The following is a 56,500-nucleotide window of genomic DNA, read 5'->3' on the forward strand; positions in this document are numbered from 1 at the left end:
GTGCGGCCGGGTGCGCGGCTCGACCCCGCCGGTGTGGGCGCACACCAGCCCCGCACCGAACTCGGCGGCCACCTCGGCCAGCTTGGGATCGGCCCCGCCCCAGGCGTCGTTGAGCAGGTCGGCCCCGGCCTGGCAGACCTCGCGGCCCACCTCGTGACGCCAGGTGTCGACGCTGATCACCAGGTCGGGGTGGCGCTCGCGCACCTCGGCCACGAACGGGGCGGTGCGCTCGATCTCCTCGCGCACGTCGACGTCGCCGCCGGGCGCCGCCTTCACTCCGCCGATGTCGACGATGTCGGCCCCCTCGGCCACCACCTGGTCGACCCGGCGCAGCGCCTCCTCGCGGGCGAACGTGGCGCCGCGGTCGTAGAAGGAGTCGGGGGTGCGGTTGACGATCGCCATCAGCAGCGGCGTCTCTCCGAACGTCCGGGAGCCGAGCGTGAGCCTCATCCGTCCCTCTCCGGCACGACGCCGTCCCTGACGCGGCAGAACATCGCTCCATCCTACGCCAGCGCCCCGGGGACCGCCCTGCGCGGGGACGAAACACCGCACTTCACCACTCCCGCAGCGCGGCGGCCGATCCGCGGTTATCGTCGCAGTCAATCGCAGCGCGCAACCCCCCGGGATCTGCCATGGCCAGCGGAATACGTCACATAGCGGAGCGCGTCACCCTCACCCTCACGGTGGGCCTGGGCGCGGTGGTCTCGGCCGCCGCCCTGTTCGGCTGGTTCGACCCGGGCATGCTCGGCGCGGCCATTCCGAAGATCACGCTGCTCATCCTGAGCACGGTGACGCTCTTCCTGCTCCTGGAGCTGGACCGGCTCAGGGCGATCGAGAAGATCAAGGACCTGATCGTCACCCTCGACGTCGAGGCCATCGCCCGCGACCGCAAGGTCTCCCACTACGGCGGCGTCATCCGGATCCACCGCCGCTTCGCCGAGGACGTGTTCATCGACCACCTGGTCACGGCCAGGCGCGAGGCCGCGATCCTGCAGACGTGGATACCTCACCTGCACCGGCTGGAGGACGCGCTGGAGGAGGCCCTGCACCGCGGCGTCCGGGTGCGCGTCCTGCTCCTGCATCCCCGGTCGGCCGTGGCCAAGCTCCGGGAGGAGGCGCTTCGGGTGGTGCGCGACCCGGCGCTCGAAGAGGACGTGCCGGCGAACGTGGAGCGGTGCCTGTCCGTCCTCGCCTCGGTGCACAAGAAGGCCGGGGCGAACAAGCACCTGCTCGGCGTCCGCATCTACGACTCCCTGCCGTCGATAGCCGTCTACCGGGCCGACGACCGCTACTTCGTCAGCTCGTTCCTGCACGGCAAGCTGGCCGTCGACTCGACGCAGTTGGAGATCGACGGCGCCGACACCCCGATGGGCGCGGAGATCCAGGGCGAGCTGGACATGCTCTGGGCCGTCGGCCACGACGTCGACCTCTCCGACTGGCGCACATCACTCAAGGACATCCCGCCCAGGAGGCCCACATGAAGGAGCTGGACGCGTTCGAGGACGACCTCGTCGCGCGGTTCGAGCGGCACCCGGTGCTGGCCGGCGCGGCCCTGCTCTCCGCCGACGGCTTCGCCGCCGTGCTGCTCCAGCGGCGGTTCCTGTCGCTCGCCTTCACCCCCGCCTACGACCTGGCCATCGACCTGCTGGAGGACGAGTCCAGCCGCCGGATCGCGCGCGTCATCCTGCGCGAGGAGTACCCCGGCGGCGACGGCCGCGTGCCCTCGCACCGGGAGGACATGAAGGCGGACATGCTCCGGCTGGGCGTGTCCAGGAAGGCGCTGGTGGAGACCGCGCCGACCGCCGTCACGGTGGAGGCGACCACCGCGATCTTCCGGCTGATCGCCGAGGCGGGCCGCGGGCCCGACGCCGACCTGAGGCTCGTGACGATCCTGCGGTTCTGGGGCGAGATCCTGGTGGCGGCCGAGTACGGGCGGCTCTGGCCGAGGATGGCCCAGGCGCTGACCGGCGACGGCGTGAACCGGTCGAGGTTCTACCATCCCCATCTCGTCCACGACGCCAAGGCGCACCCCCTCGGCGCGGAGTCCCTCCCGTCCGCGACGCACTCCGACCAGCTCGGCGCCCGGCTGGCCGAGCTGGTCACCGGGGAGGAGTCCGCGGCGGGCTTCCGCGAGACCGAGCAGCGGGTCCTGCGGATCAAGACGGACTTCTACGACCAGTTCCTGCCCCTGGTCCCGGCGCCGAACTGACGGACGGGCCGGCGGCCCGCGCGGGGCCGCCGGCCACGCCGGCTATCGGGTGGTCACGGGGCTGCCGGTGACGGCGGCGGACCAGTAGAGCGCCCGGGCGACCTGCGGGAACAGGCCCTTCGGGTGGTTGCGGAACAGCGGCTCGGTGCCGAAGAGCACCACCGCCGCGCCCCGCTCGTCCCGCCCGCTCACCACGGCCGCCTGACCAGCCGCCGCGTCCTGGCCGCCGGTGCCGTCCGGGTTCGGACGCCAGTGGCCGGAGACGAGCGGGTCGCCGGCCGCGTACGACTGCTCGACCGTCACCTCGGGCCCGAGGCCGGTGAACCAGCGCGGCGAGTAGACGAACGCGTGGGCGGGCGCGTCACCGGCCACCTGCCCGTCGCCGTTCGTCACCCTGACGACGCCGTTGGCGTCGCCCCGGCCCGCCACGGAGGTCGCGGTGAGCAGCCCCGCGGCGGCGTTGAAGGCCGCGCCGGTGCCGCCGCGCGTGACCACGCCGCCGCTCGCGAGGAACGCGTCGAGCGCCGCCCTGGCCTGCGGGTCGAGCGCGGCGTAGCTGAGCCCGCTGGAGACGACCAGCACGTCGGTACCGCTCCAGTCGAAGCCGGCGTTGAGCACCGCGGTGGAGACCGGGGTGACGGCGAAGCCCAGCTCGCGCAGCGTGAACAGCTCGTCGGCGGAGACCGCCGCGGCGACGCGGACCGCCGTCAGCGGGACGCCGTCGCCCGAGCGCGCCTTGGTGAAGGCCACCCCGTAGCGGTCGGCCACGGTCCTGGCAGCGCCACGGGCCCCGGCGGGTACCACCACGGCGCCGTCCGCCCAGACCGCCTCGACCCCCTGGGAGAGCAGGTCGTTCACGGCCCGCACCTCCTTGGCGTCACGTACGGCCAGCGCCAGCGGCCCGCGCCCGTCCGGCACGGACCCGGTCGGCGCGGCCGCGCTCACCGGCACGCCGAGCACGTGGAGCGAGCCGGAGGTGACGGTGTCCACCGTGGCGCCCCAGAGCAGGGCGTGGCTCCAGCCGGAGATGTCGTACATGGCGTCGACCCGTGGGGAGATGTCCTGCCCCGGCTCCAGCATCACGTTCGCCAGCCCTCGCTTGGGCTGGCGCATGTCGACCACGTACGAGCCCGCCGGATAGGTCTTCCCGCCGGCCCGGAACGGCAGCTTCGCCCGCTCCACCCGGACGTCGTTGGCGACCAGGTGGTCCACCAGGCGGGCCGCCGCGGTGGCCGAGCGCTGCGCGTTGCCCGCCGGGATGACGTACGCGCGCGGGTAGGTGGTGGTGTAGACGTCCTCGGGCCCGAACCCGGGCACGATGCCCAGCGGCACCTCCTTGGCCGGCTCTCCCGCCGCGCCGCGCCTGAACACCTCGATCTGGTCGGCGATGATCCGGTCGTGCCGGGAGTCCACGAACGCGTACGTGGCCCGGACGGCCGCGGCGGCGATGTCGACGTTGATGGCCGAGCGGCGGCGCAGCTCCTCGACGGGCCGGTTGGTGTAGTCGGAGCCGTTCACCCGCATCGGGAACTCGATCGTGTGCGAGGCGACCGCCCCCTGGAACGGCGCGTACTGCGGGGTGAAGATCGGCGGCCAGTCGTCCCAGCCCTCGGCGGAGTCCCGGAACGGGATCTGCGGCGGGAACACCCCGTCCGCCTCCGGCGTGTAGCCGAGCGCCAGGATGGCCGCCTCGATGCCCAGGCCGTTGGGGTAGGCGTTGGTGATGAACAGGTCGTACTCGTAGTTCGCGCCGTGCGGCGGCGTGGTGGGCTCGACGAGCGTGCCGTTGACGTACCCGTGCAGGTCGAGCATGGCCACCGGCTGCGTGTCGATCATGATCTGGCGCATCGCCCTGACCTCGGGCTGGGAGGCCGTGATGAAGTCGCGGTTCAGGTCGAACCCGGCGCCGTTCTGCCGGGTCCCGGCGATCCGGCCGTCGGGGTTGGCGGTCACGTTGAAGTACAGCCTGGTCCGCCCCAGCAGGGCGGCGGTCCTGGGGTCGGTGCTGGTGGCGAGCTCCTCGATCACGCGCAGGACGGCGTCGGTGCCCTCCCACTCGTTGCCGTGGATGTTGCCGTTGAAGAAGACCGGCGCCTTGTACTTCTTGACGAGCTTCCGGTCGCGGGCCGCCCCGGCGGGGTCGTTCTCGATGCGCTCGCGGATCCGGTCCTGCTCGCGCGCCTCGCCGCGGCTCTCGGGCGCGGTGACGGTCACCAGGTAGAGGTCGTGGCCGTTGTGGCTGCGGCCGGTGATCTCGGCGCTCACCCGGTCGCTGCGCCGCTGCAGGTCGTTCAGCTTGGCGGCGATGCCGTGGTACGGGACGAGACCGAGTTTGATGGCGGCGTCGGCGGGGTTCTCGGCGGGGACGGGCAGCGTGTTCCGCCGGGGGTAGCCCTGGTCATGGCCGGGACGGCGGCGGAAGTCCTCGCCGGGGGCGGCGCGCAGGGCGGAGGCCCGCTCGCCGGCCCCCGCGGCCTCCTCGTTGCGGTCCGGCCCGTTGCCGAAGTCCCGGGACGGCGGTGCGGGTTGCTGGACGGGTTCGGCGACGGCCACTCCTGAGGTGAGGAGCGCGGCGGATACGGCGACGGCCGCTATGGCGACGGGTAAGCGCACGGGGCCTCCACGGATGTAGTGCGACTGCGCGTAGACAACGGTCCGAGATCCCCTCACCACAAGACTGCGTGATCATAGCGACGCATAATCCATGCCAAACCGTCACCGATCGCCCAAGTGGCCCCAGAAATGCGCAAGTTTCGCATGCTTGGGCCCCGCGGCCCGCGCACAGCGCGGGCCGCAGGGCCGGCGGTCAGTGCGAGAACGCCTGGAACTCGGCGGCCCTGACCTGGTCGCGGGCCGGGCTGGCCGTTCCGCAGTCGGTCGCCGAGTTGGGGTCCTCGTCCTGCTCTCCGGCGTACAGCGGGTTGCCCGTGCACTGGGTGGTCAGCGCGCGGATCATGAGGTGGGTGGCGTCGGTGGCGGGCACGCGGAACGACTTGATGAGCAGGTCGGCTCCGCGGGGCCGGGGCAGCGCCGTGTCGAAGGCGTCCGCCCGGCTGGTGTAGATCTTCCTGAACTTCGCCGGATCGGCGCAGTCCTTGGCGCAGGCCAGCACCTCGAACGAGCGCAGGGCCGAGAACCGGTTCTGGCCGCCCGGGTCGGCCGGGTCGTTGACGTTGGGCCGCAGCATGGCGCTCACCTGGACGCGGCGGATCTTGACGGGCTTGTCGCCCGCCAGGTCCACGGTGACCGACTTGCCGGCCGGGGCGCCGGTGAGCGAGGCCCAGTTCGTGGCCTCGGTCTCGTCGATGAGCCTGCCGTGGTTGACGCCGTCGCCCGCGGCCGTGGCGCCGGCCGAGCCGGAGGCGTGGTTGCGGGTCAGGGCCAGCGGGAGCGGCAGCGTGACGCCGGGCACCACCGCGCCCTTGATCCTGGTGTGCCCGAAGCCGGCTCCGGTGACCACGAAGTCGTACACGCCGGGCGTCATCTCGACGGTGTCGCCCAGCTCGGTGGCCGGGTCGGTGTCGGCGACCGGCACCGCGCGGCCCTCGTAGTCGCCCACGTACAGCCGCAGCGCCGCGCCCTTGGCCTCGCCCAGCGGCTTGAGCTTGAGCGAGCCGTTGCGGCCTTCGGGGTCGACGAAGCTCGGCGTCGGGTCCGGGTCGCCGGAGCCGTTGCTGGCCGCGGCCGCGCCCAGGCCCCGAGCGGCGAACGCGCGCCACATGATGTCGTGGTTCCTGCCGCCGAACCGGATGGTGTCGGCGGCGAGCAGCGCGTCGCGGTGGTCGACGTAGCTGACCGCGCCGGAGGCCATGAGCAGCAGCGCGTCGAACGAGATCTGCGCCCAGCGCCGGTTGCCCGGGCACTTGTCCACCGGCCTCTTGCCGTCCGCGCACTCCCGCTGCTGCTTGGCGGTGCCCTTGCCGTACCTCTTGACGAACGCCTCGCGCACGTCGAACTGGGTCGCCGTCCAGATCTCGCCGTCGGCGTGGACCTGCTGGCCCACCAGGTCGTAGGCGATGTCGCTGTAGTTCAGCGGCGACTTGGACATGTCGTAGTTGCGGATGCCACGCTCCGGGTCACCGGTGACGTACCCGCCGGTCACGTACGGGGTCTTGCCCGCGGGGCGGAACCCGTACTCGAACAGGTACTCCATCGAGATCAGGTCGGAGGTGCTCTCGTTCATGGCGCCGGCCTGGGCGCCGCTCCAGCCGGCGTTCGGGCCGCCGATCATGCGGCCGGAGATCGCGTGGCTGTACTCGTGCCCGATCACGGACATGTCGTAGTCGCCGTCCACGCACGGCGCGTAGAAGGCGCCGGCGATGGGCTGCCACAGGTACATGTTGGTGATCGGCGCGACCCCGTCGGGGCCGGTGATCTGGTTGGCGTTGTCGCGCACGATCAGGTCGCGCGCGCCGGCCTGCGCGTTGCCCTGTTCGGGGTCGCCGCCGAGCCCGCCGCGCTCGCCGTTGTCCTGCTGCATGTTCCACGCGGTCTCGGTGAAGCCGAGCCGGTAGGACCAGTCGTGCATGCGGTTGTGCATCACGTGCAGGTTGGCGATCGCGGCCTCCAGGTCGGCCTCGCCCTCCTGGTCGAACACGGCCGGGTTGCACTTGGCCTCGAACCAGGTGTTGCGCCACGGGTACTGGTAGTTCCGGCTCGGCGTGAGCACGTTGCTGCGGGTGCCGACGGTGAACGGGTCGCCGCTGGCGCGGTTCTCGTACGTGCGCGCGGCGTTGCCGAGGCTGGTGCCGGTGGGCTGGTCCGTGGCGTGGTCCACGTCCCACGCCTTGCCGGTCGCCGGGTCGCCGCCGGGCACGTAGTCACAGCCGCGCTCGCCCTCGTGGCACCAGGTCTCGCGGGTGTCGCGGGAGGAGTAGTTCGCCGGCGGGTTGGCGGGGAAGACGTCCCACTTCGGGTTGTCCGCGTCGTGGTGGTGGTCGACGAGGTTCTCGCGGACCAGGATCTGGCCGCTCACCGCGTCCACGTGCGTGGTGTACGCGGCCGCCTCGCCGTCGGCGCCGCCGATCAGGACGACCTCGTACGCGCTGTGCACGCCGTCGGGCGCGGGCACCGCGACCTTGGTGACCCGCTTGGTGACGGCGGTGGCCAGGTCGATCTCGCCGTCCCTCGCCGCGATCTCCAGCGCCTGCTGCTCGCTGAGCGTGGCCGCGGGCGGCGCGGCGCTCTCGCGTGACAGCGTCGAGGTGACGTGCCGTACGGTCCCGTCATGGACGCCGACGGCGACCATGCCGTCCACCCCGGCGGGCAGGTCGCCGAAGCGCTGGCGCAACAGCACGGCGTGGCCGTCGCCGATCGGGTTGACGGCGACCTTCTCCAGCGCGTCGACCGCCTCGGCGGACAGGCCGAACAGCCGCTCGTTGTTCTTGAGGTACGCGCGCGCGGCCTGCTCGGGGTCTGACCCGAGGCCCTCGGCGAGCGGTTGGGCGGCGGTGACGACGGCAGGGGTGCCGAGAGCGTTCCATCGGACGGTCGCCTCGGGCGCGGCGGTGCGCGCGTTGGCCCCGATCGGCGGCGGGACCGTTCCCTGCCGGTTGTCGACGTCGGGTTTGCCGTGTTCCTCTGCTTGGAAGTCGTGGACGATCGGGTCGTTGCCGGCGGTTCGGGTCTGCTCGCTCAGGGCCGGCGTGGCGAGGGGCAGGACTAACGCCGCGGTGGCGGCGACGACAACGGTGCTGCGTAACCAGGGTATGGTCGGCACGTTTTCCCTCCAGTGGTGCCCGGGACGCGCGGTTTCACCCGCATCCGCAAGAGGTAGCACCGGCCGGATGGCCTGACAAGATCTTGTCAAGCACGAAAAATCGGCGTATAAGCAGATACACCCGTTTAGCTGGCTTTTTTGTATGTCCAAATGTGGACAAAGCTTGTTCCTTGGCAGTTCTCCATCTTGGAGATTGCCCTGCCTGTTGAGAGCCTGGGTTGAGGCGTTCCTGCGAGCCCAGAGGCAGGTGGGTGAGAGTTGGAGACTCGCCTCGATGGAGGCAACGACGGGGGCGCGACCCGCTTGGGCGCGACAGTGAGGAGGACCGTGCGCTCGTGGACCCCGGCCGTCCACGAGCTGCTGAGACACCTGGAGCGCGTCGGCTTCGCCGGGGCGCCGCGCGTGGTCGGCGTCGACAGCCAGGGGCGGGAGGTCCTGACCTTCCTCGAAGGCGAGACGCTGGGCACCCGCCAGGTGTGGCCCGAGTGGACCCGCACCGAGGACGCGCTGCGGCAGGTGGCCTGGTGGCTGCGTGACTACCACAAGGCCGTGGCGGGGTTCGTGCCGCCGCCGGACGCGGCCTGGCGCGGCGGCGGGCGCTGGCGGCCCGGTCTGATCATCGCGCACAACGACGCCAGCCCGTTCAACGCCGCCTGGCACGACGGCCGCCTGACCGGCTTCTTCGACTGGGACTTCGCCGGCCCGGTCTCGGTGGAGTCCGACGTGGCGTGGATGGCGCTGAGCTGGGTGCCGCTGCACTCCCGGCACGTGGCCGCCGCGGAGGGCTTCACCGCGTTCGAGGCCAGGCCCAAGCGGCTGCGGCAGTTCCTGTCGGCGTACGGCTGGGGCGGCGACCCGCAGGTGATCGTCAACGAGATCCAGGCGCGGATGACCGCCCGCGCGCTGGCGATCCGCCGCGGCGCCGCCGCCGGCGACATCCTCTACACCAAGCTGCTGCGCCTCGGCACCGCCGACGACATGGACCGTGCCGTACGCGAGCTGAACGACTTCAGCGCGGCCAGGTAGCCGTCAGTCGCACCGGCCCTCCAGCCAGCGGCGGTACTCCAGCGGGTAGTTGGTCATGATGCTGATGGGGCGGAGCTTGAGAATGCTCTGCCAGCGGTGGGTGTTGCCCTTCCAGCCGGGCGGCGGCTCGTCCCAGACGACGCTGTCGGTCCAGCGCGCGTGCTCGCCCTTGAGCAGCGACGGGTGGCGCTTGGCCAGCTGGTTCTGGATCCACGGGTCGGTCGAGTAGACCATGATCGGCTGGAGGTCCTGCCGCTCCAGGAGCGGGTAGGAGAGCTCCCGCCACGCGGCGGCGGAGTGAGCCTTGCTGGCCAGGACGCGCTTGGCCTCCGGCTTGACCTCCAGGAGGGCGATCATGCGGACCGACGCGACATGCTGCAGCCAGGCGCGCAGCGTGTAGACCTTCTCGCCCTTGTAGGGGCCGCGGGAGATCCGGCGGGACCTGAGATTGCCGTCGCCGGTGCTCCACCACAGGTCGGTGATCGCCCGCCGGGGACCGGTCAGGCCGTTGGTGGTGGTGTTGTGCCACATGACGGCCTTGGTGCCGTGCTTGGTGAGCTGGACGTCGGCCTCGACGCCCTGGGCGCCGGAGCGCCGCATGTGGCGCACGGCGCTGGGGTTGTTGGCCTGGCGGATGCGGTCCTTGAGGCTGGCGCCGGGGTTGTCGGGATAGCCCCCGTGGCCGAAGATCAGCGGGCAGCGGGGCGGTTTCGCGGCCGCCGCCGGCGTGGTCAGAGCGGATGTGGTGAGTACGACCGCCGCCGTCGCCACAGTGATTTTGCGCGTTCTTGCCATGTGGCCCCCCTAGCCGAACAGGTTTGAACACCCAGAACGAGGCTAGATGCACGCATCCGTACGATCAAGGCACCGCCGGACACGGCGTGGCGAGGTGTCACAACCGTACAAGACCCGGACCGGCCGTTCCGGCTACAACAAGCCCCATGAACGTCGGTTTCCTCGGGCTCGGCCTGATGGGGCAGCCCATGGCAGTGAACCTGGCACGCGCCGGGATCCCCCTCGTGGTGTGGAACCGCACCCCCGGACGCTGCGACCCGGTCCGCGCGGCGGGGGCGGAGGTGGCCGCGAGCCCCGACGAGGTGCTGCGGCGGGCGCGGGTGTCGATCCTCATGCTGGCCGACGAGTCCGCCATGGACACGGTGCTGGGGCGCGGCACGCCGCGGTTCGCCGGGAACGTGGCCGGTCGCGTCATCGTGCACATGGGCACGACCTCGCCCGGCTACTCGGCGGGGCTGGAGGCCGACGTCCTGGCCGCCGGGGGCGGATACGTGGAGTCCCCCGTCTCCGGGTCACGCCGGCCCGCCGAGGAGGGGCGGCTGGTGGCGATGCTCGCCGGGGGCGCCGGGACGGTCGAGGAGGTACGGCCGCTGCTGCGCCCGATGTGCGCCGAGGCCTTCGACTGCGGGCCGGTGCCGGGGGCGCTGCTGATGAAGCTGGCCGTCAACGTGTTCCTGATCACGACGGTCACCGGGCTGGCGGAGGCGGTGCACTTCGCCCGCGGGCACGGGCTGGACGTGCACCGGCTGCGCGAGGTGCTCGACTCGGGGCCGATGGCCAGCGACGTGTCCAGGACCAAGGCGGCCAAGCTGGCGCGGGAGGACTTCACCGCCCAGGCGGCGATCGCGGACGTGCTCAAGAACAACCGGCTGATCGCCGAGGCGGCCAGGGAACGGGGACTGGCCTCGCCCCTGCTGGACGTCTGCCACGCGCTCTTCGGCGAGACGCTCGCACTCGGCCACGGCGCCCAGGACATGGCCGCCGTCATCCACGCCCTCGAAAACCGGACCGCGACCCTCCACCCGGACCCGACCTGACCGGACGACCGCCCCCGCCACCCAGCCGCGATCCGACCCCCTCGGGCGATCGCCCGTACCGGACCGGTCCCGCCCGATCGGGCGACCGCCTGTGCGGAGGGTCCGCGGGAGGTCAGGGGAGGGCGGCTCGCCAGGCGGCCGGGGTGCGGCCGTAGGCGCGTTTGAACATGCGGGTCATGTGGGCCTGGTCGGCGAAGCCCGCCCCCACCGCGGCCTCGCGCGCCGGCGTGCCCGCCAGGAGCAGCCGCCGCACCAGGTCGAGCTGCCGCATGGTGCGGAAGCGCGTCGGGCTGGTGCCGTAGGCGGCCCTGAACTGGCGTGCGATCGTCCACCGGTCCAGCCCTGTCACCCGCTCGAACTCCTCGACCGGCCGCCGCACCACCGGGTCGCTCGCGATCAGCTCACGCACCCGGGCCAGCGCCGCCATCGGGAGCGGCCCCCGGCGCCCGTACCGCGCCGACCCGTACCGTCCCGCCCCGTACCGGGCCAGCATCCCGGCGACCAGCACGCCGACCTCCACCCGCGCGAAGCCGTCGAGCGGCTCGTCGAGCCCGGCCAGGCAGGCCGCGAGCGACGCGGGCACGCCACGCCCCCGGATGACCGGGTCGGCCACGAACGGCAGCGGCGCCCCGCCCAGCGCCTCCTGCACCAGCGCCGGGTCGATGTAGAAGATCCGGTAGCCGAACCCGTCGCCGGTCCCCGCCGCCCCGTCGTGCACCTCGTCCGGATGGAGCACGTGCCACTCCCCCGGCAGGCAGTGACGCGACTCGCCCCGGTAACGGAACGTCTGCACCCCGGCGAGCGTCACGCCGATCGCGTACGTGTCGTGGCGGTGCGGCGAGAACGCCACGCCCACCAGCGACGCCTCCAGCCGCTCGATGCCCTCGGCCGCGGGCCCGTAACGCAGCCGGTGACCCGCCGGCATTCCTTCCAGCCGCACGCCCGCGACGCTACCTCGCCTCTGACAAGCTGGCACCATGCGCCTGGCGACGTGGAACGTGAACTCGGTCAAGGCCCGGCTGCCGCGCCTGCTCGACTGGCTGGCCGACAAGGAGCCCGACATCCTCTGCCTCCAGGAGACGAAGTGCCCGGCGGACGGCTTCCCCGCGCGGGAGGTGGCCGCGCTCGGGTACGCGACGGCCGCTCACGGCGACGGCCGATGGAACGGGGTGGCGGTGCTGTCCAAGGTCGGGCTGGAGGACGTGTCACCCGGCTTCCCCGGCGAACCGGGCTTCGACTCGGCGAAGGGCACCGTCACGGCCACGCCCGAACCACGGGCCGTGGGCGCGACCTGCGGAGGGCTGCGGGTCTGGTCGATCTACGCGCCGAACGGGCGCACGCTCGACTCGCCGCACTACACGTACAAGCTGGCCTGGTTCGCCGCCTTCGGCGAGGCGGTGCGGGCGGAGCTGCGGGCCGGGCGCGCGGTGGTGGCGTGCGGCGACTTCAACGTGCCGCCGACGGACGCGGACGTGTGGGACCCGGCCGTGTTCGCCGGGTCCACCCATGTCACCCCGGCCGAGCGGCAGGCGCTGACCGAGCTGCGCGCGCTCGGGCTCAGGGACGTGGTGCCGACGCCGATGAAGGGGCCGCACCCGTTCACGTACTGGGACTACCGGGCGGGCATGTTCCACAAGGACATGGGGATGCGCATCGACCTGGTGTACGCGGCCGCGGGCGTCGCCGATCGGGTGCGGTCGGCGTACGTGGACCGCGAGGCCCGCAAGGGGAAGGGGCCGTCCGATCACGCGCCCGTCGTGGTCGACCTCGACTGAGCCGGCACCCGCACGCCGTCGATGACGACGCCGCTGCGCGGCCGGGTGGGGATCCGCCGCAGCGGGATCGTCAGGTCCTGCGGCGGCAGGGTGTACTCCAGGCCGGCCAGCCGCGCGGAGAGGCTCTTCAGCAGTTCGACGGTGGCGGGCTCGCCGGGGCACCGGTGGCCGGTGTGCGGGTCGCCGCCGCCCTGCGGCACCAGGTCGTCGCGGCCCGCGGGGGACTCGACGAACCGGCCGGGGTCGAAGGTGTACGGGTCGTCCCACAGTCCCGCGTCGTGGTTCTGCCCGTACAGGTCGAGCAGGACGAGCGTGCCCTCGGGGATGCGGAGGTCGCGCCAGGTGAGGTCGCCGGCCGCCCGGCCGCCGATGAACGGGGCGAACGGGTAGAAGCGCCTGACCTCCTGGGCGAACGCCTCGGCGTACGCGGGATCGGCGAGCGCTTGCCTGAGGTGCGGCCGGCGGTGCAGCGCGTGCCCGGCGAAGGCGACGAACCAGGCGACGGCGACGGTCGGCCTGATGAGGTTGATCAGCTCGACCGAGGCGACGTGCGACGGCAGCGGCTGCCCCTCGTTGTCGTGGTGGCGTTCGACGAGGTCGGCGGGCGAGCCGGCGGGCAGGGTGACCGAGCCGGAGCGGGCGTCGTCGAACAGCCGGGTGAGCCAGCGCTCCCTGCGTTTCCTGGCACGCCTGGCCCGCCAGTGGCGCGGCCCCGGCGTGGCGAACCCGTCGACCATGGCCACCATGTCCTCCGCGACCGCCTTGACGCCGGCCTCGGCCACGGGCACGCCCGCCCAGCGGCAGGCTCCCCTGGCGATGATCTCCGCGGCCTCGTCGAAGAGCACCACGGGCGAGCGTCCCGGCCAGGTCGCGACGGTCTCGTCCCACGCGTCGCCGACGTGGCGGACCAGGCGGGCGACCGACTCGGGGTCGGCCAGCACGGACATGAAGAGCGCCTTGCGCGCCCGGTGGGCGGCGCCGTCGAGAGAGTGCACCCCGCCCTTGCCGAGCAGGGTGGCCTGGATCGGCTCGGGGAGTGCGCCGTGCCGCAGCACGTGGCGCTCGTCGTACAGGAACCGCACCGCCTCCGGCCCGCGCAGGGCGGTGGCCCGGTTACCCATGACCCGGGTCATCACGTCGCCGCGGGTCCGCCGGAGGAGGTCGGGCAGCCAGGCGTAACCGCGGGTGAGCAGGACCAACGTGTTGTCGAGCGGGGTGAAACGTCGTCTCGTCACCCGGTGCGACCTGCCCGGCGCTCCCGTCCCGAAACCGGATCGGAGCAGGTCGGGGCCGGTGACCTCGGACGCGGCGTGGGTAGGCGCATGGCGGACGTCAGCTCCCTTGGAGGGAAGATGCGCTCAACGATCCCACTCGGCCGGATCGGCGGTGTCCCGGTCGGGATGAACCTCAGCGTGCTGCTCATCGTCGCGATCCTGATTTTCGGGCTGGCCTTCGGCCGGTTCCCGCTGACCTTCCCCGGCCTGTCCACGGCCGCCTACCTGGCCGCCGGGGTGGTGGCCGCTCTGCTGTTCATGGCCTCGCTGCTGGCGCACGAGGTGGCGCACGCGCTGATGGCGGGGCGTCACGGCATCGGGGTGTCGCGGATCACGCTGTGGCTGCTCGGCGGGGTGGCTGAGCTGCGCGGCGAGCCCAAGACGCCCCGTGCCGACCTGCAGATAGCGGTGGTGGGGCCGCTGACGAGCCTGGTGGCGGGCCTGCTGTTCGGTGTGGTGGCGGTGCTGGTCCGGGCCGCCGCCGGGCCATCGCTCGCCTCCGACGTGTTCGTCTATCTGGCGGCGGTGAACGTGCTGCTGGCCGTCTTCAACCTGGTCCCGGCCGCGCCGCTGGACGGCGGCCGGGTGCTGCGCGCCGCGCTGTGGTGGCGGTGGGGCGACCGCGGCAGGGCCGCCGTCGCCGCCGCCCGGGCCGGGCGGACGTTCGGGTACGTGCTGATCGCGCTCGGCTTCCTCCAGGTGGCCGTCGGCGCCGGCTTCGGCGGGATCTGGCTGGCGCTGATCGGCCTGTTCCTGGTCAACGCCGCGAGCGCCGAGGAGCAGCAGGCGCAGCTCGGCGTGGCGCTGCGCGGGGTACGGGTGGGCGAGGTGATGTCCCGCGACCCGGTGGTGTCGCGTCCCGACGAGACCGTGGCGGACCTGATCGAGGAGGTGGTGCTCAGCCGCCGCCTGTCGACCTATCCGCTGGTGGACGAGCACGGCGGCTTCGCGGGGCTGGTCACGCTGAACCGCATCCGGCAGTTGCCGCCCGAGGCGCGGGCCACCACCCGGCTGGCGGACATCGCCTGCCCGCCCGGCGAGGTGCCCAGGTCCACGCCGGAGGAGCCGCTGATGGACCTGCTGCCCCGGATGACGGGCTGCGCCGACGGCCGGGCGGTGGTGCTCGATCCCGGCGGCCACCTGGTCGGTCTGCTCACGCCGACCGACATCAGCCGCGCCATCCAGACCTCCGGCCTGCACACCGGCGTCCACGCGCCGCGCGGCGCCGACCTGGCCATGCCGTGGCGCCACCACCGGTAGCGGGACGCCGCCCGCTGGGCTGTAGCTTGTGTCGCCGTACCGGACCGTCGAAGGAGCCCCCATGACCGTCATCACCGCCGACCTGTACGACGAGCGCGGCGACGAGCTCGACTCCTGCGAACTGCAACTGCGTCAGTACGGGGGACGTCGCGCGTTCCGCGGCCGGGTCGCGACCGTGCGTTGTCACCAGGACAACGCCCTGGTCAAGGCGGCCCTGGCGGAGCCTGGTGAGGGGCGGGTGCTGGTGGTCGACGGCGGCGGCTCGGTGAGCACGGCGCTGATGGGAGACGTGATCGCGGGGTCCGCTGTGGCCAACGGCTGGGCGGGCGTGGTGATCAACGGCGCGGTGCGCGACGTCGCCGCGCTGCGCGAACTCGACCTGGGTGTCAAGGCGCTGGGCAGCAACCCGCGCAAGAGCGCCAAGGACGGCGCGGGCGAGCGTGACGTGCCGGTGACGTTCGGCGGCGTCACCTTCCGTCCGGGCGCGGAGCTGTGGAGCGACGACGACGGGATCCTGGTGACCCGCCTGCCGTGACGGAGGACCACCGGGGGTCTCGCGCCGCTCCGCGTAGGAGAACACGGGAGCCCCAAAGGGCCCCACGTGTCCGGATTTTTCAGGACTCCTTTGCCTTGGCGTACTCAGCGGCACCACCCGCGAAGTCGTAGACGATCACCTGCTCGTCACCCAGCACCCACGCGTCGTGTCCCGGCGGGCAGACGAAGAGCTCGCCGGGCCCGACCTCCGTCTCGGTGCCGTCGTCCATCCTGATGAACAGGCGGCCGCGGACCACGAGCCCGCTGTGGTGGATCTGGCAGGACTCCGTTCCGGCGATCGGCTTGACCGACTCCGACCAGCGCCATCCGGGCTCGAAGGTGGACACGCCGAAGCTGAGCCCGCTCAGCTCCAGCACTTCCAGATGGCCCTGCGGGAAGTCGCGGCGCTCGTCCGGCTTGTCGAGACTCTTGACTTCGATCATGACGTCCCCCCTCCGTCATTTTCAGTCTCCGCCTCGGCACCGGGTCACCACAAGGGTGAACGCCCAGGTCACCCGGCCAGACGCGCGGGGAAACCGCCGGTGGCGATCGGTCCCCAGCGCTCGATGCGGAGGCGGATGAGCGACTTGTCCTGGCGGCGCATGGCCTCGCGGTACTCGTCCCAGTCGGGGTGCTCGCCGGAGATGCACCGGAAGTACTCCACCAGGCCGTCGAGCGCCTCGGGCATGTCGAGCACCTCCGCGCGCCCGTCGACCTGCACGTACGGGCCGTCCCAGTCGTCGGACAGCACGCAGATGGACACCCGGTCGTCGCGGCGGGCGTTGCGCGTCTTGGCCCGGTCGGGGTACGTGGAGATCACGATCCGCCCGTCGCCGTCGACGCCGCAGGTGACGGGCGACAGCTGGGGCCGCCCGTCCGCCCGCGCGGTGGAGAGCAGGCCGTGATGCCGGGGCCGGAGGAAGTCGAGCAGTTCGGGCAGTTCCACGCGCTGCGCGGTGGCGATCCTCGGAGACATGCCGCCCACCCTACGGTGACGGGTAATCCTCCTGACCCGTTCTGACTCCGTGATGCAACAGATGCATTGCCACATCTTCCCTGATAGCCGGATTTATCAATAAGTTCGGGGAACGCGCGCTTTTTGACCCCGGGGTCACCTCCCATGGTTCTGAGGAGCAATCATGCGTTCCCGCCTGCGTAAATGCGTGGTCGGCGCGGTCGCCGCCGCAGTGGCGCTCTCCACGGTCGCCGCCGCCGGACCGGCTCAAGCCCACCCCAAACCCCACGACAACGTAAGCAAGATCGTCAAGGCTGTCTCGGGCAAGAACGTCAAGAAGCACCTCAAGGTGTTCCAGGCGATCGCCGACAGGTTCGACGGCACCCGCGTGTCGGGCACCAGGGGCTACGACGCCTCCCGCGACTACGTCGCCCTGCGGCTGCGCCTGGCCGGCTACAAGGTGACGGTCCAGCCGTTCGAGTTCCTCTTCGAGGGTTACCGGACGCCGCCGGTGCTCAAGCGGACCGCGCCGGAGCAGGAGACCTACAACTACGGGTTCTTCAGCGACTACATCGCCATGGGCGACTCCCCCGCCGGTTCGGTGAGCGGCCAGGTCCAGCCGGTGGACCTGGTCCTGCCGCCGGGCGAGCCCAACAGCTCCAGCTCCGGCTGCGAGGCGAGCGACTTCGAGGGCTTCACCGCGGGCGGCATCGCGCTCATGCAGCGCGGCACCTGCAACTTCCGGATCAAGGTGGAGAACGCGATCGCCGCGGGCGCGAGCGGCGCCATCATCTTCAACGAGGGCCAGGAGGGCCGCACCGAGATCGACCTGAACCCGGTGCTCGGCGGCCCCGGGATCACGATCCCGTCGTTCTTCACCAGCTTCGCCGTCGGCCAGGAGCTCGCCGCCGAGGGCACGTCCGTCACGATGAACTGGGACCCGATCTCCGAGACGCGGACCACGTACAACGTGATCGCGGAGAGCCGGAAGGGCGACCCGGACAACGTGGTCATGCTCGGCGCGCACCTCGACAGCGTGCAGGAGGGCCCCGGCATCAACGACAACGGCTCGGGCAGCGCCGGCACCCTCGAAGTGGCGCTGCAGATGGCCAAGCTCAAGCCGAAGAACAAGATGCGCTTCGCGTTCTGGGGCGCCGAGGAGTTCGGCCTGCTCGGCTCCGAGCACTACGTGGCCAACCTCACGGAGGCGGAGCGGGCCAAGATCGCTCTGTACCTCAACTTCGACATGATCGCCTCGCCGAACTACACCTTCGGCATCTACGACGGTGACGGCGACGCCTTCGGCACCGCCGGGCCTCCCGGATCCGACCAGATCGAGGCGGACTTCGAGAAGTTCTTCGCCGATCGCGGCGAGCCGTTCAAGGCGACCGCGTTCACCGGCCGCTCGGACTACGGGCCGTTCATCGCGGTCGGCATCCCGGCCGGCGGCCTGTTCACCGGCGCCGAGGTGCTCAAGACGGCGGAGGAGGCCGCGATCTTCGGCGGCACGGCGGGCATCCCGCTCGACCCGTGCTACCACCAGGCCTGCGACACGATCAAGAACATCAGCGACAAGGCGCTGGACGTGAACTCCGACGCGATCGCCACCCTGGCGGCCACCTACGCCTTCGACACCGGCACGATCGGCGCCGCGGCGCCGACCCAGGCTCGCGCCGCCCAGGCCGAGCACCGCCACGGACCGGCGGAGGCGCTGAAGTAGACACTCTCCCCCGGCGCCCGCTCCCGCACGGGGGCGGGCGCCGGCGGGTGTCAGTCGAGTGGGGGCAGTCCGAGCACGTCGATCAGGCGGCGCATCTGCCGCGGGGTGTCGCGGACGACGACGCCGTCGCACGCGGCGAGGCCGAGCAGCGAGCGCAGCCCCGCCAGGTCGATGAAGCCGACGCGGCCGACGTCCACGATCAGGTCGGCGTCGATGCGCCGGGCGCGCTGCAGCGCGGACACCGCCTCCGCGCGGTTGGTGACGTCGATGTCGCCCTCCAGCCGCACCAGCGAGGGACCGGGCATCACCGTGCAGGTGACGCGGAGCAGGCTGTCGACATACAGCAGATGCTCAGCCGCCGGCACGTAGGCGTGCCCGGCACCACTCATCACCATCGCATCTCCCGCCAGCGCACGCATCGCCCCGACCCCTCGTCTCCAGGCCTCGCCACGACCCGGCCAACCTCCTGCCAACACAATACAGGAAGAAGTTTTCTGTATAAAATGTTCCGGTACGGAAATCGAGCCCCAAGGAGGGCGGCAAGTCGATGAACGGCGTCGTCGATCGGCGATCGGGTTGGACGTTCCTGACCAACCACGCCCGGGTGCTCATCGCCGTGTCCGCCGATCCCGAGGTGCGGCTCCGCGACATCGCCGCGAAAATCGGCATCACCGAGCGCGCCGCCCAGGGCATCGTCTCCGACCTGGAGGACGCCGGATACCTCATGCGCGAGCGGATGGGTCGCCGCAACCGCTACGAGATCAACCCGAGCGCCGAGCTGCGCCACCACACCGAGGCCGGCATCCCGGTCCAGGCGCTGATCGACATGTTCCGCCACCGCGACCTGGGGCCCGCCGGCGCGGAGGAGAGCGACCCCTCCTGATCAGTGCCGCCCCGAGCCGCTCCTGCGCAACGTGAGGATGGCCAGGTCGTCGCCGAAGTCGGCGGCGGTGAACGCGTGCAGGTCGTCCAGCAGGGCCTCGGCGAGGGCCGACGAAGAACGCCTGGCCCAGGCCCGCAGCCGGGGCTCCAGCGGGTAGAAGGCGCCGCGTGGGTCGCGCGCCTCGGTGACCCCGTCGGTGCACAGCAGCATCGTCGCGTCCGGCGGGAAGGCGAAGCGCACCGCCTCGCGGCGCTTGTCCGCCAGCCGGCCCAGGCCGAGAGGGAGCTCCGGCTCGCCCAGGTCGGCCTGCCAGGCGTGGGAGTGGGCGACCAGGTAGGGGGCGATGTGGCCGCAGTTGACCGCCTCCACCTCCACACGGGCGTCGATGTGCAGCACGAGGGCGGTGACGAACCGCTCGTGCTCGCCGGTGCGCCGGGCGCCCTCGTTGTGCCTGACCACCGCGGTCTCCAGCGCCTCCACCACCCCGGCCAGGCTCCGCTCACGGTGGGCCGCCTCCCGGAACGCGCCCAGCAGCGCGATGGCCGCCCCGATCGCGTGCAGGCCCTTGCCCTGCACGTCAGCGATCATCACCCGGGTGCCGTGATCGGTGTCGACGACCTCGTACATGTCGCCGCCGACCGTGGCGTCCTCCTCCACGGGCTCGTAGACCCCGTCCACGACCACGTCCGCAGTGCGCACCGGCAGCGGGCGGACGATCTGGCTCTGCAGCGCCGCACCGGCCGAGCGCAGCCGGTGGATCTCCTCTTCGCGGGCGATCCGGTAGCGGCAGCTGAGCACGCTCCACACGCCAAACAGGGCCGTGAACGTCATCGCGCCCAGATCCATGCCGATGCCCTCGCCCTCGGACGCCACGACGAAGCCGATCGTCGCGACCACCCAGACGGACGCCGTGGTCGTCTGCGCCACACTGCCCACGCCGGAGATGACCGCGGGCAGGAAGATGAGCAGCGGCACCAGCCGGTCGACGGCCCCGACCAGCAGGCCGAGTCCGAGCACGGCCACGGTGACGACGAGCAGCATGGCGGCGAACGTCCACTCTGACAGAACGGCCCGCCCGCACCGCACCCGTCTCGAACCCCTCACGCCTCCCCCGATGCCCTAGCTCCACCTGCCCCATACCCATCGACCTGCGGAAAAGCCGACCTCAAGGCCGCGAAACCGGATGACGGCGCCCGAGATTTTAGGTTTGGCTGATGCTTTATGGATGCATCCTGCCTGTATGGGGGATTTCGGAGGACCGTTTCCACGGGCTCCGCACGCCGGGGGCCGGACGGGCTAGCGGCGTGCGACAGGAGTTCGAGGCCATGGCGGCTCCCGGTCCGGAGGCGCGGCAGCTGCATGACCTGCTCGTGGCGGTCATCAACGCCACCGGGGCCCACCTCGGCGCGCTCTACCTCCTCGACGAGGACCAGAAGCTGCTGCTCATGGACGCCGAGCAGGGCTTCCCCATCACGATCGCCAGGGCCTGGTCGAGGGTGCGCGTGAACGGACCGGTGCCGGTCGCGGTGGCCCTCCGCGAGCGGCGGCTGGTCTGGCTCGCCAACCAGGAGGAGCTGGCCCGCGGCTTCCCCGGCGCGGCGCTGGCCCTGCCCTACCACTTCTCGATGGCCGCCGCGCCCATCCGCGCCGGCGACGCCGACTGGGGGGCGCTGCTGCTGGCCTGGCCACCGGGCCAGGCGGAGCTCACCGGGGAACGCCGGCAGCTGATCGAGCGGACGTGCCACCGGATGGGGACGGTGCTGAGCGACGCCGCGGGGCGCGGGCAACCGGTGAAGCCCCACGTCCGGCCGCGCGTGATCTCCCCCTACCGGGGACGGAAGATCGACCCCGACGCCGGCATGGCCGCCCTGGACTGCCTCAACGGCCTGCCAGAAGGCTATCTGGCGCTGGATCTGGAGGGCCGCATCACGTTCCTCACCCCACCGGCCGCCGAACTGCTCGGCGACTCGCCGTCCCGTCTGCTCGGCCGGCGCGCCTGGGAGGCGCTGCCGTGGCTGAACACCCCCGAGTACGAAGACCACTACAGGGCTGCGGTGATCAGCCGCGAGACCACCTCCTATACCGCCCGGCGGCCCAGCGGGCAGTGGCTGGCCTTCCAGCTCTATCCCGCGCCGCTGGGCATCAGCGTCCGCGTCACACCCAGCACCATGGCGCGTGACCCCGGGCATCTCATGCCGGACCCGGTTGTGGCCGACAGCAGGAGGACCGCCAGCTCCACGCTGCACAGCATGCTGCAGCTGGCGTCCAGCCTGAGCCGGGCGGCCACCGTTCAGGAGATCGTCGACCTGGTGGGCGACCAGGTGCTGCCGGTCTTCACCGCACAGTCCCTGTCCGTCCTGTCCTCCGACGACGGCCGGCTGGTCGTGCTCGGCAGCCACGGCTCGGACCCGGAGAGCATCAAGCGGTTCAACGACTGGTCGAGGGCCGGCCGACCCGGCGCCAAGGGGCCGGAGAACGCCGCCGAACCCAGGTTCTACGCCTCCCGGCGGGAGCTGCGCGAGGTCTATCCACCGGTGGTCGACGACCCCACCGCCGCGTGCGCGGTGCTGCCACTGGCCACGCAGGGACGGCCGTTCGGCGAGCTCGTGATCGGCTACGACCGCCCGCACCACTTCACCCAGGACGAGCGCGCCACCCTCACCTCCCTCGCCGGGCTGGTCGCCCAGGCGCTCGACCGGGCCAAGCTGTACGACGCCAAGCACCGGCTCGCGCAGAGCCTTCAGGAAAGCCTGCTCCCGCGCCGCCTGCCGCACATCGACGGGCTGGACGTGGCCGCCCGCTACCTGCCCGCCACCCGCGGCATGGACATCGGCGGCGACTTCTACGACCTGATCAGCCTGGGTGACGAGTGCGCGGCGGCGGTCATCGGCGACGTGCAGGGCCACGACCCGACGGCGGCGGCGCTGATGGGGCAGGTGCGCACGGCGATCCACGCCTACGCGGCCTCGGGAGCCGATCCCGGCGAGATTCTCGCGCACACCAACCGGCTGGTCATCGACCTGACGCCGAACCGGTTCACCAGCTGCCTCTACATCAACCTCGACCTGCACAACAGGGTGCTGGACGTGGCCAGCGCCGGCCACCTGCCGGCGCTGCTGCACCACCACGGCGGCGCGACCCAGCTGATCGAGCCGCCCCCCGGGCTCCTGCTCGGCATCGACCCGCACGCCGAGTACGAGACCTTGCAGGTCGCGCTGCCGCCCGGCAGCACGCTCGCCCTCTACACCGACGGGCTGGTCGAAGCGCCCGGCGTGCTGCTGGACGACGCCATCGCCGACCTCTCCCGGCACCTCGCCGGACTCGCCCGGCGGCCGCTGCAGGAGCTCGCCGACGCCCTCATCGCCCCCTTGTCCAACGTCGACCAGCGCCTCGACGACATCGCGCTGCTCCTGCTGCGTTCACTCCCCTGACGGGAAGACCTCGGCGCGGGCGGCGCGGCACGACGGGTCCTCCTCCGCGGCCCTCTCCAGGCGGGCCGACAGGAGAGCGGCCGTCTCCTCCAGCCCGGCGAGCCGGTCGGGGCCGAGGGCGTCGAGGACGAGGCGGCGGACGGAGTCGTCGCGCACCTGCCGGGCGCGGGCGGCCGCCTCGCACCCCTCGGGGGTGAGCGCGATGTCCCAGCCGCGCGCGTCCTCGGCGCACGACTCGCGTCCCAGGAGGCCGCGCTTGGCCATCCGGCCGACCTGGTGGGACAGCCGGCTCTTCTCCCACTGCAGCACCCAGCGCAGCTCCAGCGCGCGCATCCGGCCGCCGGGGGCGTCGAGCAGCGCGTCGAGGACCTGGTAGTCGGCTTCGGACAGCCCGGTGGCCCGGGTCAGCTCACGGGACAGGTGAGCCGCGAGCTGGGTGTGCACGGTGCTGTAAGCACGCCACGCGGCCAGGTCGGCTGTCATGCCACCAGCCTACGTCACAAAGGTTGACATGTCATCCATCCCGAATAAGGTTGACACATCTACCATATGGAGGACGGGATGCCCGACTACGGCCACGACCTACGCTTCGGGTCGTTCATCACCCCGCAGAACGGCCGGCCCGAGCTGGCCGCCGAGCTGGCGCGGCTGAGCGAGGAGGCGGGCCTGGACCTGGTGACGTTCCAGGACCACCCGTACCAGGCGACTTTCCTGGACACCTGGACGCTGATGAGCTGGGTGGCGGCGCGCACCGAGCGCGTCCATCTGTCCGGCAACGTGCTCAACCTGCCGCTGCGCCCGCCGGCGGTGCTGGCCAGGTCCGTGGCGAGCCTGGACCTGCTGTCAGGCGGGCGGGTCGAGCTCGGCCTGGGCGCGGGCGGGTTCTGGGACGCGATCGAGGCCATGGGCGGCCGGCGGCTGAGCCCCGGCCAGGCGGTGGACGCGCTCAGCGAGGCCATCGACGTGATCCGCGGCGTGTGGGACGCCGACGAGCGGCGCCCGCTGCGGGTGGACGGCGCCCACTACACGGTCAAGGGCGCCAAGCGTGGCCCGGCGCCGGCCCACGACGTGCCGATCTGGCTGGGCGCGTACAAGCCGAGGATGCTGCGGCTGGTCGGCGCGAAGGCGGACGGGTGGCTGCCCAGCCTCGGCTACGCCACGCCGGAGGACCTCACCGCCGGCAACAAGATCATCGACGAGGCGGCGGACGGGGCGGGCCGCGACCCGCGCGAGATCCGGCGCCTGCTCAACCTCATGAGCGAGTTCGCCGGCGATTCCGTCGAGGAATGGGTGGAGCGGCTGCTGCCGCTGGCCGTCGAGGACGGGATCAGCACGTTCATCCTGCCCGGCGACGACCCGGCCGCCATCGAGCGCTTCGGCCGGGAGGTGGCGCCCGCGCTGCGCGAGGCCGTCGCCGCCGAACGCGCCGCCCGCGGCGTCACGACCGGCCCCGCGCGGCCTCCCCGGGCGCTCGCGCTGCGCCGTCCCGGCATCGACTACGACGCGGTGCCCGCCTCGCTGGCGGGCGCCGCGGTGGAGCCCGGCGACCGCGAGTACGAGCGCGTCCGCTCCTCCTACATCTGGACCGGCTCCCCCGGGCTGGTGCTGCGCCCCGCCACGGCAGGGCAGGTGGCCGAGGCTCTCACGTACGCGCGGAGCCAGGACGTGCCGCTGGCCGTGCGCAGCGGCGGGCACGGGATCAGCGGGCGGTCCACCAACGACGGCGGGATCGTCGTCGACGTCGGCGCGCTGGACGCGGTCGAGGTCCTCGACCGCGGGCGGAGGCTGGTGCGCGTCGGCGCCGGCGCCCGCTGGGGCGACGTGGCGAGCGCGCTGAGCCCGCACGGGCTGGCGATCAGCTCGGGCGACTACGGGGACGTCGGCGTGGGCGGGCTGGCCACGGCCGGCGGGCAGGGCTTCCTGGCCCGCTCCTACGGGCTGACGATCGACCACGTGGTGGGCGCCGACGTGGCGCTGGCCGACGGCCGGACCGTCCGGGCGGACCCGGAGCACCACCCTGACCTGTTCTGGGCGCTGCGCGGCGCGGGCGGCAACCTGGGCGTCGTCACCTCGTTCGACATCGAGGCGACCGAGCTGTCCGACGTGGTGTTCGCGGTCTTCGTGCACGACGCCTCCGACACGGCCGCGTTCCTGGAGAGCTGGGGGCGGGCCGTGGAGGCGAGCCCGCGGAAGCTGACCCCGTTCACCACCGTGTTCCCGGGGCAGCAGGGCTACTCGGCGCTGGCCCAGACGTTCGCCGTGTGGGCCGGCGACGACACCGACGCGGCGGTGGCGGCGCTGGAGCCGTTCCTGGAGGTGGCGCCGGTGCTCCAGCAGCAGGCGCAGCTCGCCCCGTACGCGGCTGTCGTCGCGCCGCACCACAACCGGCACACCGGGCAGCAGGGCGGACTGCGCGGCCACTCCGCCCTGGTGGACCACCTCGACGCGGACACCTCGGGGCGGCTGGCGGAGATGTTCGAGCAGCGGCTGCTCACCATGATCCAGGTGCGCTCGGTCGGCGGCGCCGTCAACGACGTCGCCCCCGGCGCCACCGCGTACGCCCACCGCACCCAGAACTTCTCGGTGAACGGCGTGATCTCCGCGGCGCGGGCGGCGCCGGCCGAGCGGGCGTGGGACGGGCTGGGCGTGACGGCCGCCTACCTCAGCTTCGAGCCGCGCTTCGAGGACAAGCTGCTGACCAGGGCGTTCCCGCCGGCGACCCTGGCCAGGCTGCGGCAGGTGAAGGCCGCGTACGACCCGGGCAACGTGTTCCGCCACAACTTCCCGATCACGCCCGCCTGACCGCTACCAGGCGACGTGCAGGGACGTCAGGCCGTGGACGATGTGCATGGTGCGGAAGACCGGGGCCGGCTCCGCCTCCCTGAGCGTGGGGAAGCGCTCCAGCAGGGCCGGGAAGGCGATGCGCATCTCCATCCGGGCCAGCGGGGCGCCCAGGCAGTGGTGCACGCCGTGACCGAAGGCCAGGTGGCCGGGCTCGCCGCGCGACAGGTCCAGCGTGTCCGGGTCGGCGGCCAGGCCGGGGTCGCGGTTGCCGGCCGGGAGCGCGCACACCACCAGCTCGCCGGGGCCGATCCGCCGCCCGGCGATCTCGACCTCCGTGGCGGTCAGCTTGAGCGTGCCGGAGTGCACGATGCTCAGCCAGCGCAGCAGTTCCTCGACGGCGGCGTCGATCCTGGCGGGCTCCTTGCGCAGCAGGTCGAGCTGGCCGGGGTGGCGCAGCAGGGCGAGCGTGCCCAGCGCGAGCATGTTGGAGGTGGTCTCGTGCCCGGCGAGCAGCAGCAGCCCGCCGATGCCGATCAGCTCGTCGTCGCTGAGGTCGTCGCCGTGCTCCCGCACCAGCGTGCCGATCAGGTCGTCGCCCGGCTCGGCCCGCTCGCGGGCGACCAGCCCGGCCATGTACGCGCGCGACTCCAGCCGGACCGCCAGCGCCTCCTCCGGCGGGGTCGACATGTCGAGCATGCGGCTGGTGCGCCGCTGGAAACCCTCCCGATCCTCGTACGGGACGCCGAGCAGCTCGCAGATGACCAGCGACGGGATCGGCAGCGCGAACGACCGGACCAGGTCGGCGGGCGGGCCGGCCGCCTCCATCGCGTCCAGGTGCTCGGCGACGATGCCGGCGATGCGCGGCTCCAGGCGGCGCATCCGGCGGATGGTGAACTCGGGCGCCAGCATCCGGCGTATCCGGGTGTGGTCGGGCGGGTTCAGCTGCAGCAGGTTGCCGGCGCGCAGGGTGGCGAGCTGCTCCTCCGACAGCTCCGGCGCTCCGGGCAACTGCGGCAGGCCGAAGAAGGCGATCGGGAAGCGCTCGGCGTCGCCCAGCACCTCGCGGATGTCGGCGTGGCGGGTGACCATCCAGGCGTCGACCCCGAACGGGGTACCGATCCTGCTGACGCCCTCCGCGCGCAGGGCGGACAGCTCGGGCGCGGGGCCGAAGCCGTCCCTGCGCATGTACATCGGCGGCTGCGTCGGCTCGCTCACGCGATCCCCCTGGAGGTGAGTATCCGGATGCCTCCACTGTGATCGATCCCGCGCCGCCTCGCCAGGGTTCAGCCCTCCTTGGGGACGATCACGCTCCAGGCCGCGGGGCGGAGCGTCCAGGCGCGGTGCGGGGCCGGCGGGAGGAGCTCGCCGTCGGCGTTGGCCGCGACCGGCTCGCCCTCGACGGTGATGCCCCTGCCCCTGACGGTGATCACGTCGGCGCGTTCCGGATGCCTGCCCCGGCGCAGCAGGACGCCGAAGGCCAGCCTGGCCAGCGGCGAGACCGCGTACGAGATCACCACGTCGGCCAGGCCGTCGTCGGGGCGGGCGTGCGGGGCGAGCGGGGTGCCGCCGCCGATCGAGACGCCGTTGCCGATCCCCACCATGAGCACCCGCCGCCGCCCGTCGGTGACCGGCTCGCCGTCCACCTTCACCCGCAGCCGCCACCCCTTGCTGCGCGCCCCGGCGACCAGCGCGCCCACCGCGTACGCGGCCCTGCGCAGCAAGGGCTTGAGCGCGGCCGCGTGCTCGGAGGCGTGCGCGCCGACGCCGACGTGCACGGCGTTCACCACGATGCCGCCCTCGTCGTCGACCAGCAGGTCCAGCGTCCGCTCCCGGCCGTCGGACAGCGCGCGGGCCGCCTCGCGCGCGTCGAGCGGGATGCCCAGCGCGCGGGCCAGGTCGTTGCCGGTGCCGAGCGGCACCAGCCCGATCGGGCGGGTGGCCAGCTCTCCCCTGGCCAGCAGCGCCGCCACGACGGCGTGCACGGTCCCGTCGCCGCCCAGCACCACCGGGACCCTGCCGGGATGCTCCGCCAGCGCGCGCTCGATGTCGCCCGGCCGCTCGACGTCGCACACCACCACGTCACCCGACAGGGCGTCCAGCACCTCCTCGCGCGCCGTCCCGTCGACGCCGCCGGCCGCCGCGTTGCCGATCACCACGAACCCGTGCTCCGCCATGGCCGATGAGGTGCCCGTGTTCGCCGGGAACTAACCGCTTCATCCGCCGGCGGGGTACTTCGCGATCACCTTGCCCGTCGGGTCGGCGGCCAGGTAGCCGCTGGCGTGGTACTCGTCGGAGACGTAGACCCGGATCGCGCCCGTCTCGTGGAAGGCGGCGTCGACGATGATGTAGCGGGTGGTGGGCTTCTTGACCCCGAGCTCCCTGTTCGCCCTGCGGATCAGGGCGGGCAGCGCGTCCCAGTTGTACTTCCGCAGGTCCACGATGGGTTTGCTGACCGTGGAGCCGGGGCCGTCCTTGGTGGCCACGCCGTCGCGGTAGGTGTACCGGTCGTAGACCGTCTTGCGGCCCTTGACCGGGGCGCCGGCGATCGCGTACGTGGGGTAGACGGTCAGGTCGACCACCTGGGTGCCGCCCATGACCGGCTTCAGGTCGGCGACGAGGCGGCGCATCCCTGCGGGGGTGAGCAGGTTGACGGGCTCGCGCTCCTCGGTCTCCGCCGGGGTCGGTTCCGTGCCGGTCTCCGCCGGGGTCGGTTCCGTGCTGGTCTCCGCCGAGGTCCGTTCCGTGGCCGGGGTCTCTTCGGCGGCACTCGTCCGTCTGTCGGCGGCGGGGCTCTCGGCGGCACCGCCGCGATGGCCGGGCGGCAACACCCACACCACGACCGCCGCCACCGACACCGCCGCAACCCCGGCGACGATCGACGTCGTCACCTGACTCCTGCGCCGGGACGCCCTGGTGGGCGCGGTCACCGAGGGCGGCTCGGTGTTCCACTGCGGGCCGGACGGCCTGGCCGAGCCGGGATACGCGTGCCCACCGGGCGCGCCGTGATACCCGGGCGCGCCCGGATAACCGGGGGCGCCGTGCGAGCCGGGGTACGCGGGACCGGCGGGCCGGTGTGGGCCGGACGGAGGACCTGACAGCGGGCCGGACGGGGGACCTGACAGCGGGCCGGACGGCGGGCCGGACGGCGGGCCGGACGGGGGACCTGACAGCGGGCCGGACGGTAAGCCTGACGGTGGGCCGGTCGGGGGTGGGCGGTGGGGTGGGTGGGCCAAGGGCGGGCCGGGGTGGGGGGAGAAGTTCTGGGGCGGGGCGTCGTGGGCGGCGAGCATGCGGTCCAGGGCGTCGGGGCCTGGCCTGGCGGCGGGGTCGCGGTTGAGCAGGGCGAACAGCACCGGGGTCAGGCCGCCCGCCCGCTCCGGCGCCGGCACCTCCTGGTTGAGCACCGCGGCCAGGGTGGCCAGCGGAGTGGCGCGCCGCAGGGGGTGGCGACCCTCGACGGCCACGTACAGGAGCATGCCGAGCGACCACAGGTCGGAGGCGGGGTCGCCCTCGTGGCCGTTGATGCGCTCGGGCGCCATGTACTCGGGCGAGCCGATGAACGAGCCGGTCGCGGTCAGCCCGGGCGACTCCCGCACGGCGGCGATGCCGAAGTCGGTGAGGACCGAGCGCCCGTCGGGGCGGAGCAGGACGTTTCCCGGCTTGACGTCACGGTGCAGGATGCCGACGGCGTGCGCGGCGCGTAACGCGGACAGCACCTCACGCCCCAGCCGGGCCGTCTCCGCCGGGGCCATCGGCCCGTCGGACAGCCGGTCCTGCAGCGAGCCGCCGGTCACCAGCTCCATGACCAGCCAGGGGAAGCCGTCCTCGCCGGTGTCGACGATGTGGTGGATGGTGACGACGTGCGGGTGGTTGAGCCGGGCCAGGGCGCGGGCCTCGCGCAGCACCCTGGCGCGCAGCTCGCGGTCCCGGGCGGGGTCGGGGTCGCCCAGGGCGGGGTCGGGCGGCCGCACTTCCTTGAGCGCGACCTCCCGGTGCAGCGCCTGGTCCCAGGCCCGCCACACCAGCCCCATGCCCCCGCCGCCGAGCCGCTCCACGAGCTCGAATCGGCCGTCGATCACCCGATTCACCATGCGCAGCAGCGTACGGCCTCAGCGGGCGCCGGTTCTCTTCACCTGTCGCCTGACCTTGTCACCCGTACGGTGTCAGGCGCCGGGTGCGCCGAACCCGGCGCCCGGCCGCGGCCGTCAGTCGTCGTCGACCATGCCGCGCAGCAGCAGGCCGATGCCGAGGCTCTCCATCAGCGACTGCCCGTTCGGCTGCACGTAGACCTGCGAGTACTGGTACGGCTGCACCTGAGCCTGGGCCCGCTGCTGCCCCCGGCCCTGCCACTGGACCTGCGGCTGGACCTGGACCTGCTGCTGAACCTCAGGCTGGTTCTGCGCCTCGGGCTGCGGCTGGGCCTGGGGCTCGGGCTGCGGCTGGGCGTCGGCGCCCGGCGCGGCCGGGGCCGGGGTCGGGTCGTCGGACAGGGCCTGCGAAGCGGACCCGGCCTGCGGGCCGGGCTGCGGCTGGACGGCCGTGGTGCCGGGCAGCATCGACGGGTCGCCGACGCAGACCGAGGCGGTGCCCGACGACCGCTCGATGAGATCCCTGACGCCGAGGGCGTCGAGCATCGGCCAGTTCGGCGACCAGCCGGGGCCCACCCGGTACCTGATGCAGTTCTCCTCCTCGTTGTCGGCCGTCCGCGCGACGTGGCCGTCGGCGCCCGACTGGCAGGCGAGCTGGCCGAGCAGCGCCTTGGCGCCCGACTCGTCCAGCACTGGTGCCGCCGGGCCCGGCTGGACCACCTGGACCAGCTTCTCGACGAACCGCTGGGTCTCCGCGGTGTGGGCCGGAGCGGTCACGCCGCCCACGGAGCCGGATTTCGGGACGGAGCCGGCGCACTGGCCGGCGTCCTCGGCTGCCGCGGGACCCGCCACCAGCAGCACGCTGGTGGCGGCGGTGGCTAGTGCGGTCATGGCGTACTTGTACATGCATCCCCCTGCGGGCGGTGATGTGATCATCCGAAGTGATCAGTACCCATAGTGAGGGATTGGCTACTTAATGTTTGAATCTACTGATCTTTACTCGGGGTTCTTCCGGACGATCTCCGCGTTCAGGGCGGTGGCGAACGCCGTCCACGTCGCGTACGGGACCAGGAGCAGCCCCGCGGTGCGGTCGGCGCGCATGGCCTTGCGCACGAGCAGCACGTTGGCGGCGTTGAGCGCGACGATCTCCGCCAACGCCAGGCGCGGCGAGCGGACGCCGAAGAACAGCGCCGGCCAGGCGGCGTTCAGCGCCAGGTTGGCGGCCAGCGTGCGGCCGAGGGCGGCGCGCTCGTCGCCCGCCCGGTCCAGGGCGCGGGCGCCGCCGTAGGCGATGAGCGCGTACAGCGGGTTCCACACCAGCGGGAAGGCGGCCGGTGGCGGCTGCCAGGAGGGCTTGTCGAGCTTCTGGAACCAGGGCCGCCCCGATCTGGTGGCGATCCCGCCCAGGGCGGCCGCGGCGGCGGTGCCGAGCGCCGTGGCCAGCAGTGTCTTCTTCATGACGGTCGCCCCTGCCCCGTCAGCGTGGCGGCTCACCCGCGGGGTTGACACGCGGGCGGTGACGGTCTTGTCTGCAAAGGGGATTACCAGGCACGGGGCGGGGCGCGTGCGGTTCCAGAGGGAGCTTCGCATGGCTGCTGTCCGCCGGTTCGCGCTCGCCCTGGTCGTCGCCGCCTCGCTGGCCGGGGTGCCGCCGCTGCCCGCGCACGCCGCCCCCGCGCCCGGCGGGCCCGGCTCGGCGTCCCACTTCGGGCTCGCGCGCAAGGACTGCGTCGGCACGTCCGCGGGCCGCGAGTCCAAGGTCTGGTTCACGGTGGCGGGCGGCGTGCTGTCGGACGTGTACGAGCCCACCATCGACAACACGAACGTGGAGACCATGCGGTTCGCGGTCACCGACGGCCGCACGTTCACCGAGCTGCAGTCCCGCGACACGACTTATGAGGTGACCACCAGCCGTTCCGGCATGGCCTGCACCGTCACCGCCACGAGCAGGGCCGGCCGCTACCGGCTGACCACCACGTACGTCACCGACCCGGACCGGGACGCCGTCGTGGTCAGCGCCCGGCTGCGGCCCGCGAACCTGCGGCTGTACGCGCTGCTGGACGCGAGCGTGAACGGCAACGGCGGCGGCGGGACCGCGAACGGCGGCGCCGACAGCGGCACGGTCGACGCCGCCACCGGCGCGCCGGTGGTCTCCGACGTGAACACGGTGACATCCGCGCCCGGCCGCGACTACGCCGTGCCCACCCACCTGGCCCTGCGCGCCGAGCGGCGGCTGCCGGAGGCGAGCGTCGGCTACGCGGGCACCGGGAGCGACGGCGCCGTCCAGCTCGACGGCGCACGCTCGCTCACCCCGTACACCGCCGCCCCGGACGGCAACGTGGTGGCCGCGGCCCGGCTGCCGCTCGACCGGTCGGGCGAGGTGACGTTCGCGCTCGGCTTCGGCCGCACCAAGGCCGCCGCGCTGCGCACCGCGGGCGACGCGGCCGGGCGTCCCTTCGCGGCGACGCTGGCCCGGTACGAGGCGGGCTGGACGGTCTACGACGCCGGGCTGCGGCGCCCGCCGGGACAGCTGGCCGACCGCTACCGGCTGTCGGCGAACGTGCTCAAGGCCAGCGAGGACAAGACGTTCCCGGGCGCGGTCGTCGCCTCGCTGGGCAGCCCGTGGGGGCAGGCCGTCGACGCGGGCGCCGTGGTGGGCGGCCGGGCCGTCTACTTCGGCTCGTACCGCCAGGTGTTCGCCCGCGACGCGTACGAGACGTTCACCGGGTTCCTCACCGCCGGGGACCTGGCCACGGCGCGGGCCGTGACCCGCTTCCTGTTCGAGCGCCAGCAGCTGCCCGACGGCCGGATGCCGCGCAACTCGCTGATCAACGGGAGGCTCGCCCCCGACTCGGGCGGCGACCAGCTCGACGAGACGGCGTTCCCGATCCTCATGGCCTACCAGGCGGGGCTCTCCGGCGACCGGAAGCTGTGGCCCCGGGTGCGGGCGGCGGCCGACTTCGTGGTCGCGCACGGGCCGGCGTTCGGCGTGGAGCGGTGGGAGGAGCAGTCGGGCCACTCGCCGTCCACGATCGCCTCCCAGATCGCCGGGCTGGTCGCCGCCGGGGAGATCGCCTCCCGGCAGGACGACCCGGCCAGGGCCAGGCTCTACCGGGCGACCGCCGACCACTTCGCCCGCTCGGTCAAGGGCTGGACCGTGACCACGACGGGCCCGTACGCGGACCGCTACTTCCTGCGGCTGTCGCGCCACGGCGACCCGGACGCCGCCGACTCCTACAACCTGGGCAACGGCGCGCCGACCGAGGACCAGCGGCGGGTCGTCGACGCGGGCTTCCTGGAGCTGACCAGGCTCGGCGTCCTGCCGCCCGGCGACCCGGACGTGCTGGCCAGCCTCCAGGTGGTGGACCGGGTCATCCGGCGGACCACGCCGAACGGCCCCGGCTGGTACCGGTACGGCTCCGGCACAGAGGGCACCGAGGACGGCTACGGCGACTGCTACGAACCCGACCCGACCGCCTGCGCGCCCACCGGCAGCCCGTGGCCCACCACGAACACCGGCTCCGGCCACCTGTGGCCCGTCCTGTCCGGCGAGCGCGCCGAGCACGCGCTGCAGACCGGCGACCGGGCCGCCGCCGGATCGCTGCTGGACGCCATGCACGCCATGGCGTCCGGCACCGGCCTCGTCCCCGAGCAGACGTGGGAGAACCCCGCGCTGCCCGCCTCCCCGTACGGGTCCGACCCGGCGACCGCCTCCATCGGCTTCACAGCCGGCGGGCCCGCGGGTTCGGCCTCGCCGCTGACCTGGGCGCAGGCCCAGGAGCTGCGGCTGATCCTGTCGCTGGCCGAGGGCCGCCCGCTGGAGCAGCCCGAGGTGGTCCGCCGCCGCTACGCCGACCGCGGCATGCCGGGAACCGTCCCGCTCACGGTCACCGCCCCCGAGGACGGCGCGACCCCCTCCGGCACCTCCGTCACCGTCACCGGCACCACCGCGCCGGGAGCGCGGGTCGACGTCGCCGCCACCCCGGTCGACACGGGCGCCCCCGCCCGCCTGGTGTCGGTACGGGCCCGTACGGACGGCTCGTTCACCGCCGCGGCGCCGGTCTCGTTCGGCGAGGTCGCGCTGGTCGTCACGGCGACCGCGGACGACCGCACCGCCTACGCCCGCCGCTCGGTCGTCGGCGACATCACCGGGGCCACGACCGTGCTCGACGTGACCGACCCGGACGGCGACGACCACGGGCCCGGCACGTACGCCTACCCGACCTCGCCCGACTTCCACGACGGCGCGTTCGACCTGCGCCGCTTCCAGGTGATCACCGACGAGACCACCGTCTACCTCCGGGCCGAGGTACGCGACCTCACCCCGACCTTCGGCAACCAGATGGGCGCCCAGCTGCTCGACGTCTACGTCCAGGACCCGCAGGTGGCCGAGCGGTCGGCCGAGGCCGCGTTCCCGCAGCGCAACCACCGCCTCGCCGACCCGTGGACGCAGCGGGTGGAGGCGCAGGGGTTCGCCGCGCCCGTGTGGGTGACGGCCGGCGGGACCGCGCTGCCGGGCGCCGCGGTGCGCGCCTCGGGCGCCACCAGGACGATCACCGTCGCGCTGCCCCGGGCGTCGTTCGGCACGCCGGGCCCCGGCTGGCGCTTCGCCGTCGTGCTCACCGGTCAGGACGGCTTCAGCGCCGACCAGGCCAGAGGCTTCGCCCCCACGCCGCAGCCGTTCCAGTTCGGCGTGTGCGCGCCCGGCGGCGCCGAGCCCATCTGCTCGTCCGCCCCTGGCGCGGTGCCGAAGGCGCTCGACGTCGTCCTGCCGGCGGGCGTCTCCCAGGCCGACGTGCTGAACCCGCTGCCCGGCCCGGTGACCATCCTCGCCGTCCCCGTACCCTGAGGGGGTCCTGACATGGCCGTCCACGAGCTCCGCATCGACCCGAACCGCACCCTCGCCGAGGAGCCGGCCACCGGCCACAACCGGTGGCATCCCGACATCCCGCCCATCCTGCGTGTCCAGCCGGGAGACGAGGTCGTCATGGAGACCCGCGACGCCTTCGACGGCCAGATGGGCCCCGGCGCCACCCTGAAGACCGTCGGCTCCCCCGACCTCGACGTCGTCCACCCGCTCACCGGCCCCGTCTACATCGACGGCGCCCAGCCGGGCGACCTGCTGGAGATCGAGATCCTGGAGGTCGTGCCCGGCACCTACGGCTACACGGTGCAGGTGCCCGGCTTCGGCTTCCTCCGCGACGTGTTCCCCGACCCGTACATCGTGCGCTGGCACCTGTCGGACGGCTGGGCGTACTCCCCCGGCCTGCCGGGCGTCCGCATCCCCGCCGCGCCCTTCATGGGCACCATCGGCCTGTCCCCCGGTCACCAGAGCCTCGCCAGGACCACCGCCCGCGAGCAGGCGTCGATGGAGCGCGGCGGCTTCGTCCTCCCGCCGTCGGCCGACGGCGCCGTCCCCCGCGACCCGGCCATCGCCACCCGCGCCCTGCGCACCATCCCGCCCCGCGAGCAGGCGGGCAACGTCGACATCAAGCAGCTCGGCGCGGGCAGCCGCCTCTACATCCCGGTGGACACACCCGGCGCCCTCTTCTCCGCCGGCGACGCCCACTACGCCCAGGGCGACAGCGAGACCTGCGGCACCGCCATCGAGATGCGCGCCACCCTGCGCGTCCGCTTCACCGTCCACACCGGCGAGGCCGCGGCCAAGGGCATCCGCGGGCCCCGGTTCGCCCGCTCGGACTACTGGGTCGCGGCCCCCTTCGCCGCCCCGCGCTCCTTCTACGCCACCACCGGCATGTCGGTCAGCCGGGACGGCGAGGTGGCCGCCGAAGACCTCACCCTGGCGGCGCGCAACGCCCTCTTGGACATGATCGACCACCTCGGGGAGCGGGGATTCGACAGGCAGCAGGCGTACGCGATCTGCAGCGTGGCGGTGGACCTGCGGGTCAGCCAGCTCGTGGACGTGCCCAGTTTCCTGGTGTCGGCGCTGCTGCCGGAGGACATCTTCTCGGGTCGGTGATCTCCGCGCTCAACGGCGGCGAGGGAAGCGCCGTCCGCCTTTTAGCCATACAGGTAAGACCGTGACAGTGCTCACCGGCTCTCCTCGCCGTGACGGCCCGTTCCCGGGGTCCCGGACAGGCCGGAACCCACCGTGGAAAGGGTGGGTCCCGGAGGGTCGTCAGCCCTGCTGCTGGTCGGACTGGTCCTCGCCCTCGCCCTTGCCGCCGCCGTAGCGGCGCTGCGCGGCGTCCACGCTCTTGCCTATCTGCTCGTCGTACTTGCCGCCGGTCTTCTCGCTGGCGGCCTGCTCTCCGCGCTCGAGGATCTCGTCGGCCTTGTCCGGGTTCTTCTTGGCCAGGTCTTCGGCCTTCTTGGCCCAGTCGCCCATGCCGCTCATCATCAGTCCCCCTTTCCGATGACTCCGTGTCCCCTTACCCGTCAACCGGACGAGGGAACGGCCTCCCCCACCGGCGCGGATCCTGAAAGTTACAGCGCTTCCCCGCCCATCCGCGCAGGTCACGCCCTTGCGGTGGCCGGCCGCCTTTCCGGGGCGGATCGGGCTCCTTACGATCTGCGGAGGCGACGACGGGAGCGGGCGATGGCGAGGGCGCGGGTCATCCTGGTGGCGGTGCTGGCGTTGGTGGCGGCGATGCTCGTGGCCGCGAACGGGACCGCGGCGGGCGCCGCCGCGACCCGGATCATGCCTCTCGGCGACTCGATCACCGGCTCCCCCGGCTGCTGGCGTGCGCTGCTGTGGAACCGGCTGCAGGACACCGGTTACCAGGACGTCGACTTCGTCGGCACCCTCCCTCCGCAGGGCTGCTCGGTCGCGTACGACGGCGACAACGAGGGGCACGGCGGCGCGCTCGTCACCAACGTGGCCCGCCAGAACCAGCTGCCGGGCTGGCTGGCGGCCACCAGGCCGGACGTCGTGCTGATGCACTTCGGCACGAACGACGTGTGGAGCAACGTCGCGCCCGCCACCATCCTCGGCGCGTTCACCACGCTGGTGGGTCAGATGCGGGCGAGCAACCCGGCGATGAGGATCCTGGTCGCGCAGATCATCCCGATGAACCCGAACACCTGCGGCGAGTGCGCGCAGCGGGTCGTGGCCTTCAACAACGCCATCCCGGCCTGGGCCGCGGGCATCTCCACCGCGCAGTCGCCGGTGGTGGTGGTCGACCAGTGGACGGGGTTCAGCACGAGCGCCGACACCTACGACGGGGTGCACCCGAACGCGGCGGGCGACCGCAAGATCGCCGACCGGTGGTACCCGGCGCTGGTGGACGTCCTGTCCGGCCCGCAGCCGACGGTCACGCCCACCGTCACGCCCACTGTTACCCCCACCGTCACGCCGCCGGGCGGCTGCACCGCCGTGTACCGGAACACGAACCAGTGGCAGGGCGGGTTCCAGGGCGAGGTGACGGTCACCAACACCGGCGCCGCCGCGACGAGCGGGTGGCGGGTGTCGTGGACGTTCGCCGACGGGCAGCGCGTCACCCAGATCTGGAACGGCACCCTGGCGGCCTCCGGCGCGAACGTGACCGTGACGCACGTCGGCTGGAACGCCCTCCTCTCCCCCGGCGGGTCGACGAGTTTCGGTTTCCTGGCGTCATGGAACGGCACGAATACCGCGCCCGCCCTTTCATGCTCGACAACCTGACATTTCTCGAAATGTCGCCCAGCATTTCTCGTACAACTTTCAACGTTGCGGAATCGTGACGACCACACTTCGGCGAAACTCGGCTGACCCTCGTCAGATCACGGTGAAACGACCGCTTAAAGGGAAAGCCGAGACACGATTCCGATGCCGAAAAACTGTAAAAATCGAGCGATAAAGGTCTTCACCGCCCTCCTGGCCTCGGTCGGGCTGGTGTATCTGGGCGTCACCGTCCTCGTGCGCGGCACGGACGCGGCCGACGAGGTCGCCGGTGTCATCGGCGGCTTCGTCGTGCTCCTCACCATGCTCGGCCTGCTCCGGGCCAGGGGCGAGCCACCGCCCCGGCGCGGCAAGGCCGCCCGCGGTGCGCGCCCGGAGGCCGTGGCAGGACCTCCGGTCAGCCTCACCAACACCGGCGCCCACGCGCTGATGACCGCGCTCGGCCTCCCGGCCCGCCCCTCGTGCGACCGGCAGTCCGACGGTCCCGAGTGCGGGCGCCTCGTCAACGCCCGCCCTTTCGCCGCGCCCGCCGAACACGCCGCCGGCCCCTGCGCCGGGAAGGCCGGGCGCCCCGTGGTGGTGGTCGTGCTCAACCGCGCGGAGCCCCGCCTCTGACGGACGCGGGAAGACCGGGCCCCGGTGGCGGGGCCCGGTCAGGGAGGGTGCGGGTCAGATCGGCCCATTGCCCGGCGGCGGAGTACCTCAGGAATTAATCCCAATAAAAACGGATAAATGAACACCCTCTCGTTCACAGAGAAGATAACGGCGTCCAGCCGTACCCTCATCGAAAAAAGGGCCGACGGGGGCGTCCGGACCGGCCGTCAGCCCCACACCTCCCGGGCGGTCTCCGCGATCAGCGCCAGCTTGGCGAACTGCTGGTCGGACGTGAGCACGTTGCCCTCCACCGTCGAGGAGAAGCCGCACTGCGGCGAGAGGCAGATCTGGTCGAGGTCGACGAACTTGGCGGCCTCGTCGATGCGGCGCTTGAGGGTGTCCTTCGACTCCAGTTCGCCACGCTTGGTGGTGACGAGCCCGAGGACCACCATCTTGCCCGGCGGCACGAACCGCAGCGGCTCGAAGCCGCCCGAGCGCTCGTCGTCGAACTCCAGGAAGAACCCGTCGACGGCCAGCTCGGAGAAGAGCGCCTCGGCCACGAAGTCGTAGCCCCCGGCGGCGGCCCACGAGGAGCGGAAGTTGCCGCGGCACATGTGGGTGGTGATGGTCATGCCCTCGGGCTTGGCGGCGAGCGCGGCGTTGATCTGCTTGATGTAGCGCAGGTGCATGTGATCGGCGTCGTCACCGCGTCCGGCCAGTTCGGCGCGCTGGGCGGGGTCGTTCAGATAGGCCAGGCTGGTGTCGTCGAACTGCAGGTAGGTGCAGCCCAGCTCGCCGATGCGGCGCACCTGCTCGGCGTAGGCGGCGCTGAGGTCGGCCCAGAACTCCTCCACGTCCGGGTAGACGTCCGGGTCGATGGCGGCGGGCCCGCCGCGGTAGTGGACCATGCTGGGCGACGGGATGGTCAGCTTGGGCACCGCGGTGGTGACGGTGTCGCGCAGGAACGCGAAGTCTCCGGCGAAGATCGGCTCCTCCAGCCGGATCCTGTCGTGCACGCGCAGGGCGGCGGGGGTGAACTCGATGTCGCCCCGCTCGTTGTGGAAGCGGACCGTGATGTGCTCGTCCGAGGCCTGGCCGATGCCGCCGAGCCGGTAGATGAAGTCCATGTGCCAGGAGGCGCGCCGGAACTCGCCGTCGGTGGCCGACTGCAGGCCGATCTCCTCCTGCCTGCGCACGACCTCGCGGATCGCCTCGTCCTCGATCTCGCGCAGCGCCTCCCCGGACAGGGTCTCCCTGGCTTGGAGCAGCCGCTGGGGTCGCAGCAGGCTGCCGACGTGGTCCGCGCGGAACGGCGGTGAGGTGCGCATGCGGGGTCATCTCCTCGTGTCACGGGGATCGGGCGAGCCGGAGCCGGCCTCGCCGTAAAGGGCTCTGATCCGGGTCTTGAGCAGCTTGCCGGCCGCGTTCCTGGGCAGCTCGGGCACGAACTCCACGTGTTTCGGGATCTTGTAGCGGGCCAGCCGCCCGTACAGGTGGGCGATCAGCTCGTCGGCCCGCGCGCCCGCGCCGGGGCGGAGCACGACGAGGGCCTTGCCGACCTCGCCCCACTTGTCGTCGGGGACGCCGATGACGGCGACCTCGGCGACCGCGGGATGGCTGTAAAGGGCGCTCTCCACCTCCGCCGGGTAGACGTTCTCGCCGCCGGAGATGAACATGTCGCCGATCCGGTCGGAGATGCGCACGTACCCGTCCTCGTCGGCCACCCCGACGTCGCCGGAGCGGAACCAGCCGTCGTTCGACAGCACCTCGGCGGTCTCCTCGGGCCGCTTCCAGTAACCGGGCGTGACGTTCGGGCCCTGCACGTACACCTCGCCCGGACTGCCGGGCGCGGCGGGAGAGCCGTCGGGGGCGACCAGCTTGACGTCGGAGAAGAAGCACGGGACGCCGGCCGTGCCCGCCTTGGCGATCGACTGCTCGGCGGCCAGGAACAGCGCGCCGGGCGCGGTCTCGGTCATGCCGTAGCCCTGGAGGAACGTGAGCCCGCGGTCCTGGTAGAGGCGGATGAGCGGCTCGGGCACCGGGGCCCCGCCGCACAACAGGTGGCGCAGGCTCGTCAGGTCGGCGTGCGGCCAGCGGTCCGACTGGGCGAGGAAGGTGAACATGGCGGGCACGCCGAACATGACCGTGACGCGTTCGGCCTCGACGAGGTCGAAGGTGCGGCCGACGTCGAAGGACGGCTCCAGGACGACCCGGCCGCCCTTGAGCACGGTGGGGACGAGTGTCTGGGCGAGCGCGGCGATGTGGAACATCGGGGCGCTGATCAGCGTCACCTCGTCATGCCGGAAGGGCACGTCCACGAGCAGGTTGAAGGTGTTCCAGATGAGGTTGGCGTGGGTGAGCACGGCGCCCTTGGGCCGCCCGGTGGTGCCCGAGGTGTACATGATCAGGCACATGTCGTCCTGGGCCACGGGCTCGTCGAGCGGCATGGGGTCGCCCGAGGCCACCAGGTCCTCGTACTCCCCCGCCCCGATGTGCCGACCGGGCAGCCCGGCGCCGTCGTGGCCCTCGCCGAGCAGCAGGATCTCCGCGCCCGCGTCGCGCAGGACGTAGTCCAGCTCGGGCGCGGCCAGGCGGGTGTTGAGCGGCACGAAGACCGCGCCCAGCGCCCCGGCCGCGAAGAACGTCTCGACCAGCGCCGGGTGGTTGGCGCCCAGGTAGGCGATCCGGTCGCCGCGCCGCGCGCCGAGCGCGCGCAGCGCCGACGCGAGCCGGTCCACCCGCGTGGCCAGCTCGCGGTAGGTGCGCCGGTCATCCCGGTACGTGAGAGCCACCCCGTCGGGCGTCATCCGGGTCCTGCGTGCCGGCCACGAGCCCAGCCCCTGATTCCGCATCGCGCTCCTCGACGTTCTCGCCATCAAGTTAGGCCACTATGCAACGGCTGTCACGGTTCTGCCCAACATAGATCGGGAACGGTGTCGAGGAGTTCGTCGGCGATCGCCGTCGCCTCCGGCTTGAACCGCCGGTGCAGCGCGTGGCAGAGCCGCTGGGCCTTCTCGGCGGGCCAGTCGGGCGGCAGGTGGCGCAGCGGCAGCCGGGGGTCGGTCCTGATGATCTGCAGCCACTCGGTGAGCAGCAGCAGCGATCGGGCCAGGTCGTCCGGCGCGGCCGGCACCGGATCGGGCCGGTCCCACCGGCGCAGGAACCCCTCGTAGCGCCGGCCCAGCCCCGCCAGGTCGTAGGCGTCGGCGACCAGCGCCTGCATGTCGGTGGGATGCCGGGGCTCGGCGGAGAACACCTTCACGCCGCCCAGGTCGTCGATCAGGCCGGAGGCGTCGACCTCGCCTGGAGCGATCCACAGCCCGTTCTGCAACGGGCCGAACCCGGCCCAGATCAGCCGCGAGCGCAGTTCGTGCCGCTGCCGCTGCCACGACTCCGGCAGGGAGAAGCCGACCAGTGTCCACCGGTCGCCGGCGGCGTCGTTGACCACGCCGGTGTGCCAGATCCGCCGCTCGCCGTCCTTGAGCACCTCGGCGCTGGTCGGGGTGAGCCCGAAGTACATGCGCCGCCCCGCGCGCTGGCGGCGCAGCAGGCCGCGCCGGACCATCCGGGTGAGGGTGGACCGGGTGGCCTCCTCGGAGATGCCGACCCGGCCGAACGCCTCGATGAAGCTGCCGGAGAACACGCAGGAGCGTCGGCCGTACACGTGATCGCCGAGAAAGGTCAGGATCACCGATTGCGGCCGCACGCCGCCGTCCCGTTCCACCACAGCCCGCTCCGCCGCAATGTTAGGCATTGTCTTGACAGCCGTAATGTACCTGCCTACATTCGGGCCACTCCCACCAGGAGGTCCTGATGCGCAAGCTTCTACCGTTCCTGGCAAGTCTCGCCGTGGCGCTCGCCGCGTGCGGCGGCAACGGCGGCGGTGGTGGCGGCGGCTCCGGCGCCCAGGACCCGATCCGGGTCGGCCTCATCGTCTCGCTCACCGGCAACTACACGCCGCTCGGCAGCGAGGACAAGAAGGCGGTCGAGCTGGCCGTCGAGCAGGTCAACGCGCAGGGCGGGCTGCTCGGGCGGCAGGTCGAGCTGGTCGTGCGGGACGACAAGACCGCGCCGGACCAGGGCATCGTGGCCTACAACCAGATCAAGGGCGAGATCGACGCGCTCATCGGCCCGGTGTTCTCCAACTCGGCGCTGGCCATCGAGCCGCTCGCGCAGCGCGAGAAGATGCCCTACCTGTCACTGGCCCCGGCCGTCGAGCAGGTCGAGCCGATCAAGTCGTACATCTTCGTCACGCCCGCGCTGTCGAGCATGTACGCCGAGCGCTACCTGCAGTACATCCAGGCCGAGGGCATCAAGACGATCGCGGTGGCCTGGGACTCCAAGAGCGCCTACTCGGTCTCCGGGCACGAGTCCATGGTCGCGCTGGCGCCGAAGTACGGGGTCACGATCGCGGTGGACGAGCCGTACGAGACCACCACCGCCGACTTCAGCCCGGTGTTCCAGCACGTGCGCGACTCGGAGGCGGAGGCGCTGGTGTTCTGGGGCTCGGGCGCGCCGGGCGTGACCGCGGCCAAGCAGTACGCGGCGTCCGGGCTGAAGACGCCGCTGTTCCTGACCGCGTCGCAGGCCAGCAAGCTGTGGCTGGAGCCGATGGGCGAGGCCGCCGAGGGCATGACGGTGCAGAGCGCGATCGGCGTGGTGGGCGAGCACCTGCCGGACGGCAAGCAGAAGCAGGTCATCGAGCAGATGGCGAAGCCCTACCAGGAGAAGCACGGCTACCCGCCGCCGCAGTTCGCGCAGGACGGCTACAGCGCGAGCCTGCTGCTGTTCGAGGCGATCAGGAAGGCGGGCGGCACCGACAAGGAGAAGGTCCAGCAGGCGCTGGAGACGATGGACCTGATCACCCCGAACGGCCGCTTCCGCTACTCCCCCACCGACCACTCCGGCCTGACGCCCGAGTACATCTCGGTCAACACGGTCCAGGACGGCGCGTTCGTGCCGACCGAGTGGGCGCGGGAGCAGCTGACCAAGACTGTCGCCGGGTTGGGGTAGCGGGTGCTGGCGGTCACCGGGGTGTCGCGCTCCTTCGGCGGCGTCTACGCCGTGCGGGACGTCTCGCTCGCCGTGGCCGAGGGCGAGCTGTGCGCCATCATCGGGCCGAACGGGGCGGGCAAGTCGACGCTGTTCAACCTCGTCACCGGCCACCTGGCGGCCGACCACGGGGAGATCGCCTTCCTCGGGCACCGGGTGGACCGGCTGGCGCCGCACCGACGGGCCCGGCTCGGCATGTCGATCGTCTTCCAGGGCGCGCGGGTGTTCCGCGGCATGACGGTCCGGGAGAACGTCATGGTCGGCATGCACGGCCGTACCCGGTCGGGGTTCGTGTCGGCGGCGCTGCGGCTGCCCCGCCACCGGCGCGACGAGCGGGAGATCGGCCGCGAGGCGGACGCGGCGCTGGCGCGGGTGGGGCTGGCCGAGTGGGCGGGACGGCCGGCCGACCGGCTGCCGATCGGCCAGCAGCGGGCGCTGCAGCTGGCCCGCGCGCTGTGCGCGCGGCCCCGGCTGCTGCTGCTCGACGAGCCGGCCTCCGGGCTGCGCGGGCACGAGCGGGAACGGCTGGCCGCGCTGGTGGAGGAGCTGCGCGCGGACGGGCTGACGATCCTGCTCATCGAGCACGACGTGGGGTTCGTGACCCGGCTGGCCGACCGCGTCGTGGTGCTCGACCTGGGGCGGGTCATCGCCGACGGCCCGCCGGCCGAGATCCGCGAGGACCCGCTCGTGCTCGCCGCCTACCTCGGACAGGCCTCATGATCGACGTCACGGACCTGGTGGTCTCGTACGGCACGGCCATCGCGCTCGACCACGTCACGCTCGCGGTGGGCAAGGGCGAGATGGTGGCGCTGCTCGGCCCGAACGGGGCGGGCAAGTCGACGCTGGCCAACACGCTGGCCGGGCTGCTCACTCCGGCGTCGGGCACGGTGCGGGTGGAGGGCAGGCTGGCGCTGGTGCCGGAGGGCCGCCAGCTTTTTCCCGATATGTCGGTGGCCGACAACCTGGCGCTGGGCGGCTGGCGTTCCGGGCAGCGCGACCCGGCCCCCGTCTACGACCTGCTGCCGCGCCTGGCCGAGCTGGCCGGGCGGCGGGCGGGCGTGCTGTCCGGCGGCGAGCAGCAGATGGTGGCCGTCGGGCGGGCGCTGATGTCCCGGCCGCAGGTGCTCGTGGTGGACGAGCTGTCGCTCGGCCTGGCCCCGAACATCACCGCCGACCTGGCCGCCCACCTGGCCACGCTCAACCGGGAGCAAGGGCTGGCGGTGCTGCTCATCGAGCAGAACGCGCGGCTGGCGTTCGAGCTGTGCTCGCGCGCGTACGTGCTCGAATCGGGGCAGGTGCGTGCGGAGGGGGCGTGCGCGGAGCTGGCGGACGACCCGCGGGTGGCCAGCGCCTACCTGGGCGGGGCGATCACATGAGCGCGTTCCTGACGTACCTGCTGAACGGGCTGGCCGTGGGGTGCGCGATCGCGCTCATCGCCAGCGGGCTGGTCGCCATCCACCGGGTGACCGGGGTGGTCAACTTCGCGCAGGGCACGTTCGCCGTGGTCGCGGGGCTGTGCACGTCCTCGCTGCTCGGGCTCGGGGTGCCGCACGGGGTGAGCGAGGCGGCGGCGGTCCTGCTGGCCGGCGTGGCCGGGCTGCTGACCGGGCTGGCCGCGATCGGCCGGCCGGGCACCACGCCGCTGTCGTCGCTGATCATCACGCTCGGGGTCGGGGTGCTCGCGTACGCAGTCGAGATCGTGCTCTGGGGCGACCAGCCGCGCTCGGCTCCGGGGCTGGCCGGGTCGGTGACGATCGCCGGGGCCCGGATCCAGACGCAGCACCTGCTCGTCATCGCCGTCACCGCCGCCACGTTCGTGCTGCTCGCGCTCTTCTTCGGGCGCACCTACCTGGGCAAGGCGCTGACCGCGTGCGCCTCCAACCCGTACGCGGCCCGCGTGGTCGGCATCGACACCCGGCGGATGGGGCTGCTGGCGTTCGCCCTCGGCGGGCTGCTCGGCGGGCTCGCCGGGGTGCTGATCACGCCGCTGCGGCCGATCTCGTTCGACACGGACGTGACGCTGATCGTGAACGCGTTCGCCGCGGCCGTGTTCGGCGCGCTCACCCGCCCGGTCGTCGCGCTCGGCGGGGCGCTGCTGCTGGGGGTGGCCGAGACGATGGCCGCCGGGTACGGGTACGGCTCCCACCAGCTGGAGGTGGCGCTCGGGCTCATGCTCGTGGTCATGATCGTGCAGGCGAGCCGCCGGTCGGCCATCCATGAGGAGGCGGTGTGAAGAGGATCGCCGCCGCGGCTCTGGTTGTGGCCGTCGCGCTGGGGTTGCCGCTGGTGCTCGACGACAGCGCGCTGGCCGTCTACGTGCTGCTCGGGCTGGCGGCCATCGTGACCGTCGGGGTGTCGCTGCTGATGGGGTTCGCCGGGCAGGTCTCGCTCGGGCAGGGCGCGTTCTACGGCGTCGGCGCGTACACGGCGGCTCTGCTGGCGCTGAACGGGTTCCCGCCGCTGCTGGGGCTGGTGGCCGCGCCGCTGATGGCGGCCGTCTTCGCGGTGCTGATCGGGATGCCGCTGCTGCGGCTGCGCGGCCACCATCTGGCGTTCGCGACGCTGGCGGTGCAGCTCATCCTGCTGTCGCTGGCGGGGCAGCTGGAGTTCACCGGAGGCGACATCGGGCTGCAGGGCATCCCGCAGTTCGGCATCGGGTCGTGGGAGATGGACAGCGCGGCCGCGTACGCCTGGCTGACGTGGGCGGCGCTGGGGCTGGTCATGCTGGTCACGCACCACGTCATCGCCTCGCGGCCCGGACGGGCGCTGCGCGCGCTGGCCACCAGCGAGACGGCCGCCGCCTCCTCCGGCATCCCGGTGGGCCGCTACAAGCTGGTCGTGTTCGCGCTGTCGGCCGCGTTCGCGGGGCTGGCGGGCGGCATCTACTGCTTCTACACCGGGTACGTGGCGCCGGGGTCGTTCCCGGTGCTGATCTCGATCCAGTACATCGTCATGGCGGTCGTGGGCGGGCTGGGCACGGTGTGGGGCGCGCTGGCGGGGGCGAGCGCGATCACCCTGCTCGTGCAGGGGCTCGACCGGCTGGCCGCGCTGCCGGGGATGCCGACCTACGCGCCGAGCGTGCTGTCGTACGCGGTGTACGCGCTGGTGCTGATCGGGGTCGTGCTGTTCCTGCCGCAGGGGCTGGTGCCCGCGCTCACCCGGCGGGACCGGACGGGGCGGCGGGGGCGGGCCTCCTAGAGAGCGCCGGAGTAGACCCAGCGGCCTTCGTGGCGGACGAACCGGCTGTGCTCCTCCATCTCGCCCGGCTTGCCGCGGTGGACGTAGTGGGCGCGGAAACGGACCGTGCCCTCGGTGTGGACGACGCTGCCGCCGGTGCTCTCCAGGATCTCCAGCCGCACCCAGCGCGTCTTCCGCTCCAGGTCGATGCCGGGCGGGCGGCTCGCCGGGTGCCAGGTGCGCATCAGGTAGGCGGAGTCGCGGACGCTGAACGCGGCGAACCGCGAACGCATCAGCTGCTCGGCCGTCGCGGCGGCGGCCTCGCCTCGGTGGAACCGGCCGCAGCAGTCGGCGTAGGCGGCGGGCAGGCCGCAGTGGCAGGTGGCGGGCATGACCCTATTGTGCCCGCAGCGGCGCAGTGGTCGCGGTGAGAGCGGTGAGGGTGGCGCCGAGCGGGGCGTCGACGGTGAGGGTGGCGTGGTGGTCGCCGCCCGTGGCCCCCTGGTTGACGATCGCGATGGGCAGGCCGAGCGCGGCGGCCCGGTCCACGAAGCGCAGGCCGGAGCGGATGGCCAGCGACGAGCCGAGCACGAGTAGCGCCCGCGCCGACCCGACGAGCTCGAAGCACCGCTCGACGCGCGGGCGCGGCACGTTCTCGCCGAAGAACACCACGTCGGGCTTGAGCACGCCGTCGCACGAGCGGCAGCCGACCAGCCGGAAGCCCTCGACCTGTTCGTCGGTGAGCACCGCGTCGCCGTCGGGGTTGATCTGCCCCGCGTCGGCCGCCCAGCCGGGGTTGGCGGCGCGCAGCCGCAGGTCGAGCTCGGCCCGAGGGGTGCGCTCGCGGCAGGACAGGCAGACCACCCGGTCCAGGCCTCCGTGCAGCTCGATCACCTGCCGCGCCCCGGCCGCCTGGTGGAGCCCGTCGACGTTCTGGGTGACGATGCCTGACAGGAGGCCGCGCCGCTCCAGCGCGGCGACCGCCCGGTGCCCGGCGTTGGGGAGCGCGGCGCCGATCTGCCGCCAGCCGACGTGGCTGCGCGCCCAGTAGCGGCGGCGCGCCTGCTCGCTGCCGACGAAGCGCTGGTAGGTCATCGGCTGGGCGTTGCGGGACCGGCCGGTCGGGCCGCGGTAGTCGGGGATGCCCGACTCGGTGGACAGGCCCGCCCCGCTGAGCACCACCACCCCGCCGCACTCCACCAGCCCGGCCAGCCGGCCGAGCGCGGTGCCTTCTGCTACGGTCACGTCTCCATGGTGCACGACCGGGCGGGATGCCCGGTCACCCGGCCTCGCGCAGCAGGCCCTCCTCTGTGACGGCCGACAGCAGCAGCTCGCGGTAGCCGCCCTCGTGGAACAGCACGGTCAGCCGGTCCTCCTCACGGCGGATGACCTCGCCCGGCCCCCACTCGACGTGCTCGACGCGGGCGTGCATCGGGAACCGGACGTCGCCGGCCGGCTCCGGGTGGGACGCGGTGCCGGCCAGGCAGGTGTCGCAGGCGCCGCACGGGCCGGGCAGCCGCTCGCCGAAGTAGCCGAGCAGGAAGCCGCGGCGGCAGTCGCGGGTCTCGGCGTAGCGGCGCATCATCTCCAGCCGGGTGCGCTCCACCTCCCGGTGCCGCTCGGCGACCTCGCGGGCGGCCCGTGCCGCCTCCTCCGGGGCGGGCGCGTCCTCGGCGGCGGCGACGGAGCGGGTGCCGAGCCGGACCGCGCCCGCCTTCTCCAGCAGGTTCAGCAGCGACGTGACGCGGCGGGCGGTGATGCCGAGCCGTTCGCGCAGGTGCTTGCGGTCGGTCCGCCCGCCCTCCTCGCCGAGGGCGCGGGCGACCGCGGCCAGCGCGTCCTCGTCCGGCAGCCCGCCGGTGAAGAACCGCTGCATCCCCAGATCCTCCGCCCGGTAGAACAGCACCGCCGCGGCGGGCTCGCCGTCCCTGCCAGCCCTGCCGATCTCCTGGTAGTACGAGTCGAGCGAGCCGGGCACCTGGGCGTGCACCACGAACCGGACGTCCGGCTTGTCGATGCCCATGCCGAACGCGTTGGTGGCCACCACCACGTCGAGCTCCCCGGCCATGAACGCCTCCTGGACGGCGTCGCGGTCGGCCCGCCGCATCCCGGCGTGGTAGGCGGCCGCCCGCACGCCCCGCTCGCCCAGCCGTCCGGCCAGCTCGGCGGCCCGCTTGCGGGTGGCGGTGTAGACGAGTCCTGGCTTGGCCAGCGCCTCGACGGCCTCGGCCACGTCCTCGCCGTCGCCGGTGGTCCCCCGTACCTCCAGGCTGATGTTGGGGCGGTCGAAGCCGCACACCACCTCCAGCGGGTCGCGCATGCGGAGCCGTTCGACGATCTCGGCCCGCACCGGGGGCGCGGCCGTCGCGGTCAGCGCGGCCACGACCGGCCGGCCGAGAGCGTCGGCGACGGCGCCCAGCCGCAGGTAGTCGGGCCGGAAGTCGTGGCCCCAGGCCGAGACGCAGTGGGCCTCGTCCACCACCAGCAGGGACGGCTTCGCCGCGGCCAGCTCGCGCACCACGTCGGGCCTGGCGAGCTGCTCGGGCGCGCAGAACAGGAACTCGGTCTCGCCCGCGCGCAGCGACTCGAACGACGACTCACGCTCGCCCTTCGAGGTGCCGGCGTCCAGCCTGACCGCCTGCTCGTCACGCTCGCGCAGCGCCTCCACCTGGTCGCGCTGGAGCGCGATCAGCGGCGACACCACCAGCGTCGGCCCGTCCAGCAGCAGCGCGGGGACCTGGTAGACGGCCGACTTGCCGCCTCCCGTCGGCATGACCACGAGCGTGTCGCGGCCCTCCGCCAGCGCCGCCATCGCCTCGGGCTGGCCGGGCCGCAGCTCGTCCAGCCCGAGAGCCTCCCTGGCCACCCGTTCCACCCGCCGCTCGGCGCTCGTCCCCATCCGGCCTCCCGTCCGCGAAGGCTCCCCTCTTCCCCTCGGTTCCGGCTTTCACTCCTGGCGGAGCAGTTCGGCCACGGTCACGAACCGGTACCCGTCGGCCCGCAGCCCCGAGACGACGCCGCCGATGGCCTCCCGGGTCCGGGCGCCGCTCTCGTACCAGGGATGGAGCAGCACGATCGAGCCCGGCCGCACCTGCTCGCGGACCTCGGCCACGATCCGCTCCGCGGTGGGGGTGCGGCCCGAGTCGGGCTCGACGTCCCACATCACCGTGACCCGCTCCCGTTCGGCCAGGTAGAGAGGGAGCGCGAGCAGCTTCTTGCCGGTGGGCGGCCGGAACGGGATGTCGCCGCGCTGCCCGGCGGCGCGGATGAGCGCGTCGGTCGGCTCCACCTCTTCGGCCACGGTCGAGCCGGACACGAACACCATCCTGCGGTGCGTGAACGTGTGGTTGCCGAGCTGGTGGCCGGCCCGCACCAGCGCGGCCGCGTGCCCGGGGCGGGCGCGCAGCTCCGACCCGACGACGAAGAACGTGGCACGCACCCGCTCCTTCGCGAGCACGTCGATGATCTCCCGCGTGTGCTCGTCGGGACCGTCGTCGAAGGTGAGCGCGACGACCTTCTCCGCCGTCTCCACCCGGTCGACCAGCTTCCCCGCGAGCTGGAACGTGCGTGCGTTGACCAGCTCGTAGCAGCCCCACGCGGCTACGAGGACGAGCGCCGCCACGGCGACCCACAGTTTTCTTTTCATGATCCAGAGGAGTGTAAGGGTTCGATCACTTGCTCCATGGAGGTTCGCGGGTGAATCATCTTCGATCAGGTTCGATCGGTACTATGAGGTGGCTCCCGAGGAGGGACTATGACGAACACGGCGACCGGCCCGCCCCTCCGGGCCGCGGAGACCGCCCGTCCCGGCCCACTGCTCAACCTCTGGGGAGCGGCCGCCTCTCCGGGCGCGCTGGCCCGCGTCCTGCTGGATCCCGGCCGCGCGCTGCCCGCCCCCGACCTGGCGGGCGAGCCGGCGCGGCGGGCGCTGGAGCCGGTGCGCGAGCGGGCGGAGGCCGAGCGCGGCTCGCCGTGGCCGCAGCCGCTCGCCTCGCAGTACGCGCGCTACTTCCAGGACGGCGACCGCACGGTCTACGAGCGCAACGTGTTCGACCGCCAGGACCGGCTGACCCGGGCCGTGCTCATGGCGGCGGCCACCGGCGACGACGGGTGGCTGGCCGAGGCCGCCGACGGGATCGTGCTGCTGTGCGAGCAGAGCTCGTGGTGCTGGCCGGCGCACGAGGAGTCCTGCCGGCCGCGCGGCGCCGTGCTGCCGGACCCGGCCGTCCCCTGCCTCGACCTCGGCGCCGGCGACGTGGCCGCCCAGCTCGCCTGGGCCGACCAGGCGATCGGCGAGCGGCTGGACGAGCGCTTCCCCGGCGTGCGCGAGCGGGTGCGCGCCGAGGTGCGGGCGCGGGTGCTGGAGCCGTTCACCCGGCGGCGCGACTGGCACTGGCTCGGGCTCGACGGTCACGTGCACAACTGGTGCCCGTGGATCTGCGGCAACGTGCTGGTCGCCGCGCTGCGCCTGGCCGAGCCGGGCGAGGAGCGGGCGCTGCAGGTCGCGCTGGCCGTCGAGGGCGTCGACCGCTATCTGGCGGCGCTGCCTCCCGACGGGTCGGTGGACGAGGGCTACGAATACTGGTGGAACGGCGCCTGCCGCGCGCTGGAGGCGCTCGACGTGCTGGCGCACGCCACCTCGGGGGTGCTGGACGCGGCCGGGGCGCCGGTGGTCCGCGCGACCGTGCGCTTCCCGTACCTGATGCATCTGGGCGGCGGGTGGTACGTGAACGTCGCCGACGCCCGCGCGCGGCCGCCCGCCGGCCAGCCCTGGGACGTGCTCCACCGGTGGGCGCGGCGGGTCGGCGATCCCGACGGCGTCCGCCACGCGGCCGCCCAGCGCGCCGCCGCCGTCTCCCCCGCCGCCGAGCTGGGGCGGGTCATGACCGCGCTGGGCGACCCGGCGTGGCTGGCGGCCGAGGCCGCCGGGCCGCCGCTGGTCGCCTCCGCGTGGCTGCCGGGCACTCAGGTGGGCGTCGCGCGCGCGGCCGGCGGCACCGACCGGGGGCTCGCGCTCGTGGTCAAGGGCGGGCACAACGCGGAGAACCACAACCACAACGACGTCGGTTCCGTGATCGTGGCCGTCGACGGGGTGCCGGCCGTGGTCGACGCGGGGCGGCCCACGTACACGGCGCGGACGTTCGGGCCCGACCGCTACGCGATCTGGACGATGCGCGGTGACTGGCACAACGTGCCCGAGGTCCGCGGCACGCCGCAGCGTGCGGGCGCGTCCTACCGAGCCAGGGACGTCGAGGTGGCCGACGAGCCCGGCCTCTTCCGGGTACGGCTGGACCTCGCGGCCGCCTACCCGGTCGGCGGGCTGGAGCGGTGGTGGCGGACGGCGCTGCTCGACCGCTCGTCCGGCGAGGTGACGATCGAGGACGCCTGGCGCTTCACCGGCGACGGGGAGCCGAGCGCGCTGCGGTTCCTGCTGGCCGGCGAGGTGCGGCAGGACGGGCCCGGGGAGGTGGAGGTGCGGCCGCCCGGCGGCGGGCGGGCCGCGGTCCTCACGTGGGACCCGGAGCGGGCGGCCGGTTCGCTGACCGTGCGCGAGCTGGACGACCCGATGCTCACCGCGGTGTGGGGCGACCGGCTGACCCGGCTGGAGCTGGCCCTGCCCGGCACCGCCGAAGGGTCGGTCCTGGTGCGGGTGGGGGTGCGGGGATGACCGGGACCGGTTCGCCGGCGCCGCTGCCGGACGAGCGCCGCGCCCAGGTGGTCGAGCTGCTGCGGCAGCGCGGCGTGGTGCGCGTCACCGACCTGGCCGAGGAGCTGGACGTCTCCGCCATCACCATCCGCCGCGACATCGCGCTGCTCGCCTCCCAGGGGGTGATCCGGCGGGTGCGCGGCGGGGCCGTGCTGCACGGCGGCGCGCTCGTCGGCGAGCCGGAAGGGGCCGCGCCGCCGCAGCCCGTCCCCGAGGAGAACGGCGGCGAGGCGCGGCGGCTCACGATCGGGATGGTCGTGCCGTCGCTCGACTACTACTGGCCCGACGTGATCCGCGGCGTCCGGCAGGCCGCGGCGGCGGCCGGGGCCAGGATCGTCCTGCGCGGCGCCTCCTACCAGGCGGCCGACGAGCGGCGGCAGCTGTCGTGGCTGGTGGAGTTCGTGGGCGTGGACGGGCTGCTCGTCGCGCCCACGACCACCGGCGACGACGGCGAGGAGCTGGTGCGGTGGCTGCGCCAGGCGCCCGTCCCGGTCGTGCTCGTCGAACGCGCCGCCACCATCGGTCCCTACCAGGAGGCCATGGAGTCCGTCGTCAGCGACCACGCGCTCGGGGCCGCGATGGCCGTGCGCCACCTGGCCGCGCTGGGGCACCGCCGGATCGGCGTCATCACCACCGAGCAGAGCCCGACCGCGCCGCACGTGCGGCGCGGGTGGCGGCAGGCGAGCGAGGAGCTCGGCCTGGAGGGCGCCCCCGACCTGACCGTGGTCGACCGGCGTGATCCCGGCTGGACGGCGGCCCTGGACCAAATCCTCGACGCCTGCCTCGCCACGGGCACCACGGCGCTGCTCGTCCATCCGGATCCGGAGGCGATCGGCCTGGTCGAGCGCTGCCAGGAACGCGGCCTGCGGGTGCCAGGAGACCTGGGGGTGGTCACGTACGACGACGAGGTGGCCGAGCTGTGCGACCCGCCGCTGTCGGCGGTGCGTCCGCCGAAGGCGGCCATCGGGCGTGCGGCGTTCGCGCTGCTGGCGGCCCGCCTGGCCGACCGGGACCCGCACCGACCGGCTCACCGCGTGGTCGTCGAGCCCCGGCTGATCGTGCGCTCCTCCTCCTCCGCCTGACCGCCGTCCCGTCAGCGGAGGAGGGCGGGAAGGTCGAGGGTGTCGGTGACGCCGTCCGGCCAGGAGATGCGGGCTGTGGTGGCGGTCCAGGCGATCTCGGGGGCCGGGGAGGCGGCCGTGCCGAGATGGACGCCGGCGACGTACCAGCGGCCGGGCTCGGCGGCGGCGGTGGTGCCGCACCAGGGGATGAAGGTCTCCGGGGACAGCGGGGTGGCGTCCTCGGCGCGGGTGACGTCCGCCAGGTCGAGGCCGGGGCCGGGGACGATCAGGGAGTCGGAGGCCGACGAGACCGGCCAGCCGCCGATCCGCAAAGGAGACGTGCATGGGGCGGCCACCTGGACGAGCCGGACCTCCCAGGGGCCGCGCAGCGCGGACACGACCGTGAGCGTCGGGCCGGGGGTGGCGGCGCCGGCGCGGCCCGAGCCGTGGTCCGGGGCGTCCAGGCCGGGCTCGACCCAGTGGGCCCGCCAGCGGGAGGCGCCGAGCGCGGTGCCGGTGGGGAGGCGGTCGGCGAGGAGGGCGTCGAAGCCGGTGCGGTGGCTGGGCCGGCCCGACGGGTCCAGGAGGGTGACCGACTGGTCGAGCGGGTCGGCGGCGTGCGGGCCGGCCAGGACGGGCGACGTGGCGGTGGAGTAACCCAGGCGGGCGTAGAGCGGGGAGTCGGACAGCTGGTCGCCGGGCAGCGCGTGGTCGGTGCCGTGGTTGACGACGCGGACGACGCCGTCGGCGCGGGTGCCGGAGACCAGCCAGCCGGGTGACCGGATCGCGAGCTGGAAGTCGCCCTCCTCCACCGGCAGCGGCTCCTCGACGGCGGTCCACACGGGGTGGTCGGCGGGCAGCGCCAGGCCGTACAGGCCCTTGGCGGCCCAGTAGGGCGAGCCGGTGCCGGAGTAGGACTGGGCGATCGGCCGCCACGGGCCGTGCCAGCCGAGCGTCAGCAGGCCGTCGTCATCGGGGGCGCCGTGCTCGGCGAAGTGGCGGACGATGCCGGAGGCGGCGCGGCGCAGCAGGCCGGGCGACCCGACCCCGGCCCTGGCGCCCGCCCAGAACGGGGCGGCGGCGGCGAACCGGTAGGTGAGGCTGCGGCCCTGGATGAGCGGCGACCCGTCGGCGCCGACGAGGTGGACGGCGTCGCTCAGGAAGCGCTCCAGCCTCGACAGGTAGGCGGGGCGGCGGGTGTCGGCGGCCGGGTCGCCGGCGGCCATCTCGGTCCACAGCAGCGGGTAGAAGTGCAGCGCCCAGCCGACGTAGTGGTCGTAGGCGCGCTTGTCGCCGTCGGCGTACCAGCCCTGCTCGCGGGCGAACCCGTCGGTGAGCGCGAGCCCGGCCTCGATGTCGGCGCGAGAGCACGGCCCGCCGACGGAGGCGAGGAACTGCTCGACCACGATCTGGAACCACACCCAGTTGATCGGCGGATACCAGGACCCGATCGCCGGGGCCAGATAGGCGACCACCCGCTCCCGGACGCCGTCGTCGAGCCGGTCCCACAGCCACGGCCTGGTCAGGTGGAGCACCAGCGCGATGGAGGCGGCCTCGACCTTGGCCTGGTCGTGCTCGTCCAGCCGCACCCACCGCTCGGGGGAGCCCGGGTCGGTGCCGGCGGCCAGGCCGCGCGCGTACCACTCCAGGTGGCCGTGCGGGTCACGGCCACCTTCGCCGGCCACCCGGAACCCGGCGGCCAGGAACGTGCGCGCGAACCCTTCCAGCCCGTCCACGTCGGGGCCGTAGCCGCCCGGCTCGCCGGGGAAGGAGATCCGCGCGTGCGAGGGGGACGCGTGGCGCCGCGCCGACAGCAGGAGGTGGTCGGCCAGCGCCGCCCAGTGGTCGCGGGTCCAGCCGGTGTGGGGCGAGCGTTTCCGGTCGTCCAGCTCCCGCAGCCAGCGCATCGGGCCTCCACAGTCAGCGATGAGTTCAGGCGATGCTGGCATCACCGATGCGAACACGTCAAGCAAAGACTGATCAAAAGCGCTCACTTCGATCAGCCTTCACGCCGAAATGCGCCGCCAAGCCTGACCTTGACGATCGATAACGATCGTATAGCGCCCTAAAGAGATCTTGACGTGATTGAAATGATCGGACATGATCAGCGACACTGGTAAGCGCTTGCTGCCGAAAGGACCCGGGTGAGAGACCGTCGTCGACCACAGGCCCTGCTGGTCATGGATCCTGCGCACTTCGGGGTGCAGTTTCAGGAGCCGCAGTTACGACGGTTGCACGAACTCGTCGAACTCACCGATCCTATCTCGACCATGAACTTCGACGACCCGCTCGTACGGCGCAGGCTGCGCGAGGTCGAGGTGCTCGTCACCTCGTGGGGCTGCCCGCCGCTGACGAAGGAGCTGCTGGCCGGTGCGCCGGAGCTCCGGGCGATCTTCCATTGCGCGGGCACGGTACGCTCCTTCGTCACCGACGAGGTATGGCGGCGCGGGATACTCGTGACCAACGCCGCCGACGAGAACGCGATACCGGTCGCCGAGTTCACCCTCGCCGCGATCATCTTCGCGGGCAAGAAGGCCCCGTTCCTGGCCCACGACGCGCGCAAACATCGCGACGACTGGTCCTACGCGGCCGGGCGCGGCGAGCTGTCCAACCGCGGGCGCACGATCGGCGTCGTCGGCTTCTCGCGGGTGGGCCGCAGGGTCACCGAAAGGCTTCGCGGCCTGGAGGTCGACATCCTGGTGGCCGACCCGTACGCCGACCCGGCCGAGGTGCGCGCGGCCGGCGGCAGGCTGGTCGAGCTGCCCGACCTGCTGCGGCGCTGCGACGTGCTCACCCTGCACGTGCCCGCGCTGCCCGAAACGCGTCACCTGATCGGGGCGGCGGAGCTCGCCCTGCTGAGGGACGGCGCGACCGTCATCAACACGGCGCGTGGGTCCGTGCTCGACACCGCCGCTCTGGAGAGCGAGTGCGTGACGGGGCGGCTCGACGCGATCCTCGACGTCACCGACCCGGAGCCGCTGCCCGCCGACTCGCCGTTGTACGACCTGCACAACGTCATGATCACCCCCCACGTCGCCGGATCTCTGGGATCAGAGACCCGGCGGATGAGTGAGAGCGCCCTCGACGAGCTCGAACGCTACCTGTCCGGCCTGCCGCCACGGGCGCCGGTCACAGCCGACGAGATCAGCGTGAGCGCCTGAGCCCGGCTTCATGGAAGGAGACCGGATCAATGATCCCTTCGAACCCCCCCAAGGCCAGAGTGCGCCGCCATCTTGTGAAGACCGCGGGAGTGGCCACCGCGCTCGCCCTCGCGGTCGCCGCGTGCGGTGGCGGCGGCTCCGGTGAGACCGCCGAAGGCGGCGGGAGCACCACCCTCACGATCACCGTGTGGAACCTCGCCAAGACGCCGGAGTTCACCGCCCTGTTCGACGCCTTCGAGAAGGCGAACCCCGGGGTCACGGTGAAGCCGGCCGACATTCTCGCGGACGACTATCCCGAGAAGGTCACCACGATGCTGGCCGGTGGCGACAAGACCGATGTGATCACCATGAAGAACGTGACGGACTACTCGCGCTACTCCGCCCGCGGGCAGCTCCTCGACATCACGGACATGGTCAAGTCGACCGACACCTCCAAGCTCGCCGGCCTGGACGCCTTCAACGTCAACGACAGCTACTTCGCGCTGCCGTACCGCCAGGACTTCTGGCTGCTCTACTACAACAAGGCCATGTTCGACAAGGCGAACATCAAGCTCGACGGCCCCATCACCTGGGACGACTACGCCAAGTACGCCCAGCAGCTCAGCCAGGGCGACGGCAACCAGAAGGTCTACGGCAC

49 protein-coding genes (2 of these 49 only partly in view) are annotated in these 56,500 nt (G+C 72.9%); 24 read left to right on the forward strand and 25 right to left on the reverse strand.

Going from position 1 to position 56,500, the window contains the following annotated elements:
- Positions 1-450: the 5' portion of a dihydropteroate synthase gene (gene folP, locus ACIBF7_RS22120; protein ID WP_397198006.1), read on the reverse strand. Its footprint begins 411 nt before the window's first position; only the first 450 of its 861 coding nucleotides appear in the window; its start codon is at positions 448-450; its stop codon lies beyond the left edge, outside the window.
- Between the two features lie 182 nt (positions 451-632).
- Between folP and ACIBF7_RS22125 the strand changes: the two genes are divergently transcribed.
- Positions 633-1,481, forward strand: a complete 849-nt coding sequence (locus ACIBF7_RS22125; protein WP_148033263.1) for a hypothetical protein — start codon at positions 633-635, stop codon at positions 1,479-1,481.
- The gene (locus ACIBF7_RS22130) at positions 1,478-2,209 is read left to right on the forward strand and encodes a hypothetical protein (protein ID WP_397198007.1); all 732 of its coding nucleotides are present in this window, start codon (positions 1,478-1,480) and stop codon (positions 2,207-2,209) included. Before ACIBF7_RS22125 ends, ACIBF7_RS22130 begins: the two co-directional genes overlap by 4 nt.
- Positions 2,210-2,251: 42 nt before the next feature.
- On the opposite strand, the gene ACIBF7_RS22135 is transcribed toward ACIBF7_RS22130, so the two are convergent.
- Together ACIBF7_RS22135 and ACIBF7_RS22140 are read right to left on the reverse strand one after the other, a co-directional pair.
- Complete coding sequence (locus tag ACIBF7_RS22135) at positions 2,252-4,822, reverse strand: M14 family zinc carboxypeptidase (protein WP_397198008.1); 2,571 nt, start codon at positions 4,820-4,822, stop codon at positions 2,252-2,254.
- 193 nt (positions 4,823-5,015) lie between these two features.
- Positions 5,016-7,928: a M36 family metallopeptidase gene (locus ACIBF7_RS22140; protein ID WP_397198009.1), complete on the reverse strand. Its 2,913-nt coding sequence runs from the start codon at positions 7,926-7,928 to the stop codon at positions 5,016-5,018.
- 327 nt (positions 7,929-8,255) lie between these two features.
- On the opposite strand from ACIBF7_RS22140, the gene ACIBF7_RS22145 reads away from it, so the two are divergent.
- Positions 8,256-8,954: a phosphotransferase gene (locus ACIBF7_RS22145; RefSeq protein ID WP_219552138.1), complete on the forward strand. Its 699-nt coding sequence runs from the start codon at positions 8,256-8,258 to the stop codon at positions 8,952-8,954.
- A gap of 3 nt (positions 8,955-8,957) precedes the next feature.
- On the opposite strand, the gene ACIBF7_RS22150 is transcribed toward ACIBF7_RS22145, so the two are convergent.
- Complete coding sequence (locus tag ACIBF7_RS22150) at positions 8,958-9,749, reverse strand: glycerophosphodiester phosphodiesterase family protein (RefSeq protein ID WP_148033266.1); 792 nt, start codon at positions 9,747-9,749, stop codon at positions 8,958-8,960.
- Positions 9,750-9,895: 146 nt separating this feature from the next.
- Here ACIBF7_RS22150 and ACIBF7_RS22155 point away from each other — a divergent pair, with 146 nt between their 5' ends.
- Positions 9,896-10,786: an NAD(P)-dependent oxidoreductase gene (locus ACIBF7_RS22155; RefSeq protein ID WP_271280340.1), complete on the forward strand. Its 891-nt coding sequence runs from the start codon at positions 9,896-9,898 to the stop codon at positions 10,784-10,786.
- Between the two features lie 112 nt (positions 10,787-10,898).
- Here ACIBF7_RS22155 and ACIBF7_RS22160 read toward each other — a convergent pair whose 3' ends face one another.
- Entirely contained in the window at positions 10,899-11,726 is an 828-nt protein-coding gene (locus ACIBF7_RS22160; protein WP_397198010.1) for an AraC family transcriptional regulator, read from the reverse strand.
- 37 nt (positions 11,727-11,763) lie between these two features.
- On the opposite strand from ACIBF7_RS22160, the gene ACIBF7_RS22165 reads away from it, so the two are divergent.
- Positions 11,764-12,561 carry an exodeoxyribonuclease III gene (locus ACIBF7_RS22165; RefSeq protein WP_397198011.1) on the forward strand — a complete coding sequence of 266 codons (798 nt, stop codon included), beginning with the start codon at positions 11,764-11,766 and terminating at the stop codon, positions 12,559-12,561.
- On the opposite strand, the gene ACIBF7_RS22170 is transcribed toward ACIBF7_RS22165, so the two are convergent.
- Positions 12,531-13,796, reverse strand: coding sequence for a cytochrome P450 (locus ACIBF7_RS22170; protein ID WP_397198012.1), 1,266 nt, complete (start codon positions 13,794-13,796; stop codon positions 12,531-12,533). The genes ACIBF7_RS22165 and ACIBF7_RS22170 overlap by 31 nt on opposite strands.
- Positions 13,797-13,913: 117 nt before the next feature.
- On the opposite strand from ACIBF7_RS22170, the gene ACIBF7_RS22175 reads away from it, so the two are divergent.
- Both ACIBF7_RS22175 and rraA read left to right on the forward strand, forming a co-directional pair.
- Positions 13,914-15,095, forward strand: coding sequence for a site-2 protease family protein (locus ACIBF7_RS22175; RefSeq protein WP_397198013.1), 1,182 nt, complete (start codon positions 13,914-13,916; stop codon positions 15,093-15,095).
- 61 nt (positions 15,096-15,156) lie between these two features.
- On the forward strand, positions 15,157-15,630 hold the full coding sequence (gene rraA / locus ACIBF7_RS22180; RefSeq protein ID WP_397198014.1) for a ribonuclease E activity regulator RraA: 474 nt from the start codon (positions 15,157-15,159) through the stop codon (positions 15,628-15,630).
- Between the two features lie 79 nt (positions 15,631-15,709).
- Here the strand turns inward: rraA and ACIBF7_RS22185 are convergent, their stop codons facing one another.
- Positions 15,710-16,072, reverse strand: a complete 363-nt coding sequence (locus ACIBF7_RS22185; RefSeq protein WP_397198015.1) for a cupin domain-containing protein — start codon at positions 16,070-16,072, stop codon at positions 15,710-15,712.
- 68 nt (positions 16,073-16,140) lie between these two features.
- Positions 16,141-16,605, reverse strand: a complete 465-nt coding sequence (locus tag ACIBF7_RS22190; protein ID WP_397198016.1) for a PPOX class F420-dependent oxidoreductase — start codon at positions 16,603-16,605, stop codon at positions 16,141-16,143.
- A gap of 163 nt (positions 16,606-16,768) precedes the next feature.
- Between ACIBF7_RS22190 and ACIBF7_RS22195 the strand changes: the two genes are divergently transcribed.
- Positions 16,769-18,304 (forward strand): M28 family metallopeptidase, encoded by a 1,536-nt coding sequence (locus ACIBF7_RS22195; RefSeq protein ID WP_397198017.1) that lies wholly within the window; start codon positions 16,769-16,771, stop codon positions 18,302-18,304.
- A gap of 50 nt (positions 18,305-18,354) precedes the next feature.
- On the opposite strand, the gene ACIBF7_RS22200 is transcribed toward ACIBF7_RS22195, so the two are convergent.
- Positions 18,355-18,699 (reverse strand): STAS domain-containing protein, encoded by a 345-nt coding sequence (locus tag ACIBF7_RS22200; RefSeq protein ID WP_397198019.1) that lies wholly within the window; start codon positions 18,697-18,699, stop codon positions 18,355-18,357.
- Positions 18,700-18,851: 152 nt separating this feature from the next.
- Here ACIBF7_RS22200 and ACIBF7_RS22205 point away from each other — a divergent pair, with 152 nt between their 5' ends.
- Entirely contained in the window at positions 18,852-19,187 is a 336-nt protein-coding gene (locus ACIBF7_RS22205; protein WP_397198020.1) for a helix-turn-helix transcriptional regulator, read from the forward strand.
- On the opposite strand, the gene ACIBF7_RS22210 is transcribed toward ACIBF7_RS22205, so the two are convergent.
- Positions 19,188-20,291 (reverse strand): PP2C family protein-serine/threonine phosphatase, encoded by a 1,104-nt coding sequence (locus ACIBF7_RS22210; protein ID WP_397198021.1) that lies wholly within the window; start codon positions 20,289-20,291, stop codon positions 19,188-19,190.
- A gap of 200 nt (positions 20,292-20,491) precedes the next feature.
- Here ACIBF7_RS22210 and ACIBF7_RS22215 point away from each other — a divergent pair, with 200 nt between their 5' ends.
- Positions 20,492-22,618, forward strand: coding sequence for a SpoIIE family protein phosphatase (locus ACIBF7_RS22215; protein WP_397198022.1), 2,127 nt, complete (start codon positions 20,492-20,494; stop codon positions 22,616-22,618).
- On the opposite strand, the gene ACIBF7_RS22220 is transcribed toward ACIBF7_RS22215, so the two are convergent.
- On the reverse strand, positions 22,607-23,101 hold the full coding sequence (locus ACIBF7_RS22220) for a MarR family winged helix-turn-helix transcriptional regulator (RefSeq protein ID WP_397198023.1): 495 nt from the start codon (positions 23,099-23,101) through the stop codon (positions 22,607-22,609). The genes ACIBF7_RS22215 and ACIBF7_RS22220 overlap by 12 nt on opposite strands.
- A gap of 78 nt (positions 23,102-23,179) precedes the next feature.
- Here ACIBF7_RS22220 and ACIBF7_RS22225 point away from each other — a divergent pair, with 78 nt between their 5' ends.
- Positions 23,180-25,420 carry an LLM class flavin-dependent oxidoreductase gene (locus tag ACIBF7_RS22225; RefSeq protein ID WP_397198024.1) on the forward strand — a complete coding sequence of 747 codons (2,241 nt, stop codon included), beginning with the start codon at positions 23,180-23,182 and terminating at the stop codon, positions 25,418-25,420.
- A 3-nt stretch (positions 25,421-25,423) separates the two neighbouring features.
- Here the strand turns inward: ACIBF7_RS22225 and ACIBF7_RS22230 are convergent, their stop codons facing one another.
- From ACIBF7_RS22230 to ACIBF7_RS22250, 5 genes are all read right to left on the reverse strand, one after another.
- Positions 25,424-26,617, reverse strand: coding sequence for a cytochrome P450 (locus ACIBF7_RS22230; protein WP_397198025.1), 1,194 nt, complete (start codon positions 26,615-26,617; stop codon positions 25,424-25,426).
- Positions 26,618-26,685: 68 nt separating this feature from the next.
- A complete protein-coding gene (locus ACIBF7_RS22235; RefSeq protein ID WP_397198026.1) occupies positions 26,686-27,576 on the reverse strand; it encodes a diacylglycerol/lipid kinase family protein in 891 nt (296 codons plus the stop codon).
- 39 nt (positions 27,577-27,615) lie between these two features.
- A complete protein-coding gene (locus ACIBF7_RS22240) occupies positions 27,616-29,493 on the reverse strand; it encodes a protein kinase (protein WP_397198028.1) in 1,878 nt (625 codons plus the stop codon).
- A gap of 114 nt (positions 29,494-29,607) precedes the next feature.
- The gene (locus tag ACIBF7_RS22245) at positions 29,608-30,381 is read right to left on the reverse strand and encodes a hypothetical protein (RefSeq protein WP_397198029.1); all 774 of its coding nucleotides are present in this window, start codon (positions 30,379-30,381) and stop codon (positions 29,608-29,610) included.
- A gap of 105 nt (positions 30,382-30,486) precedes the next feature.
- On the reverse strand, positions 30,487-30,948 hold the full coding sequence (locus tag ACIBF7_RS22250; RefSeq protein ID WP_397198030.1) for a TspO/MBR family protein: 462 nt from the start codon (positions 30,946-30,948) through the stop codon (positions 30,487-30,489).
- Positions 30,949-31,078: 130 nt separating this feature from the next.
- On the opposite strand from ACIBF7_RS22250, the gene ACIBF7_RS22255 reads away from it, so the two are divergent.
- Positions 31,079-34,339, forward strand: a complete 3,261-nt coding sequence (locus ACIBF7_RS22255; protein WP_397198031.1) for a glucodextranase DOMON-like domain-containing protein — start codon at positions 31,079-31,081, stop codon at positions 34,337-34,339.
- Between the two features lie 12 nt (positions 34,340-34,351).
- Positions 34,352-35,470 carry an acetamidase/formamidase family protein gene (locus tag ACIBF7_RS22260; RefSeq protein WP_397198032.1) on the forward strand — a complete coding sequence of 373 codons (1,119 nt, stop codon included), beginning with the start codon at positions 34,352-34,354 and terminating at the stop codon, positions 35,468-35,470.
- A gap of 159 nt (positions 35,471-35,629) precedes the next feature.
- On the opposite strand, the gene ACIBF7_RS22265 is transcribed toward ACIBF7_RS22260, so the two are convergent.
- The gene (locus ACIBF7_RS22265; protein WP_397198033.1) at positions 35,630-35,851 is read right to left on the reverse strand and encodes an antitoxin; all 222 of its coding nucleotides are present in this window, start codon (positions 35,849-35,851) and stop codon (positions 35,630-35,632) included.
- A 198-nt stretch (positions 35,852-36,049) separates the two neighbouring features.
- Here ACIBF7_RS22265 and ACIBF7_RS22270 point away from each other — a divergent pair, with 198 nt between their 5' ends.
- Together ACIBF7_RS22270 and ACIBF7_RS22275 are read left to right on the forward strand one after the other, a co-directional pair.
- Positions 36,050-37,114, forward strand: coding sequence for a cellulose binding domain-containing protein (locus ACIBF7_RS22270; RefSeq protein WP_397198034.1), 1,065 nt, complete (start codon positions 36,050-36,052; stop codon positions 37,112-37,114).
- A 144-nt stretch (positions 37,115-37,258) separates the two neighbouring features.
- Positions 37,259-37,726, forward strand: coding sequence for a hypothetical protein (locus tag ACIBF7_RS22275; protein ID WP_397198035.1), 468 nt, complete (start codon positions 37,259-37,261; stop codon positions 37,724-37,726).
- A gap of 206 nt (positions 37,727-37,932) precedes the next feature.
- Here ACIBF7_RS22275 and ACIBF7_RS22280 read toward each other — a convergent pair whose 3' ends face one another.
- Genes ACIBF7_RS22280 through ACIBF7_RS22290 form a run of 3 tightly spaced genes read right to left on the reverse strand, consistent with a single transcriptional unit; the run spans position 37,933 to position 41,432 of the window.
- The gene (locus ACIBF7_RS22280) at positions 37,933-39,033 is read right to left on the reverse strand and encodes a 5-methyltetrahydropteroyltriglutamate--homocysteine S-methyltransferase (protein WP_148033286.1); all 1,101 of its coding nucleotides are present in this window, start codon (positions 39,031-39,033) and stop codon (positions 37,933-37,935) included.
- A gap of 6 nt (positions 39,034-39,039) precedes the next feature.
- Entirely contained in the window at positions 39,040-40,557 is a 1,518-nt protein-coding gene (locus ACIBF7_RS22285) for a long-chain fatty acid--CoA ligase (protein WP_397198036.1), read from the reverse strand.
- 50 nt (positions 40,558-40,607) lie between these two features.
- Complete coding sequence (locus ACIBF7_RS22290; protein WP_261808743.1) at positions 40,608-41,432, reverse strand: PaaX family transcriptional regulator C-terminal domain-containing protein; 825 nt, start codon at positions 41,430-41,432, stop codon at positions 40,608-40,610.
- A gap of 86 nt (positions 41,433-41,518) precedes the next feature.
- Between ACIBF7_RS22290 and ACIBF7_RS22295 the strand changes: the two genes are divergently transcribed.
- From ACIBF7_RS22295 to ACIBF7_RS22315, 5 genes are read left to right on the forward strand one after another with little or no spacing between them, the layout of a single operon-like run.
- Positions 41,519-42,718, forward strand: coding sequence for an ABC transporter substrate-binding protein (locus ACIBF7_RS22295; protein WP_397198037.1), 1,200 nt, complete (start codon positions 41,519-41,521; stop codon positions 42,716-42,718).
- 3 nt (positions 42,719-42,721) lie between these two features.
- On the forward strand, positions 42,722-43,477 hold the full coding sequence (locus ACIBF7_RS22300; RefSeq protein WP_148033289.1) for an ABC transporter ATP-binding protein: 756 nt from the start codon (positions 42,722-42,724) through the stop codon (positions 43,475-43,477).
- Positions 43,474-44,133 (forward strand): ABC transporter ATP-binding protein, encoded by a 660-nt coding sequence (locus ACIBF7_RS22305; RefSeq protein WP_397198038.1) that lies wholly within the window; start codon positions 43,474-43,476, stop codon positions 44,131-44,133. Before ACIBF7_RS22300 ends, ACIBF7_RS22305 begins: the two co-directional genes overlap by 4 nt.
- A complete protein-coding gene (locus ACIBF7_RS22310; protein WP_148033291.1) occupies positions 44,130-44,990 on the forward strand; it encodes a branched-chain amino acid ABC transporter permease in 861 nt (286 codons plus the stop codon). The genes ACIBF7_RS22305 and ACIBF7_RS22310 overlap by 4 nt, the downstream gene beginning before the upstream one ends.
- Positions 44,987-45,955, forward strand: coding sequence for a branched-chain amino acid ABC transporter permease (locus ACIBF7_RS22315; protein ID WP_271277905.1), 969 nt, complete (start codon positions 44,987-44,989; stop codon positions 45,953-45,955). The genes ACIBF7_RS22310 and ACIBF7_RS22315 overlap by 4 nt, the downstream gene beginning before the upstream one ends.
- Here the strand turns inward: ACIBF7_RS22315 and ACIBF7_RS22320 are convergent.
- From ACIBF7_RS22320 to ACIBF7_RS22335, 4 genes are read right to left on the reverse strand one after another with little or no spacing between them, the layout of a single operon-like run.
- Positions 45,952-46,326: a YchJ family protein gene (locus ACIBF7_RS22320; RefSeq protein ID WP_271277906.1), complete on the reverse strand. Its 375-nt coding sequence runs from the start codon at positions 46,324-46,326 to the stop codon at positions 45,952-45,954. The genes ACIBF7_RS22315 and ACIBF7_RS22320 overlap by 4 nt on opposite strands.
- A 4-nt stretch (positions 46,327-46,330) precedes the next feature.
- On the reverse strand, positions 46,331-47,179 hold the full coding sequence (locus ACIBF7_RS22325) for an NAD-dependent protein deacetylase (RefSeq protein WP_271277907.1): 849 nt from the start codon (positions 47,177-47,179) through the stop codon (positions 46,331-46,333).
- 34 nt (positions 47,180-47,213) lie between these two features.
- Positions 47,214-48,833, reverse strand: coding sequence for an ATP-dependent DNA helicase RecQ (locus ACIBF7_RS22330; protein ID WP_271277908.1), 1,620 nt, complete (start codon positions 48,831-48,833; stop codon positions 47,214-47,216).
- 48 nt (positions 48,834-48,881) lie between these two features.
- On the reverse strand, positions 48,882-49,580 hold the full coding sequence (locus ACIBF7_RS22335) for a polysaccharide deacetylase family protein (RefSeq protein ID WP_271277909.1): 699 nt from the start codon (positions 49,578-49,580) through the stop codon (positions 48,882-48,884).
- Positions 49,581-49,688: 108 nt separating this feature from the next.
- Between ACIBF7_RS22335 and ACIBF7_RS22340 the strand changes: the two genes are divergently transcribed.
- Complete coding sequence (locus ACIBF7_RS22340; RefSeq protein ID WP_345482758.1) at positions 49,689-51,602, forward strand: heparinase II/III family protein; 1,914 nt, start codon at positions 49,689-49,691, stop codon at positions 51,600-51,602.
- Entirely contained in the window at positions 51,599-52,723 is a 1,125-nt protein-coding gene (locus tag ACIBF7_RS22345) for a substrate-binding domain-containing protein (protein ID WP_271276950.1), read from the forward strand. Before ACIBF7_RS22340 ends, ACIBF7_RS22345 begins: the two co-directional genes overlap by 4 nt.
- 11 nt (positions 52,724-52,734) lie before the next feature.
- Here ACIBF7_RS22345 and ACIBF7_RS22350 read toward each other — a convergent pair whose 3' ends face one another.
- Positions 52,735-54,609, reverse strand: coding sequence for a DUF2264 domain-containing protein (locus tag ACIBF7_RS22350; RefSeq protein ID WP_397198040.1), 1,875 nt, complete (start codon positions 54,607-54,609; stop codon positions 52,735-52,737).
- A 363-nt stretch (positions 54,610-54,972) separates the two neighbouring features.
- Between ACIBF7_RS22350 and ACIBF7_RS22355 the strand changes: the two genes are divergently transcribed.
- Both ACIBF7_RS22355 and ACIBF7_RS22360 read left to right on the forward strand, forming a co-directional pair.
- Positions 54,973-55,863: a hydroxyacid dehydrogenase gene (locus tag ACIBF7_RS22355; protein WP_246640779.1), complete on the forward strand. Its 891-nt coding sequence runs from the start codon at positions 54,973-54,975 to the stop codon at positions 55,861-55,863.
- A gap of 29 nt (positions 55,864-55,892) precedes the next feature.
- Positions 55,893-56,500: the 5' end (the start) of a sugar ABC transporter substrate-binding protein gene (locus ACIBF7_RS22360; protein ID WP_271276948.1), read on the forward strand. It continues 697 nt past the right edge of the window; the window shows 608 of its 1,305 coding nt (coding positions 1-608); the start codon lies at positions 55,893-55,895; the stop codon falls past the right edge of the window.

Origin of the sequence: Nonomuraea sp. NPDC050478, assembly GCF_044458265.1 — a bacterium.
GTDB lineage: Bacteria > Actinomycetota > Actinomycetes > Streptosporangiales > Streptosporangiaceae > Nonomuraea > Nonomuraea ferruginea.

Bases quoted from the DNA above. Each gene is read 5' to 3' on its own strand.
- ACIBF7_RS22125 (WP_148033263.1), top strand. From the start codon at position 633: ATGGCCAGCGGAATACGTCACATAGCGGAGCGCGTCACCCTCACCCTC.
- ACIBF7_RS22285 (WP_397198036.1), bottom strand. From the start codon at position 40,557: ATGCGGAATCAGGGGCTGGGCTCGTGGCCGGCACGCAGGACCCGGATG.
- ACIBF7_RS22240 (WP_397198028.1), bottom strand. From the start codon at position 29,493: ATGGTGAATCGGGTGATCGACGGCCGATTCGAGCTCGTGGAGCGGCTC.
- ACIBF7_RS22245 (WP_397198029.1), bottom strand. From the start codon at position 30,381: ATGACCGCACTAGCCACCGCCGCCACCAGCGTGCTGCTGGTGGCGGGT.
- ACIBF7_RS22250 (WP_397198030.1), bottom strand. From the start codon at position 30,948: ATGAAGAAGACACTGCTGGCCACGGCGCTCGGCACCGCCGCCGCGGCC.
- ACIBF7_RS22355 (WP_246640779.1), top strand. From the start codon at position 54,973: ATGAACTTCGACGACCCGCTCGTACGGCGCAGGCTGCGCGAGGTCGAG.
- ACIBF7_RS22270 (WP_397198034.1), top strand. From the start codon at position 36,050: ATGGCGAGGGCGCGGGTCATCCTGGTGGCGGTGCTGGCGTTGGTGGCG.
- ACIBF7_RS22190 (WP_397198016.1), bottom strand. From the start codon at position 16,605: ATGTCTCCGAGGATCGCCACCGCGCAGCGCGTGGAACTGCCCGAACTG.
- ACIBF7_RS22310 (WP_148033291.1), top strand. From the start codon at position 44,130: ATGAGCGCGTTCCTGACGTACCTGCTGAACGGGCTGGCCGTGGGGTGC.
- ACIBF7_RS22205 (WP_397198020.1), top strand. From the start codon at position 18,852: ATGAACGGCGTCGTCGATCGGCGATCGGGTTGGACGTTCCTGACCAAC.
- rraA (WP_397198014.1), top strand. From the start codon at position 15,157: ATGACCGTCATCACCGCCGACCTGTACGACGAGCGCGGCGACGAGCTC.
- ACIBF7_RS22320 (WP_271277906.1), bottom strand. From the start codon at position 46,326: ATGCCCGCCACCTGCCACTGCGGCCTGCCCGCCGCCTACGCCGACTGC.
- ACIBF7_RS22185 (WP_397198015.1), bottom strand. From the start codon at position 16,072: ATGATCGAAGTCAAGAGTCTCGACAAGCCGGACGAGCGCCGCGACTTC.
- ACIBF7_RS22150 (WP_148033266.1), bottom strand. From the start codon at position 9,749: ATGGCAAGAACGCGCAAAATCACTGTGGCGACGGCGGCGGTCGTACTC.
- ACIBF7_RS22280 (WP_148033286.1), bottom strand. From the start codon at position 39,033: ATGCGCACCTCACCGCCGTTCCGCGCGGACCACGTCGGCAGCCTGCTG.
- ACIBF7_RS22155 (WP_271280340.1), top strand. From the start codon at position 9,896: ATGAACGTCGGTTTCCTCGGGCTCGGCCTGATGGGGCAGCCCATGGCA.
- ACIBF7_RS22165 (WP_397198011.1), top strand. From the start codon at position 11,764: ATGCGCCTGGCGACGTGGAACGTGAACTCGGTCAAGGCCCGGCTGCCG.
- ACIBF7_RS22200 (WP_397198019.1), bottom strand. From the start codon at position 18,699: ATGGTGATGAGTGGTGCCGGGCACGCCTACGTGCCGGCGGCTGAGCAT.
- ACIBF7_RS22220 (WP_397198023.1), bottom strand. From the start codon at position 23,101: ATGACAGCCGACCTGGCCGCGTGGCGTGCTTACAGCACCGTGCACACC.
- ACIBF7_RS22350 (WP_397198040.1), bottom strand. From the start codon at position 54,609: ATGCGCTGGCTGCGGGAGCTGGACGACCGGAAACGCTCGCCCCACACC.
- ACIBF7_RS22225 (WP_397198024.1), top strand. From the start codon at position 23,180: ATGCCCGACTACGGCCACGACCTACGCTTCGGGTCGTTCATCACCCCG.
- ACIBF7_RS22335 (WP_271277909.1), bottom strand. From the start codon at position 49,580: ATGAAAAGAAAACTGTGGGTCGCCGTGGCGGCGCTCGTCCTCGTAGCC.
- ACIBF7_RS22265 (WP_397198033.1), bottom strand. From the start codon at position 35,851: ATGATGAGCGGCATGGGCGACTGGGCCAAGAAGGCCGAAGACCTGGCC.
- ACIBF7_RS22195 (WP_397198017.1), top strand. From the start codon at position 16,769: ATGCGTTCCCGCCTGCGTAAATGCGTGGTCGGCGCGGTCGCCGCCGCA.
- ACIBF7_RS22330 (WP_271277908.1), bottom strand. From the start codon at position 48,833: ATGGGGACGAGCGCCGAGCGGCGGGTGGAACGGGTGGCCAGGGAGGCT.
- ACIBF7_RS22340 (WP_345482758.1), top strand. From the start codon at position 49,689: ATGACGAACACGGCGACCGGCCCGCCCCTCCGGGCCGCGGAGACCGCC.
- ACIBF7_RS22345 (WP_271276950.1), top strand. From the start codon at position 51,599: ATGACCGGGACCGGTTCGCCGGCGCCGCTGCCGGACGAGCGCCGCGCC.
- ACIBF7_RS22275 (WP_397198035.1), top strand. From the start codon at position 37,259: ATGCCGAAAAACTGTAAAAATCGAGCGATAAAGGTCTTCACCGCCCTC.
- ACIBF7_RS22305 (WP_397198038.1), top strand. From the start codon at position 43,474: ATGATCGACGTCACGGACCTGGTGGTCTCGTACGGCACGGCCATCGCG.
- ACIBF7_RS22260 (WP_397198032.1), top strand. From the start codon at position 34,352: ATGGCCGTCCACGAGCTCCGCATCGACCCGAACCGCACCCTCGCCGAG.
- ACIBF7_RS22255 (WP_397198031.1), top strand. From the start codon at position 31,079: ATGGCTGCTGTCCGCCGGTTCGCGCTCGCCCTGGTCGTCGCCGCCTCG.
- ACIBF7_RS22130 (WP_397198007.1), top strand. From the start codon at position 1,478: ATGAAGGAGCTGGACGCGTTCGAGGACGACCTCGTCGCGCGGTTCGAG.
- ACIBF7_RS22235 (WP_397198026.1), bottom strand. From the start codon at position 27,576: ATGGCGGAGCACGGGTTCGTGGTGATCGGCAACGCGGCGGCCGGCGGC.
- ACIBF7_RS22295 (WP_397198037.1), top strand. From the start codon at position 41,519: ATGCGCAAGCTTCTACCGTTCCTGGCAAGTCTCGCCGTGGCGCTCGCC.
- ACIBF7_RS22175 (WP_397198013.1), top strand. From the start codon at position 13,914: ATGCGCTCAACGATCCCACTCGGCCGGATCGGCGGTGTCCCGGTCGGG.